48 protein-coding genes and 1 tRNA gene (2 of these 49 running past the window's edge) are annotated in these 57671 nt (G+C 51.3%); 30 read left to right on the forward strand and 19 right to left on the reverse strand.

Translation table 11 applies throughout. The annotated features are described in order from the left end of the window. On the reverse strand, nucleotides 1-115 hold the 5' end (the start) of the coding sequence (gene pruA / locus AWR27_RS20550) for an L-glutamate gamma-semialdehyde dehydrogenase (protein WP_077132917.1). 1517 nt of this gene lie to the left of the window's left edge; 115 of the gene's 1632 nt are visible here — the first part of the coding sequence; the start codon lies at nucleotides 113-115; its stop codon lies off the left edge, out of view. 140 nt (nucleotides 116-255) lie between these two features. Here pruA and thrC point away from each other — a divergent pair, with 140 nt between their 5' ends. Then, the gene (gene thrC / locus AWR27_RS20555) at nucleotides 256-1563 is read left to right on the forward strand and encodes a threonine synthase (protein ID WP_077132918.1); all 1308 of its coding nucleotides are present in this window, start codon (nucleotides 256-258) and stop codon (nucleotides 1561-1563) included. 36 nt (nucleotides 1564-1599) lie between these two features. On the opposite strand, the gene AWR27_RS20560 is transcribed toward thrC, so the two are convergent. From AWR27_RS20560 to AWR27_RS20580, 5 genes are all read right to left on the reverse strand, one after another. Then, the gene (locus AWR27_RS20560) at nucleotides 1600-3378 is read right to left on the reverse strand and encodes a tetratricopeptide repeat protein (protein ID WP_232325886.1); all 1779 of its coding nucleotides are present in this window, start codon (nucleotides 3376-3378) and stop codon (nucleotides 1600-1602) included. A gap of 508 nt (nucleotides 3379-3886) precedes the next feature. Continuing rightward, on the reverse strand, nucleotides 3887-4807 hold the full coding sequence (locus AWR27_RS20565; RefSeq protein WP_077132920.1) for a class I SAM-dependent methyltransferase: 921 nt from the start codon (nucleotides 4805-4807) through the stop codon (nucleotides 3887-3889). Between the two features lie 37 nt (nucleotides 4808-4844). Continuing rightward, nucleotides 4845-6704 carry a tRNA uridine-5-carboxymethylaminomethyl(34) synthesis enzyme MnmG gene (gene mnmG, locus AWR27_RS20570; protein WP_077132921.1) on the reverse strand — a complete coding sequence of 620 codons (1860 nt, stop codon included), beginning with the start codon at nucleotides 6702-6704 and terminating at the stop codon, nucleotides 4845-4847. A 158-nt stretch (nucleotides 6705-6862) separates the two neighbouring features. Next, a complete protein-coding gene (locus AWR27_RS20575; RefSeq protein ID WP_077132922.1) occupies nucleotides 6863-10177 on the reverse strand; it encodes a coiled-coil domain-containing protein in 3315 nt (1104 codons plus the stop codon). 19 nt (nucleotides 10178-10196) lie between these two features. Then, nucleotides 10197-10541 carry a hypothetical protein gene (locus AWR27_RS20580; RefSeq protein ID WP_077132923.1) on the reverse strand — a complete coding sequence of 115 codons (345 nt, stop codon included), beginning with the start codon at nucleotides 10539-10541 and terminating at the stop codon, nucleotides 10197-10199. A gap of 66 nt (nucleotides 10542-10607) precedes the next feature. Between AWR27_RS20580 and AWR27_RS20585 the strand changes: the two genes are divergently transcribed. Beyond that, nucleotides 10608-11315, forward strand: coding sequence for a ComF family protein (locus tag AWR27_RS20585; protein WP_077132924.1), 708 nt, complete (start codon nucleotides 10608-10610; stop codon nucleotides 11313-11315). 56 nt (nucleotides 11316-11371) lie between these two features. Here the strand turns inward: AWR27_RS20585 and AWR27_RS20590 are convergent, their stop codons facing one another. The 8 genes from AWR27_RS20590 to nagB all read right to left on the reverse strand — a co-directional run bounded on the left by AWR27_RS20590 (nucleotide 11372) and on the right by nagB (nucleotide 21827). Next, nucleotides 11372-12634 (reverse strand): SUMF1/EgtB/PvdO family nonheme iron enzyme, encoded by a 1263-nt coding sequence (locus AWR27_RS20590; protein ID WP_077132925.1) that lies wholly within the window; start codon nucleotides 12632-12634, stop codon nucleotides 11372-11374. A gap of 75 nt (nucleotides 12635-12709) precedes the next feature. Then, nucleotides 12710-16063: a transcription-repair coupling factor gene (mfd, locus tag AWR27_RS20595; RefSeq protein ID WP_077132926.1), complete on the reverse strand. Its 3354-nt coding sequence runs from the start codon at nucleotides 16061-16063 to the stop codon at nucleotides 12710-12712. Between the two features lie 155 nt (nucleotides 16064-16218). Further along, nucleotides 16219-16668, reverse strand: a complete 450-nt coding sequence (locus AWR27_RS20600; protein WP_077132927.1) for a barstar family protein — start codon at nucleotides 16666-16668, stop codon at nucleotides 16219-16221. Nucleotides 16669-16861: 193 nt separating this feature from the next. Then, nucleotides 16862-17158 (reverse strand): muconolactone Delta-isomerase family protein, encoded by a 297-nt coding sequence (locus AWR27_RS20605; protein ID WP_077132928.1) that lies wholly within the window; start codon nucleotides 17156-17158, stop codon nucleotides 16862-16864. 38 nt (nucleotides 17159-17196) lie between these two features. Further along, nucleotides 17197-17829, reverse strand: a complete 633-nt coding sequence (locus tag AWR27_RS20610; protein WP_077132929.1) for an alpha/beta hydrolase — start codon at nucleotides 17827-17829, stop codon at nucleotides 17197-17199. Then, nucleotides 17830-18771 (reverse strand): ring-cleaving dioxygenase, encoded by a 942-nt coding sequence (locus tag AWR27_RS20615; RefSeq protein ID WP_077132930.1) that lies wholly within the window; start codon nucleotides 18769-18771, stop codon nucleotides 17830-17832. 120 nt (nucleotides 18772-18891) lie between these two features. Continuing rightward, nucleotides 18892-19668: a hypothetical protein gene (locus AWR27_RS20620; RefSeq protein ID WP_077134114.1), complete on the reverse strand. Its 777-nt coding sequence runs from the start codon at nucleotides 19666-19668 to the stop codon at nucleotides 18892-18894. A gap of 161 nt (nucleotides 19669-19829) precedes the next feature. After that, nucleotides 19830-21827, reverse strand: a complete 1998-nt coding sequence (nagB, locus tag AWR27_RS20625; protein ID WP_077132931.1) for a glucosamine-6-phosphate deaminase — start codon at nucleotides 21825-21827, stop codon at nucleotides 19830-19832. A 272-nt stretch (nucleotides 21828-22099) separates the two neighbouring features. Between nagB and AWR27_RS20630 the strand changes: the two genes are divergently transcribed. The 20 genes from AWR27_RS20630 (at nucleotide 22100) to AWR27_RS20725 (ending at nucleotide 38795) form a co-directional block, all read left to right on the forward strand. After that, a complete protein-coding gene (locus AWR27_RS20630; RefSeq protein ID WP_077132932.1) occupies nucleotides 22100-22549 on the forward strand; it encodes a DUF2141 domain-containing protein in 450 nt (149 codons plus the stop codon). 95 nt (nucleotides 22550-22644) lie between these two features. After that, nucleotides 22645-23400, forward strand: a complete 756-nt coding sequence (locus AWR27_RS20635) for a M48 family metallopeptidase (protein WP_077132933.1) — start codon at nucleotides 22645-22647, stop codon at nucleotides 23398-23400. A 186-nt stretch (nucleotides 23401-23586) separates the two neighbouring features. Further along, nucleotides 23587-24453 (forward strand): SDR family oxidoreductase, encoded by an 867-nt coding sequence (locus AWR27_RS20640; RefSeq protein ID WP_077132934.1) that lies wholly within the window; start codon nucleotides 23587-23589, stop codon nucleotides 24451-24453. Nucleotides 24454-24456: 3 nt separating this feature from the next. Further along, nucleotides 24457-24996 carry a gluconate 2-dehydrogenase subunit 3 family protein gene (locus tag AWR27_RS20645; protein WP_077132935.1) on the forward strand — a complete coding sequence of 180 codons (540 nt, stop codon included), beginning with the start codon at nucleotides 24457-24459 and terminating at the stop codon, nucleotides 24994-24996. A gap of 11 nt (nucleotides 24997-25007) precedes the next feature. Then, entirely contained in the window at nucleotides 25008-26555 is a 1548-nt protein-coding gene (locus AWR27_RS20650) for a GMC family oxidoreductase (protein WP_077132936.1), read from the forward strand. A gap of 79 nt (nucleotides 26556-26634) precedes the next feature. Beyond that, complete coding sequence (locus AWR27_RS20655) at nucleotides 26635-27966, forward strand: family 1 glycosylhydrolase (RefSeq protein ID WP_077132937.1); 1332 nt, start codon at nucleotides 26635-26637, stop codon at nucleotides 27964-27966. Continuing rightward, complete coding sequence (locus tag AWR27_RS20660; protein WP_232325887.1) at nucleotides 27963-28751, forward strand: alpha/beta fold hydrolase; 789 nt, start codon at nucleotides 27963-27965, stop codon at nucleotides 28749-28751. Before AWR27_RS20655 ends, AWR27_RS20660 begins: the two co-directional genes overlap by 4 nt. 42 nt (nucleotides 28752-28793) lie before the next feature. Then, nucleotides 28794-28867: transfer RNA gene (locus AWR27_RS20665), tRNA-Pro, on the forward strand. 208 nt (nucleotides 28868-29075) lie between these two features. After that, a complete protein-coding gene (locus tag AWR27_RS20670) occupies nucleotides 29076-30512 on the forward strand; it encodes an anthranilate synthase component I family protein (protein WP_077132939.1) in 1437 nt (478 codons plus the stop codon). Beyond that, entirely contained in the window at nucleotides 30509-31075 is a 567-nt protein-coding gene (locus AWR27_RS20675; RefSeq protein ID WP_077132940.1) for an anthranilate synthase component II, read from the forward strand. Before AWR27_RS20670 ends, AWR27_RS20675 begins: the two co-directional genes overlap by 4 nt. 113 nt (nucleotides 31076-31188) lie before the next feature. Next, a complete protein-coding gene (gene trpD / locus AWR27_RS20680) occupies nucleotides 31189-32175 on the forward strand; it encodes an anthranilate phosphoribosyltransferase (RefSeq protein ID WP_077132941.1) in 987 nt (328 codons plus the stop codon). A gap of 70 nt (nucleotides 32176-32245) precedes the next feature. Continuing rightward, nucleotides 32246-33055 (forward strand): indole-3-glycerol phosphate synthase TrpC, encoded by an 810-nt coding sequence (trpC, locus tag AWR27_RS20685; protein WP_077132942.1) that lies wholly within the window; start codon nucleotides 32246-32248, stop codon nucleotides 33053-33055. 48 nt (nucleotides 33056-33103) lie between these two features. Next, nucleotides 33104-33748 carry a phosphoribosylanthranilate isomerase gene (locus AWR27_RS20690; RefSeq protein WP_077132943.1) on the forward strand — a complete coding sequence of 215 codons (645 nt, stop codon included), beginning with the start codon at nucleotides 33104-33106 and terminating at the stop codon, nucleotides 33746-33748. A 52-nt stretch (nucleotides 33749-33800) separates the two neighbouring features. Beyond that, nucleotides 33801-34019 (forward strand): hypothetical protein, encoded by a 219-nt coding sequence (locus AWR27_RS20695; RefSeq protein ID WP_077132944.1) that lies wholly within the window; start codon nucleotides 33801-33803, stop codon nucleotides 34017-34019. Beyond that, a complete protein-coding gene (locus AWR27_RS20700; protein WP_077132945.1) occupies nucleotides 34016-34408 on the forward strand; it encodes a PIN domain-containing protein in 393 nt (130 codons plus the stop codon). Before AWR27_RS20695 ends, AWR27_RS20700 begins: the two co-directional genes overlap by 4 nt. A 5-nt stretch (nucleotides 34409-34413) precedes the next feature. Next, nucleotides 34414-35613, forward strand: coding sequence for a tryptophan synthase subunit beta (trpB, locus tag AWR27_RS20705; protein WP_077132946.1), 1200 nt, complete (start codon nucleotides 34414-34416; stop codon nucleotides 35611-35613). Further along, entirely contained in the window at nucleotides 35613-36398 is a 786-nt protein-coding gene (gene trpA, locus AWR27_RS20710) for a tryptophan synthase subunit alpha (protein WP_077132947.1), read from the forward strand. Before trpB ends, trpA begins: the two co-directional genes overlap by 1 nt. Nucleotides 36399-36437: 39 nt before the next feature. Next, a complete protein-coding gene (gene hisIE, locus AWR27_RS20715) occupies nucleotides 36438-37046 on the forward strand; it encodes a bifunctional phosphoribosyl-AMP cyclohydrolase/phosphoribosyl-ATP diphosphatase HisIE (RefSeq protein ID WP_077132948.1) in 609 nt (202 codons plus the stop codon). Nucleotides 37047-37090: 44 nt separating this feature from the next. Continuing rightward, nucleotides 37091-37426: a phage holin family protein gene (locus tag AWR27_RS20720; RefSeq protein ID WP_077132949.1), complete on the forward strand. Its 336-nt coding sequence runs from the start codon at nucleotides 37091-37093 to the stop codon at nucleotides 37424-37426. A 13-nt stretch (nucleotides 37427-37439) separates the two neighbouring features. Next, nucleotides 37440-38795, forward strand: a complete 1356-nt coding sequence (locus AWR27_RS20725; protein ID WP_077132950.1) for a flavin monoamine oxidase family protein — start codon at nucleotides 37440-37442, stop codon at nucleotides 38793-38795. 7 nt (nucleotides 38796-38802) lie between these two features. Here the strand turns inward: AWR27_RS20725 and AWR27_RS20730 are convergent, their stop codons facing one another. The 4 genes from AWR27_RS20730 to AWR27_RS20745 form a co-directional block, all read right to left on the reverse strand. Beyond that, entirely contained in the window at nucleotides 38803-45024 is a 6222-nt protein-coding gene (locus AWR27_RS20730; RefSeq protein ID WP_232325888.1) for an alpha-2-macroglobulin family protein, read from the reverse strand. 128 nt (nucleotides 45025-45152) lie between these two features. Continuing rightward, entirely contained in the window at nucleotides 45153-45719 is a 567-nt protein-coding gene (locus tag AWR27_RS20735; protein ID WP_077132951.1) for a Uma2 family endonuclease, read from the reverse strand. A gap of 100 nt (nucleotides 45720-45819) precedes the next feature. Next, nucleotides 45820-48843 carry a PVC-type heme-binding CxxCH protein gene (locus AWR27_RS20740; protein ID WP_077134116.1) on the reverse strand — a complete coding sequence of 1008 codons (3024 nt, stop codon included), beginning with the start codon at nucleotides 48841-48843 and terminating at the stop codon, nucleotides 45820-45822. A gap of 50 nt (nucleotides 48844-48893) precedes the next feature. Further along, nucleotides 48894-49766 (reverse strand): sugar phosphate isomerase/epimerase family protein, encoded by an 873-nt coding sequence (locus AWR27_RS20745; RefSeq protein WP_077132952.1) that lies wholly within the window; start codon nucleotides 49764-49766, stop codon nucleotides 48894-48896. Nucleotides 49767-49869: 103 nt separating this feature from the next. On the opposite strand from AWR27_RS20745, the gene AWR27_RS20750 reads away from it, so the two are divergent. From AWR27_RS20750 to AWR27_RS20785, 8 genes are all read left to right on the forward strand, one after another. Continuing rightward, nucleotides 49870-50430: an RNA polymerase sigma factor gene (locus AWR27_RS20750; RefSeq protein ID WP_077132953.1), complete on the forward strand. Its 561-nt coding sequence runs from the start codon at nucleotides 49870-49872 to the stop codon at nucleotides 50428-50430. A gap of 30 nt (nucleotides 50431-50460) precedes the next feature. Further along, nucleotides 50461-51975 (forward strand): hypothetical protein, encoded by a 1515-nt coding sequence (locus tag AWR27_RS20755; RefSeq protein WP_077132954.1) that lies wholly within the window; start codon nucleotides 50461-50463, stop codon nucleotides 51973-51975. Nucleotides 51976-51978: 3 nt separating this feature from the next. After that, entirely contained in the window at nucleotides 51979-52455 is a 477-nt protein-coding gene (locus AWR27_RS20760; protein ID WP_077132955.1) for a hypothetical protein, read from the forward strand. Nucleotides 52456-52515: 60 nt separating this feature from the next. Then, on the forward strand, nucleotides 52516-53751 hold the full coding sequence (locus tag AWR27_RS20765; protein ID WP_077132956.1) for a serpin family protein: 1236 nt from the start codon (nucleotides 52516-52518) through the stop codon (nucleotides 53749-53751). A gap of 1 nt (nucleotide 53752) precedes the next feature. Continuing rightward, entirely contained in the window at nucleotides 53753-54193 is a 441-nt protein-coding gene (locus tag AWR27_RS20770; protein ID WP_077132957.1) for an META domain-containing protein, read from the forward strand. Between the two features lie 166 nt (nucleotides 54194-54359). Beyond that, nucleotides 54360-55679, forward strand: coding sequence for an LVIVD repeat-containing protein (locus tag AWR27_RS20775; RefSeq protein WP_077132958.1), 1320 nt, complete (start codon nucleotides 54360-54362; stop codon nucleotides 55677-55679). 5 nt (nucleotides 55680-55684) lie between these two features. Then, a complete protein-coding gene (locus AWR27_RS20780) occupies nucleotides 55685-56311 on the forward strand; it encodes a hypothetical protein (RefSeq protein ID WP_077132959.1) in 627 nt (208 codons plus the stop codon). 7 nt (nucleotides 56312-56318) lie between these two features. Next, nucleotides 56319-56519: a hypothetical protein gene (locus AWR27_RS20785; protein ID WP_077132960.1), complete on the forward strand. Its 201-nt coding sequence runs from the start codon at nucleotides 56319-56321 to the stop codon at nucleotides 56517-56519. 101 nt (nucleotides 56520-56620) lie between these two features. On the opposite strand, the gene typA is transcribed toward AWR27_RS20785, so the two are convergent. Continuing rightward, nucleotides 56621-57671, reverse strand: partial view of a translational GTPase TypA gene (gene typA / locus AWR27_RS20790; protein WP_077132961.1) — the 3' portion only. 764 nt of this gene lie beyond the right edge of the window; only the last 1051 of its 1815 coding nucleotides appear in the window; the start codon falls outside the window, past its right edge; the stop codon is at nucleotides 56621-56623.

Raw genomic sequence — 57671 nt, forward strand, 5'->3', positions numbered from 1 at the left:
GCGACCGGAAATCAGCGATAGCTTGCTTTACAGCTTCCCGTTCGGGCGAACCAGGACGATACTCTTTGACTGGCTCGTTGGCCGGAACAGGCACATTGAATTGTCCAAACGACATAAGAGATCACGATTTTTGGCTTTCAAAGGTACGCATCTCCCAACTTATCCACAACGAGACATACTTTTCCACATTTCTTTGAATGATTTCGGCAGATTCGGCTGGTTTTCCGAACTTTGTCATCTTTCCTGACGTGACCTATGCGCTTCTACAGTACCAATAGCCCACAATCGACAGTATCTATCGAACAGGCTCTGTTTCATAGTATGCCGACTGACAAAGGGCTGTATATGCCCACTCCCTTGCCTCGTTTAGGTGCCAAGTTCTTTAATGACATTGCTGGTTTATCGTTAGCCGATATTGGATTTGCTCTCAGCCAGGCCCTGTTTGGTGATGAGATTGCCAAACAGGATCTGGAAGAGTTAACAGCACAGGCTTTTCCGTTCGATACGCCGGTTGTTGAACTGGAACCGGGTCGGGTTGGCATATTAGAATTGTTTCATGGTCCATCACTGGCGTTTAAAGACGTTGGTGCACGATACATGGCGGCTTTGATGGCACATTTTTCAGCGCGCAACGACAAGGAAATCAACATTTTAGTGGCTACGTCGGGCGATACGGGCGGGGCTGTAGCAATGGGGTTTCATAATGTACCGGGCGTTCGGGTATCTATTCTGTATCCGAGCGGGCGGGTCAGCGATTTGCAGGAAAAGCAGCTTACTACGCTGGGCGGCAACGTGCGGGCATTTGAAGTAGATGGCTCATTTGACGAGTGCCAGGCTATTGTGAAACAGGCGTTTGTCGATGTCGAGTTGAATCAGGCATTGGCGTTGTCGTCAGCAAATTCGATTAATATTTTCCGACTCATTCCACAAGGATTTTATTATGTGCGGGCCTACGGTCAGGTTCGACATCATGGCAAGCCAGTTGTCTTTTCGACACCGAGTGGCAATTTTGGCAACCTTAGTGCAGGGGTGATGGTCCAGCAGATGGGCCTGCCCATCAGCCATTTTGTAGCTGCAACAAACTTAAACCATGTGGTTCCTTCCTACTTAGCTTCAGGAAACTACGAGCCGGGCGATTCTGTCGCTACCATATCGAATGCGATGGACGTTGGTAGCCCCAGCAATTTTGTGCGACTGCTCCATCTATACGGCGATGATTATTCTACTGTAAGCCAGCACGTAACCGGTTATTTCTACACAGATGATGAAACCCGTGCGGGTATGGTTCAGATTCGCGACCAGCATGGCTACGTAGCCTGTCCGCATACAGCTATTGGGATTATGGGCATAAATCAATATTTAGCTGATAATCAACAGGATGCAGTCGGTATTGCATTGGCTACGGCGCACCCGGCGAAGTTTAAGCCATTAGTTGAAGACGTATTGAAGCAACCTGTAGAAGTACCCGACCGATTAGCCGTATTAGCCGACCAACCTAAAAAAAGCACTCGTATTCCGGCAGAATACATGGCCTTTAGAGAGTCATTTCTGCAAACCGTGTAGAAGGCGGGTAAGGTTGACTTTTCTACAGCATGTCCATTAATTCACTGTATCGCCCCGTAGAGACCGGAATCGTTTTCGGGCTTCAGCCACATAAATACTGCCGGGATACTGGGTCAATAGCTGTTGATAAATAGCCATAGCAGCCGGTTTATCTTTGAGTCGCTCCTCGAGAACTTTTCCTTGAGTAAAGAGCGCATCGTCGCCCAATATATCGTTAGGATACTTGGCCATTATTGCTTTCAGGTCATCAAGGGCTTCTTTGCTTTTACCCTGTTTCAGATACGTATTTGCTCTAAGCCACAGAATTTCGTCGGCTAAACTACTTTCGCCATGTTTTATCCACATGTCGTTGAGTTTATCCACAGCCTCATCTGTTTTATTTTGAAAAAGTAACAGGTCAATTGCAGCGTATGCCCGCATGGCAGATTCGGTGCTGTCTTCGCCTGTGTTATCCACAATTAACAGACTTAGCTGCTCAGCATCATTGGCGATTTCGCGCGAGGTAGCCAGTTTTAATACATCGAGTACGTCTTTCGCCACCGCAAAATCGCCCTTGTAGTAGTGTAATTTGGCATTTTTAAGCTTAGCCTCATACCCAAGTAGTTCTTCTTTCTGCGACTTTTCAACCTGCGAGTATAACAAGGTCGATTCCCAGGGTTCGCCCTTCAACAGGTAGATATCGCCTTTGTCAATTTTGCACTTATCCACAAAATTTCGATCATTTTTCCCCAGATCAATGGCTAAATCAAGCACAGACAAAGCCGTATCGCGACTGTCTAAATAATTTCCATACAAATTAGCCGTGCTTCGCAGTGCTTCCAGCGTTTTTACGTTTGTACCAATTTCCTGCAACATCCGCTGATAATCGGCGATGAGTTTTCTGATTTCATATTTATCTACCGGGTATGTATTCTTAACCTGCTCTTCACGGGCGTTAATCACTAACCGGCGGGCAAATGGGTATAACTGTCCCTGTGGGTACGTTGTAGCAATATACTCGAAGGCGTCGGCAGCCGCTTTGTACTCTTTGTTGTTCATTGCCAGCATACCGAGGTCATACACCCTGCCCCCATTTAGCTTCATGCGTTTATCGGTTGCTTTCTCCTGTAACAAAGCCCGGCTAAATTTCTGTTTTTGAACAAAGAACCACACCAGCAATTCGTTGTAAGCCAGTTCGCCCGGCTCCTGTTGAATTTTTGCGTACAACGCTGACTCTACTAAGGGTTCTTCTTTTGTATTAATGAAACTCTGCAACGTAGCTATGACTTTTTCCTTTTTATCTGGCTGTTTGCTCGTCAGGATGGTTTCATCGATAGCTTTTTGGGTTTGACCCGTTGCCCTGTACAGGGCCATTAAATCCTCGCTGTAGGCCGTTTGTTCTCTGCTGACCTCACGGGCCGTTTCCAAGGCTCGAATCGCCCAGCGGGCTTCTCCTGACTCGGAGAACGCTGTAGCAATCTTTTCTAACCGGGTTGTATTTGATTTACTATGCTGCACAGCCGCTGTGTACTGCGTGTTGGCCGTTACTGTGTCGCCCTGCTGTGCGGCAATTTGCCCGATGAGCAATTCATAATAAGGTTTATTCGTCTCATCGCTTCGTTGTTGCTTTCGCAAATACTTCAGCGCATCGTCCGTTTTGTTTGTTCGCTGCAAGCTTCCCACATAGCGAGACAAGCGCGTCCAGGTCACATCGCCTTTCAACAAGCGGCTGTACTCATTAGCTGCTTTTTCGAACTCGCCAGCTTTGTAATATTCTTCGGCCAATGTAGCCCCGCCCTCCTGACCCCACGCCAGACAGGTCAGCAACAAAAGCATAACAACAGCAATTGACCTTATTAACATTTTATAAAAGAGTCTTTTAAAGTAAACGTTATTATTCTTATTAGGTGTGTGGACATGTTGACAAATACTTTTCCCACACAATCTTATCAAAAATGTGGATAAATAAAGTGCATTTGTCAGCCTTTAACCAAAAGTTATCCACGTTTAACCCATTGACAATTTGATAAATAACATTTTTTTCCACAAATTCTCTGCCACTGCCTGTGGATTTGTGGAAAAAAGTTTTGCACAGTTTACAGTGAGGAAAAGTACCCCGGTTTCAGGTTGATAAGTGTCGACTTCTCCACAACTAAACGGCCTATTTTGATGTATGTGGAAAACTCGCTACGTATTCCACAGAGACAAACCTATTTATTGACAAGTTTTCCACATAGAATAGCCGTTTATGCACACACTTATGCACATAAAAATTTAACATTTTTAATATTGAATTGACCTCTTTTCCAGAGAAAGCGCAGAGATGTGAAGGCGGCAAATTAGCCTACATTTTTTTGATGATATACGTTATGCTGGAAGAATGACCGCTTGTTGACGCTTTCAGATTAGATACTAAACCTGTCCACCCACTGTTTATATAATCTGTATTGCCCTTGCGATATTTTGTACTAAGCAGAGCTATGTAGAATGCATCGAAATTCATAGGTATTTGTTTTTGTATTCGCATTCCGTGTTTTTCAACCAACTGTTTCATCGTAGCTGGCGTAAAATGGTAGAGGTGCCGGGGTACATCGTAGGCTGCCCAATACCGACCATAGTGGGTTGCATCGTATGAGTCTGAATTTGGTACGGCAATGATGAGCGTTCCCTGTTCAGTTAATAACTGCCGTAATTGCTCTAAGGTCTCCCCCAAATTTGGAATGTGTTCCAGTACATGCCAAAGCGTAATACTATCAAACTGTTTCAGCTCGCTACTAATTGAATCGAGCGAGGGCGCAATAGACAGATTCAGCTTTTTCTCAGCAACCTCACGAGCGTCAGCATCCGGTTCCATACCGGCAATTTTCCAACCCCCGTTCTGGCAGGTCTCTAAAAAGGCACCTGTGCCGCAGCCAACATCCAACAAACTACCAACCCCTGCATTCAACTTGTTCAGAAGCGATAATTTTGATTTTAGGGTGTACGAACGCACTGTCCGGTAAATTGAATTAATTAATCCTCCACCCTGGTCATTGTGAGAAACGTATGCATAGGATTTATAATAGTTACCTATTTCAGACAAATCCGGGCGCGGATTGGTTAATCTTAATCCGCAATTATCGCACTGTTGTATGGCGAAGTCTTGTTGGCTGACCAAGTAATCACGGCAAACAAGAAAAGGGCTAAACCTGGTGGTATTGCAAAGGGGGCAGGCAAGTACAGTTTCCAAAGTATTTGTCACGTTAAAAATGCGGCTGGCAGGCATGTCCCAAATAGCCTGCCAACCATTGAGTATTTATAAATCAGCGACCCATATATACTAACAGGATCGATACATCGGAGGGGCTAACGCCACTAATCCGTGATGCCTGACCGATAGTACCGGGTCGTAATCGCTTCAATTTTTCACGTCCTTCAAACGATAACGCGCCCAATCGGTCGTAGTCGAAGGTGGGATGGATTGTTAAATTTTCCCACCTGTCTAACTTTTCGGCGTTCTGTTTTTCACGGGATAAATAGTCTTCGTACTTGATTTCAATAATGGTTTGCTCGAGTACCTCCTCTCCTATTGCAGGCAAGTTGGGTACTAAGGCCAGCAATCCATATATATTTTCCTGATCTATTTCAGGCCGTTTCAGTAGTGTGTATAAACTACCTTTCTCACGAAGCGGTGAGCTGTTCATAGACAACAGCCAGTTATTTACATCTTCGGGCTTGATTTTCGTACTCCGAATAACTTCGGTTAGCGTTGCTACCCCGTCACGCTTTTGAATCATTTTTTCATAGCGTTCCTGTGAGGCTAACCCTATCGCGTACCCCTTTTCTGTCAACCGGATGTCAGCGTTATCCTGTCGCAACAATGTTCGGTACTCGGCCCGCGAGGTAAACATACGATAAGGCTCCTCAGTACCTTTCGTGATCAAATCATCGATTAAGACCCCAATGTAGCCTTCTGACCGTTTAATGGTGAATTCAGCTTCTTCATGAACATTTCTATGCGCGTTGATACCAGCAATCAAACCTTGACATGCAGCTTCTTCATAACCTGTTGTACCGTTTATCTGACCGGCAAAGAACAGATTGTTTATTAAACGAGTCTCCAAAGTAGACTTTAACTGTGTTGGCGGGAAGTAATCGTATTCTACAGCATAACCGGGTCGAAACATGCGTACTTGCTCAAAACCGGGAATTTTCCGTAAGGCATCATACTGAACCGATTCAGGTAATGATGTCGAAAAACCATTTACGTAAACTTCTACCGTATCCCAACCTTCTGGCTCCACGAAAATCTGGTGACGGTCTTTATCGGCAAATCGATTGATTTTATCTTCGATGGATGGGCAATAGCGCGGACCTAACCCCTTTATTCGACCCGTAAACATAGGCGACTTTTCGAAGCCCGTTTTCAGTTCATCGTGTACACTTTCGTTTGTGTAGGTAATCCAGCATGAGCGTTGTTGCGTTAGCGAGGGTGTATCGGTATAAGAAAACTTACCCGGTTTTTCATCTCCCAACTGCTCTTCCATCAGGCCGTAGTTCAGACTCCGGCCGTCTACACGCGGAGGAGTGCCTGTCTTCATTCTACCTGCTTCGAAACCGAGTGTTGCTAACTGTTCGGTCAACCCTGTGGCTGAGCGTTCAGCCGTTCGTCCCCCGCCAAAAACTTTCTCGCCAATGAACATCTGCCCATTCAGAAATGTGCCATTCGTGAGTACAACAGCTTTAGCTGAAAACGTAACGCCTAAGGTTGTTTTTACACCCGTAATTCGCCCATCTTTCACTAACACTTCGTTGACAGTGTCTTGCCAGAAGTCGATCAGTTTATTTGCTTCAAGCGTTTTTCGCCATTCCCAGGCAAACATATTGCGGTCGCTTTGGCAACGTGGACTCCACATAGCGGGACCTTTCGAGCGGTTTAGCATTCGAAATTGAATCATGCTCTTGTCGCTTATGATTCCCGACATGCCACCCAAAGCATCTACCTCACGCACAATTTGTCCTTTTGCCACCCCGCCCATAGCTGGATTGCACGACATTTGTGCGATAGTTTGCATATTCATTGTAATCAGTAAAACCGTTGACCCCATTGTGGCGGCTGCGTGTGCAGCTTCACAGCCGGCGTGCCCGGCACCAACTACAATAACATCGTATGATGAAAACATGGCTGTGTAAATTTTGAAAAATGTTTCACGTGGAAACTTTTCGCAAAATTGATAAAATTTAGATTAATGAGAAGATTGACTCTAAAACAGTTCTAAGTGGAACAAAAAAACGTCGGCCTAAGTGCCAGCCGACGTTTCTCATTTCTTTCAGGCAAGTGTTAATTACCAAGCCGTTGCAAATACTGATTGGCCTCTTTCTTGTAGAACTGATTATAATTGGGCGTAACCGAGCGTAAAACCTCAACCTGTTTTACCTTCTGCTGCATAGTAGCAGAGTCGAAGAAAGAAGGCTGACTTTGCTTGAGCGATTTGGCCGTTTCGGCCTGACGTTTCGGGTCTTCCTCCTGCTGCTTCAATGCTTTCTCCGATTCAAGTAAGCGGGTCATAATCTCATTCTGCCGGTTAAGCGTGTTTTGATTTAATCGCTTATTAACCAGGTCCGTTTCGGTTTCATCCATTTTTTTTATCAGCTCGTCAACCTGTTGTTGCTGCTGCTTGCCTACCTCTGTTCCTTTCGCCCTCTCCTCTAACTGCCTCAGCATATTCCGAATCATCGCCTGCTGAGCCGCTAATTGAGAAAGTTCTTCTGATAAACCACGGCCCGATTTTCCAGACTTGGCAAGTTTCTCCATGCGGCTGTTCATCTCCTTTTGCATCTTGCCAAGCCCCTCCTCTCCGCCTTGCTTCTTCCCTTTCTTCCCACTTGCTCCAGCCCCCGGCATTGCCATTGCCTGCATCTGCTGCTTCATATTCTTCAGAACATCACTCAACATGAGAGCCAGATTGTTCATCGACGTCATGGCAAATTGCTGCTTTGACGAGGCCATACTCAACCGACGTTCTCGTAGTTGCAGCACACTTTCATCCATGTAAAATTTCATGTTTGTCAGCTCACGCGTCACGAACGATTGAATTTGAACTACCCGGCTCGCCAATGCATTCAGACTGTCTTCAATAATTTTGGCGTCATCCTGAAGCTTTAACTGTTCCTGAGAAAGCTTTGTCACGCGTGGATCCTGCAAACTCATACCCCGGAAATCTTTCATCACACGCTCTTGTCCAAATGACAGCGTAATTAGGTTTTCAAGAATATTACGCAAATCATCCATGTTCTCCTGAAGCTCCTCCATCTCGGCTGATTCCATCGATTCCTCCATCGACTGTTTCATAGACCGCATGGACTTCGACGCTTTGCTTTGTGATGAAGCCGCTTTTTTACCCTGCTTCTGCTTCATTTGCTTCATTGCTTCCTGCATAGCACTCTCCGCATCTTTCTGGTCTTTTTCAGAAGGATCAGGTTTATTTAGGCCGTCTTTTTCAGCCTGCTTGATCATCTCTTCGAGTTGTTCCTGAAGCTTTTTAAAATCCTCCTCCGACTGTTGCTGTTGCTGCATCTGATCGGCGTTTGGTTCGTTGGTCTTCTCGTTTTCCTGCGCCTGTTCGTCTAATCGATCAGCCTGCTTTTCGAGTTCTTTCGCCAGGTTCTCAACTTTCTGCTCCAATTGCATCTGCTTGAAAAGCTTCAAGGCCCGATCAAGATCACGTTCCATATTCCGCTCTTTACGACTCAAACGATCAAGCAAATCAGACGCCTTCTCATCCTGCTTCTTTTCGAGAAGTTGTTTCAATTGTTCATACAGTTGCTTGGCTTCAGGGTCTAATAGCTCGTTAAAAAGCTTCTGTAGCTGCTCCAGTTTCTCTTTCACTGCCTGATCATTCTGGGAGAAACGTTGTTGCATCTCATTCGTCTTCTGAAACTGCTCCTGCAACTTTTGAACCTCACGCAGAAGTTCTTCGCGTTTTTTTAGAATATCCTGTAACTGTTTTTTATCCTGGAAGTCAGATGATTTCTTGGTACGCATCCGATCTTCCATCTGATTCAGTTCACGCTTGATCTCCTGCGTTTTACTCAGGGCATTGTCAATCTGTTGCTCGGTTTTCTCAGCAGATTTGTCAACTTGCTTTTGCACTTCCAACTGCGTCGGAATGGCAAAGTTTAATTGATTTGAGCGACTCGATTTGGGGCCGCTTACACCATCGTTATCCCAGACCTGAACATAGTAGTCTAACTTATCGCCCTGTTGTAATTGCAGGCTGTCGAGCGACCAGTTATAAACGAAGTTCTGTGAAGTAGTCGACCGATTAACCGGGATGTCTTTGCTACGCAGGGGCGTTTCTTTACCGTCGCGAATTATTTTATAATTCAGCCGCAGTTTAGAAAAACCGTAATCATCAGAAACCAGACCCGATAGAGATATGAAATTATAGGTAACAGTATCCTGAATGCGATCCACAGAAATTTGCGGAAACCGGTCAGGAATAACCTGAACATTATATTGAATACTCGACGGAGAGGCAATCTGCGCGTTCTTCAGCGACACGGTATATTGCGCATTTTGCATCAAACGGCGGCTAACAGCAAATGTATTGTCGTCAATTAAACGAGCAGGCGTAGACCGGGTATCGGTGTTGAACCGAAGAGAAAGCGAATCTGTATGGTCGGCAGCAAATTCCCAGTTCACTACTGTTCCCTGCGGCACAAGCAGATTACCCACGTTTGCCAATTGCTCACTGGGCTTTTGCAAATAAGCCGGATAATCGAGCCGGACATTAAATGATAAAACGGCTGGTCGGTCGATTAAAGCAACTGTATACGTCTGCGAATTAAAGCCAGCAGCTTCCAGATGAAAATCTAAATCACGCTGTATATTATCGAACGTATAGGTAAACTGCTGTCCCGCCTGATCCAGTTTAAAACGAGTCCCATTCGCCGTAACAACGTATACCGACTGGGGCAGTGCATCTCCCTTTAGTTTCACTGACAATGGAAAGTCTTCGTTGCGAAAGGCTTTCATACTCTTGTTTTGTACAATAAACTGAAACGGAGCTTCTTCAACGAACTCCTTATTGTAGTTGACCAAGCGAGTAGATGACTTAGTGAAGAAAGTAGGGTTCACTAACAAAATTCCCAAAATCAACGCCAATGGAGGAATGGCATATTTCAAGAATCGGCGGTTGCGGCTAATCTGGATAGCGTTGGCAAAGCGGTTAATTAGTAACTGTTGTGAGCGTTGCTGCAAACTTGCCTGAAGAAGATCACTCTGATCCGACAAGATACGCTGAAGCTGGAGTGTATTCAGCAACTTATCGCCCACTTCAGGAAAATACTGCCCAATCTGACGTGCAGCTTCATCGTTAGACAAGGGTTTGTTTAAACCGTATAGGCTGAATAAGGGCCGCAAAATGAAGAGATACAGCCCCACTACAGCCATAATCAGAAAGCTGAATAACAGGAAGCCGCGTCCAACAGAATTGAATCGCCCAATAAACTCAGCAGTATTTATCAGGAGATATCCTGTTCCTGTAAGAGCTACAAAAAATAGACTTCCTTTAACTAACTGGTTCTGGAAATACCGCTTTTTGTATTCTTCGATTCGCTGAAGTAGGGTTGCGTAAGAATTGGTTGATTGCATGTGCGTACATGTTGAGCGGTTAAACCAGAATACGTTGAAAGTAAAGAATCACATGTCGTTTTAAAAAAGATTCCTGCCCCAACAAATCAGCGTGAGGAATTGGCTTGAGAAGCTTCCATTGGGGCCATCCATCCTTATCATAGCCATCGAACTCGTAATAGTCTGATTGACTCAAAACACGGCACACCGCAATATGCATGAGGTCTTGTTTAGCCTCTTTTGAGAACCGGCGCGGACCGCGCCCCAACTCCTGCACACCAATTAAAAACAGCACAGCGTTAAGATCTGCCGGACGTTTCCCAACCAACTGTTGAAGTTGATCGAGCAGTAGCTCCCATTCTGTATCTATCAAATTTTCGTTCACTTGAGATTGTTGCTTAACGGTTCTCTCTAAATTACGAGGTTTTTATCTAACTAACGAATACTGACCATGTTTCGGTTTATATACGGGCTGCTGAATGATTTTATCGATACCCTCTACCCTACCCTTTGCTTAGGTTGTTCGCGGTCGCTCCAGCCTACCGAACGGGTATTATGCGCCCATTGCCGTATTCGTCTGCCCGAAACAGGTCAGCACCGGAATCCCGACCTGTCAGTCTCCATCAATAAGTTTGCCGGAAAAGTACCTGTTGCCTTTGCATTGTCGTACTTACATTTTCAGAAAGGCGGGACAGTGCAAAAGCTAATTCACAAAATAAAGTATGGCGGGCAAAAAGAAGCCGCCAGAGAAGTTGCAGGCTGGTACGGCTATCAACTAAAGCAGGAAAGTATTGTATCAGAAAACTTCGATCTCATAATCGGCGTACCACTACATAGAAGCCGGCTGAATCAACGCGGCTATAATCAGGCAGACTGGATTGCCGAAGGTTTTGCCGAGTCGCTCGGTATACCTGCACGAACGGATATTCTAATCCGTGAACAATTCAAAACGTCGCAAACAAAAAAGAATCGGGTTGAGCGTTGGGAGAATGTTAAAACCGTTTTCGCAGTTACAGACCCGACAGCTATCGCCGGAAAGAATATTATTTTGATTGATGATGTGCTAACGACGGGAGCAACTCTCGGAGCCTGCGCCACCGAATTGCTCCAAAAAGGCTGTAAATCGGTTGGCGTTATAACGTTGGCAGCCACACAATAAACAAAAATTGGTCATCCGTCTCCGAATGACCAATCTCCTATACAGTTATTTTCAAATTACTTATTCCGGCCAACACCGATCATGGCGCATCGGAAACCAATCATGGCCGTTGCCGAATCCTGATCTAAGAACCGGCGTGTTCCGGGCGAAAGCCAGTAGGCTACGTCGTTCCACGAACCGCCTTTGTACACGCGCAAACGGTCGTCAACGAGCGAATTGCGGTTCTTTGTATCGTAGTTTTTAGCATCGTCCAGATAACCGTTCCGGCGAATTGGGTTCAGATCATTAACGTCCTGATACGACAGTGGACGATACACATCATATACCCACTCATTTACGTTGCCAGCCATGTTGTATAAACCGAAGTCGTTGGCAGGATAAGCGTAGATTTCAGATGTAATAATGGCACCGTCGTTCGAGCGACCGGCAATACCGGCGTAGTCACCGCGACCACGTTTGAAGTTTGCCAGCATTTGGCCTTGCTTACGGCCTTTCTTGGGATTCCGTACCGACGAGCCATCCCACGGATATATCCGCTGATTTACCTGGTTTTCGTCCATGTATTGCGTGCCAATCAACGCCTTAGCAGCATATTCCCATTCTGCTTCGGTTGGTAGGCGGTAATCGGGCAAAACTAAACCGCTTTCCAAACTTGGTTTGGTCGCACCAGTTGGAGTCGCTTCGGCCAACGCTGGCTCGGCTTCTTTTTTCGATTTCCGCTTCAGCGAGAAACCGCCACCTTTCTTGCCTGTCTTAGCACCACCTTTGGCTAATTCATTGTTTACAGCCGCCGAACGCCAGGCGGCATAATCGCTGGCCTGCACCCACGACACACCCACTACCGGATAATAGCGAAAGGCAGGATAGCGCAGGTATTGCGTTACGTAAGAATCATTGAATGACAGCGGATTAGCCCAAACTGTTGTATCAGGAAGGGCTGCTTTGACCACCTCTTCCGACGAATCGCGCGAGATGGCGTTCAGATATTCCAGATAGTGAACGTTCGCAATTTCGGTCTCATCCATGTAGAAGGATTGAATCGAAACCGTGCGTTCGCGGTTGTCGCGGGTGTTCATCACATCTTCCTCAAGCGCACCCATCGTGAACCGGCCACCTTCTACAAACACCAGATTAGGACCTGCTTTCTGCCCGGCAAATTTCTTTACCTGAAAACCGTCTTTCTGGTTATAAGCAATTCCCGTTGCCGTGCTTTTCTTACCGGGCTTCACACTGGTCGGGTGCTTAGACTTACACGATGCCAGAGCCAAAGTTGCCAGCAGCACATATGCGGCTCGTTGCAGGTGATACTTTTGAATCATTGCTTTATCTTGTGTAAAAACGTAGGTGCAAAATTAGACAAAAGGCAGTAGACCGCAGAGCAAAGAAATAGTTGCTCATTCCGTCATTGCTTTTAGAATTTCGTCCAGTTGTTCAACCGAATGGACATCGGTATGGGTGAAAATAGGTCTCCCTTTAGACTCTTTCAGAGAACATTGGCCGGGATTTTGTTTGATGTACTCAATTACCTTGCCAAATTGTTCGCCCGTAAAGAAAGCGTCATTCCCGTTAGAAACGAAGTAGCCTTTCAGTATAGTATTCTTAAGGGTCAGTTTTTCAAGGTATAACCGCTCTGCTTTCCAGCGAACGTTCACCATCTGAATCAGGTTTTCGACTTCTTCGGGTAGCGGCCCGAAGCGGTCGAGTATTTCCTGCCGAAAGGCCCGTAGTTCCTCTTCAGTCTGAATACTGTCTAAGCGGGTGTATAACGCCAATCGCTCCGAGATATTCTGTACATACCGCTCTGGGATTACAATCGTCAAATCAGTTTCAATGATCGTATCTGGCAGGGCAAGTTTTAAGTCGCCGGGCTTAGTCTCGAACAGATCTTTGAACTCATTTTCGCGAAGTTCCTGTACTGTTTCATCCAGTATCTTGTGATACATCTCGAAACCCAGATCGTTGATGAAGCCGCTTTGCTCGGCTCCAAGGAGATTGCCCGCTCCCCGAATGTCGAGGTCGCGCATTGCTATTTTGAAACCTTCTCCCAAATCCGAAAAGTCTTCAAGGGTTTGCAAACGTTTCCGAGCATCGGCGGTCAGCACGGTTGGCGGGGGTGTCAGTAAATAACAGAACGCCTTGCGATTAGACCGGCCTACCCTACCCCGCATTTGGTGCAGGTCTGACAAGCCGAAGAAGTGCGCGTTGTTGATGAGAATGGTATTGGCATTCGAAATATCCAGACCAGATTCAATAATATTGGTAGATACCAGTACATCGTAATCACCCTCAATAAAGCGCGTCATCGTCCGTTCGAGCTTATCGCCTTCCATTTGTCCGTGTGCCACGCCAATACGGGCATCAGGCACGAGCCGCATGATGAGGTTGCCGATAGATTCGATGTCGTTAACGCGGTTATGCACAAAGAACACCTGCCCTCCGCGTCGGATTTCGTAGCTGATGGCATCGCGGATAACGGCCTCATTAAACGCATGTACTTCGGTCGTAACCGGCTGGCGGTTTGGTGGGGGCGTAGCAATTACCGAGAGGTCGCGTGCGCCCATGAGCGAGAAATGCAGGGTGCGTGGAATAGGCGTGGCCGTGAGCGTAAGTACGTCGACTTCTACCCGCATTTCTTTGAGCCGGTCTTTTGTTTTTACGCCAAACTTCTGCTCTTCGTCAATCACCAGCAATCCTAAATCTTTGAACTTCACATCTTTATTCACGATTCGGTGCGTGCCAATCAGGATGCCGATTTCGCCAGATGCGGTGCCTTTCAGAATCTCTTTTATTTGCGCCGACGAGCGAAAGCGATTGATGTACTCGATCTTAACAGGAAAATCGGCCATTCGCTCTGAGAACGTTTTAAAATGCTGCATGGCGAGAATCGTAGTTGGCACCAGCACAGCTACCTGCTTGTTATCGGTTACGGCCTTAAACGCAGCCCGTATTGCCACTTCTGTTTTGCCAAACCCCACGTCGCCACACACGAGCCGGTCCATCGGGTGCGGACGCTCCATGTCGTCTTTCACGTCGTTGGTCGCTTTTGCCTGATCGGGCGTGTCTTCGTACAGGAACGACGATTCGAGTTCAACCTGTAAAAAGCTGTCGCGGCTGTAGGCGTAGCCGGGGGCAGTTCGGCGTTTGGCGTAGAGCGCAATCAGTTCGCGGGCAATGTCTTTAACCTGTTTGCGAATCCGCGACTTTTTGTTCTCCCACTCCTGCGAACCGAGCTTGTTCATCGTGGGCGGTCCGCCTTCCTTGCCACTGTATTTGGCAATCTTGTGCAGGCTGTGAATGCTCACTAACAGCATGTCGTTATCGCGATAAATCAACCGGATAGCTTCCTGTTCGTTGCCATTGTTATCAACTTTTTCCAAGCCCGCGAACCGCCCGATGCCGTGGTCGACGTGCGTTACATAGTCGCCCGGTTGTAACGTTTTCAGTTCGCGCAGGGTCAACGCTTTCGACTTCGAGAACTTGTCCTGAACGCGGTATTTGTAGAAACGGTCAAAAATCTGATGGTCTGTGAAAACGGCTATCTTCAGCGCATCGTCGAGGAAGCCTTCGCGGATGCCGATGTTCAGCGGCTGGAATTTCACGAAGGGATCTAATTCTTCAAAAATCGTCTGCAACCGGTCGAGTTGCTTGAACGATTCGGCGGCAATTATATTCGTGTACCCCTTCGCCTGCAGATCGCCGAGTGTATCGACCAATCGTTTAAAATCTTTATTGAACGACGGTTGCTGCTTCGACGGGTATTGTTGCCTGCTTTCGGTTTTGAAGTAGAATTTGCGCCCAAACTCTACGGTCCTGAATTTCTTTAGCTCGTTCAAAAATGAACGGCGTGTTTCGAACAATTCACCGGGGTCAGACACAATCTGAATACCGCCACTACCTGCCACTGTTGACTCGAAACGCTGCTCGGCTTTTTCGTAACACTTCTCGATGATATCGAGTGTAAATTCTACGTCTTTTACCCAAACGGTTGTGCCATCGGGAAAAAAATCAAAAAATGGCTCACGGGTTTCCTCAACAAGTTTGGTCTGAATATTGGGGATAACGTTAATGAAATCGACGGCGTCGGTCGAAAGTTGCGTTTCAGGATTGAATTTACGAATGCTTTCAACCTCATCGCCGAACAAATCGATCCGAAATGGGAATTCACTCGCGAAAGAAAACACGTCGATGATACCACCCCGCACCGAAAACTGACCGGCTTCATACACAAAATCGGTCTTCTCGAATTCATAGTTCTGGAGAAGTTCAGCCACAAAATTTGTGTCTAACTTCTCTCCTACCCGAATGGTCAGCGTGTTTGCCTGCAACGAACGCTTATTGATTACTTTTTCGGACAATGCTTCAGGATACGTCACGATAAGCAGTCCGTTTTTTGGTGCCGGATTCAGCTTGTTCAGTACCTCAGCCCGCATCAACACATTGGCATTTTCAATTTCCTCGTATTGGTACGGTTTTTTGTACGACATTGGAAACAGCAGAACTTCCCGACTCAACAAGTTTTGCAAGTCGTTGAAAAAGTAAGCAGCCTCATCGCGGTCGGTTAAAACGTATAGGTGATTACCACCTACCGACTTAAAAACCGACGCAGCCAATAGGGCGTCTAAGCTACCGGACAGACCTTTAATCTGGAGTCGTTGCGGCTCGTCGGCGGTTCGTCGGCCAAACGGTTCGGTCAACAATTTTATAAAGCTTTCATCGGTATATAAACCGAGCAATTCATCGGGTTTCAAGCGAGCGTTCAGGTTGTATGGTCAAACACGAAAAGCCGCTGGAAGGATATTCCAACGGCACGTTAGGGTAACAGCAGGTTTGGCAGATTTGTTGCCAGGAGTTGCAAATACTCCCGGCCTTTTGCACGCAGGTTTCTAACCTCCCTGCAAAAGCTTTATGATGTTATCTGACTAAGCAGTTTGACATCGATTGACTCCTGTTCGAGCAACTGCCTGATGCGCGGACTATCGTCAAAAACGACGATGATTTCTTTGGCGTTATCAAGTTCCTCATCGTTGACCCACTTCCAGTCTTCGGCGGTTGCATCGAGCATGTTCAGCACGCTCAGCAATTTGGCAGGGTCACGTTCTTTGCTGAGCAATTGACCACTATTGGTGATGTATAAAACTATGCGTTCGTCTTCGAGCCAACTCAAGTCGTTGAGGGCGTCGTTCAGTGATTCAAGTGAAAAACCAAAGTCAGGAATTTCCAGCACCTCAGCAATGGCCTCGTAAAATTGCCTTAGCGTCGTTGCTTTTATCCCATCGATATGGGCAATAAATTCCTGGCCAAATTTTTGCTCTAAATCATATTCTGAGTTACTAATCAGGATATTCGGCGTCATAAATTCTCTGTACGATTTAAGTAAACTCCCGACTCTGGCAACTGTTCCACGTGGAACTGATTTTCAGACAGTTACGATATTATGTAACCAGTGAAATCCCGGTTACTACGCGGTTTTTAGCAAAATGCTAAAGCAAACGCCCAACGGTTAGGCGTGAAAAAAGCCCTCAAAAATAAGGGCCTTTCGTGGAAAATCAGTTTAAAGAGAAGAGCGGTATTCGGGCAGCCACCATATTGTGAAACATCAATTCGGTAATCATTGGCGTCATGTATTTAATGAGCGGAAATTCCGAAATTGACGCCATTACCTCCAGCTCCGAATCGGCTTTAAAGATGCACCAGAGCTTTTGCCGATCAACAGAAAGTGAATACGACAACAAAAAACCTCTCTCCATCATCTCCTCCACTTTGAGCCGCTGTGCCGGAATTCGGCTTGCGAAATTCTCGTCCATCACGGCGGGGAGATCAAACTCTACCATGTACTGGCTCATAAGCAATGTTGTTAAAATAGCCGGTGGTGGAGCAGACATTAACGGTCTCCGGCTATCAGCAAATTAACGAAGTTTAGTTCGTCTTCATTGATAGAATGTGGAAAATTTGGATAAAGTTTCGCTGTTACGTTTGCTCCCATTCGGCGTAACGTAGCCTCGGTTTCTAAAACGCGCTCTTTCGGTATGTGCGAATCAGTATCGGAACAGCCCAGAAAAACGGGGGTATTCTCAAACGTTCCTTCATAATTACGGGGCGTTTCATCAGGGCCAATTAGTCCACCGCTCAGGCCGAAAATACCGCCGTATTCCATCGCATTACGAGCTACAAACTCAAGCATCAGGCAAGCTCCCTGCGAGAAACCTAACCAATACATTTGCGAGGGCCTGACGTTGAAATCGGACTGTAAGCGGGCGCGTAAACTTGTTAGCACCTGCAAAGCCGACGACAGGTACGGTTCGTTCTCATTCATGGGCCGTAGAAACGAAAACGGATACCAGGTGTTGCCAGTTGCTTCGGGAGCTACAAAAGCAAAATCCTTGTCCCGAATATGTTCCGATAACGACAAAATATCCCGCGCCGAACTGCCCCGGCCATGCACCAGTATCATAACTTTACCCGCTTCTTCGAGCGGCTTCCCGGCAGTAATAATGTTGTTTGGATTGTGTATCATCTAACGAACAATTAGCTCTGGAAGTGCTTTCTCCAGCGCGGTCCGACGTGCTTCGTACTGAGGAGGTAATTTCAGATTTTTGCCTAACTCGGCCACCGGCTCATCAACCGAGAAGCCTGGCGGGTTGGTAGCAATCTCGAACAGAATACCGCCCGGCTCACGGAAATAAATGCTATGAAAATAGTTTCGGTCCAGAACAGTGGTAGGCTGAAAACCGGCCTCCATCAACTGTTCGCGGATGGCTAACTGAGTCTCATCGGAGTTGGTCGAGAACGCGACGTGGTGAACCGACCCTGCTCCCTGCAATGCCCGCACATCGTTTGGCGACACCTGTACATCAACATAGTTGCCGGGGCCACCTGCACCCGCCTTGAACCGAAATCGTCCCTGCTCCTCTCCTACCAATGTATGCTGCATGGTTTCGGTCAGGAGTTTAACGGTGCGGTCAGGATTGGCTTCATTTAACGTAACCGTGTGAAAACCGCGAATGACGTACTCTGCCGGAATGCGACCAGTATTCCAGCCCATACGTTCATCTTCATCGTTGAAAACAAGTTCAATACCGGCACCGTCGTTGTCGTCAAAACGTAGATACGTTTCCGAAAATCGTTTGTAAGGTCCCGCATACGGAATGCTGCGCTCGTTGAGTCGGTCCATCCAGTATTGCAGCGCATGAGTTGGCACAGAAAAGGCCGTATACGTTAATTGCCCAACACCTTTGCGCCCACGAGGCAATCCACTGCCATACGGGAAGAACGTCAGAATACTGCCCGGCGAACCTGTTTCGTCGCCGTAATAGAGATGGTAAACATCGGGAGCGTCGAAATTAACGGTCTTCTTCACAAGCCGCAGGCCCAGAAGATCAGTATAAAAATCGACATTACGTTGGGTATCACCTGCCAATGTTGTTACATGGTGAAGACCGTTGATGAGTGTTTCCATGGTGCTATAAGTGAATTAGGAACCGTTCTGTTTATTTCGTACAAATGCATTTGATGTATATACATTTAATTTGAGAAAATTGTTTCACAAACGCAGGGGTTCGTCATATTTTTGTGACACTTAATCATCAAACACCCGCGCCAGTTTTTTCTCCAGGTCTGTCTCTAATTTCGCTAAACCTTCGGCATTGGGCAGATACGTGAGGGCGCGGTGGTGACGCAAGTCGAACGGAATATCGCCAACCGATTGCGTAATAGGAATCACAATTTTGCCAAGCGTGTGCGCTACGCCCGTTTCATAAAACACATTTGGGTTGCGGTCTGTGAAATCGGTAATAACGGCATGGCTGGTAAAAATCAGGTCGAAAACATCCTGAATCAGGATACTATTATCCCAAATATCGTCGGCTCGTCGGCAATCGATACCGAGCCGGGAACAAACATTGCGAATGGCCGTGTATGTGCCTGAAAACCGACTCTCGAACGGCATCATAACCGACAGGCGATTTCGTTCGACTACTTTCTCGGGAATTCGGAATACGTCGGGCGCAAAGGTAATGGCGCGGTCGGGCTGGGTGGTGTGTACGGTCGATACAAAGGCGGGCGCAATTAGATCAGAACGTCTAATCGTTGCCTTGCGCAGTTCAACGTATCGCTCGATTTCATAGAGATTGGTATTGCTTTCGCCTATGATTTTCGACAGCACCTGTAAGCTATTACCGTCGTAATCGTCGTCGCGAAAATCTAAACTTCGCAACAAACGCGGATGATCTTCGACCAGTTCGAGGCAGTTGGTCAGGTGAGCAATACGAAACCAATCGGCTTTGGTAAACCGTTCACGAATAAACTCGTGCAAGGCAAACAGGCGGGCCGTTCGCTGTTTTGTTGGACGAAGCATAGAGAAGCTGAAAAAAATGGCGGCAACTTTATGATACAACTATAATATAAAGCGCAAGTATATTCAATTTTTATATTATAATGATTTATTTTTTGGAAAATAATTAGGAACAAAAAAAAGCCATGCACACGTGTGGCATGGCTTTCCTGAAAATTTATTGGTTAAAACCGCCAGCGTACAAAAGCTTCCATTGCTTCATACTCGGCCAGGCCAAGCCGGTTATACAGCCCGGCAGTGGCGCGGTTGCGCTCTTCGGCTCGTTGCCAGAACTCCCGCGAGTCGGTGCCCTGATACACAACCCCATCTTTCTGCGACTGATGCTTGAAAATTCCCAGCCGCTTTTTCATCACCTGATCGGGCGACATTGGCACGGCCATTTCAATTTCGTGAATGTCCCATTCGGCCCAGGCTCCGCGATAGAGCCATACCCAGCAGTCTTTCATGAAGTTTTCCGGGGTCGCGTCCGACTGTTTCAATCGCCGAACGGCTTCCAGTACTGCGTCTAAACAAACTTTGTGCGTACCGTGCGGGTCGGCCAGATCGCCGGCTGCGTAAATCTGGTGCGGCTTGATTTTCTCGATGAGGTCCATCGTTATTCTGACGTCATCTTCACCGAGTGGTTTTTTCTCGACTTTACCCGTTTCGTAGAACGGCAGATTCATGAAATGCGCCTGCTCAACGGGTATGCCCACAAATCGGCAAGTCGACTTTGCTTCGCCCATCCGAATCAGGCCCTTCACATAGCGCACCTCGGCAGTGTCCATTTCAGAGTCCTTTTTCTCGCGCAGATAGGCAGCCGCATCGTTGAAAATCCGGGTAGCTTCGGGGCTTTCAATGCCGAATCGGGTATTGAAATCAACCACGTAATCAGCAAAGCGCAGGGCTTCGTCGTCGGCCACGGCAATGTTACCGGAAGTCTGGTAGCCTACGTGAACCTCGTGTCCCTGATCGACCAACCGTTGGAAGGTACCGCCCATCGAGATGATGTCATCGTCAGGGTGTGGGCTGAAAATCAGGCAGCGTTTTCGGGCGGGTAAAGCACGCTCGGGCCGATTGGTGTCATCGGCGTTGGGTTTGCCCCCTGGCCAGCCTGTAATGGTATGTTGCAGTTGATTGAAAACGTCGATGTTAATATCATACGACTGCCCGTACTGCGCCAGCAGGTCGCTCATCCCGTTGTCATTATAATCGCGGTCGGTCAGTTTCAGAATCGGTTTGCCCAGCGTCAGCGACAAGTGCGTGACGGCCTTCTTCTTCATCTTATTATCCCATACCACCGAATCGACCAACCACGGCGTTTTCATGCGGGTCAGTTCTGAGGCAGCCGCTTCGTCGATTACGAACAGCGCGTTCGGGTGCGTTTGGAGGTACGACGCCGGGTTTTGCTCGGTCACGGTGCCTTCTACGGCTCCACGAATAACGGGGGCTTTGCGTTCGCCCCAGGCCAGCAGCACCACGCGTCGGGCACTGAGAATACTGGCAACGCCCATTGTGATGGCTTTGCGGGGGGTTTTGGGCAACCCACCAAAATCGTTCGATGCAGCCGCCCGCGTCGAGTTATCGAGCATCATCAGGCGGGTGTGCGAGTTGATAAGCGACCCTGGCTCGTTGAACCCGATGTGGCCATTACCACCAATACCGAGCAACTGAAAATCAAGTCCGCCAGCGGCTTCAATTTGAGCTTCGTATTGTTTGGAGAATTCGCCCACTTTATCGGTACGAATCGTACCGTCGGGAACGTGGTAGTTACCGGCTGGAATATCAACGTGATCGAATAACTGTTCACGCATGAACCGCCAATAACTCTGCAAGGAATCGGGTTCCATCGGATAGTATTCATCCAGATTGAACGTAACCACATTGCGGAAGCTCAGCCCTTCTTCGCGGTGCATCCGAATCAGTTCGGCATAAACCGTTTTGGGCGATGAGCCAGTTGCTAATCCCAGCACACAGGGTTTGCCTTCACGTTGCTTCTGGCGAATGAGGTCGGCAATTTCCTCGGCAACAGCCCGGCTGGCTGCTTTAGCGTCGGCGTAAATGTGTGTCGGAATTTTTTCATACGTGATGGCCGATTGTAGGGGGCCACCGCCGGGGGTAGTGGGCAGCACAGACGAAGGTTGTCCGTCTGGATTGTCGAGTACTGGAGACTCCGTAATCATATGCTCTGCGGAGAAATGGTAAGACGCTGCAAAGTACGGCACTTATCGGTTACGGGGGATTACGGAACCGTGAAAAAACCAGAGAAATGCAACAATTTGGGTTGCCGAATATCCCGCCCCGCTTTCCATTCGCCCCTGTATTTGCAGTTTACCCCGAAATGATGCAGTTCATCCCTTCAATTTGCAGGAGGTGGTTTTGGGCAGTTAGGTTTGCATCGTTGGTCGACACAAACGGCTGACGTCAACACGAACCAGTCAAAATCAAACACATCATGAAAACGCTCGTAAATCTCATTGCTGTTGCTTTTTTCTTCGCCAGTTCATTTGCTTTCGGTCAAACGACCAGTTCAACCGTTACCGGCAAGACCTACACGCTGACGGTTGTGATTCCCGGCTTTGACCACCGCAACGGTAATCTGCGCGTAGGCATCGCCAACAGCGAACAAACATTTAGTGGCGAATCATTTAAATCGCAGGTCGTGGCAGTACCAGCGTCGGGTGGGGCGAAGGTCACGTTTGAGGGCCTTCCTGCCGGGCGGTATGCCGTGCGTATGATGCAGGATTTGAATGGTAATAACCAGATGGACTATAATGGATCAATGCCTACTGAGCCGTTTGGTTTCTCGAACATTACCATGCTGATGGGGCCACCCAGCTTCGGCCAAAGCGCGTTCGACCTCAACGAAAATAAGACAATTGAAGTCAGTCTGATGGAGATGTAGTCTGCGTTCTCAATAAACCTTTTTGGGGGTTTCATAGTCAATAGGTTTGATGGATTTGCTATTTGTGGCCCATCCTTATCCAACCAACTATGACTATGAAACGCATCGCGAGCATACTGTTTATTCTGTGCGGGATGTCCACGCTAACCACCGCCCAGATTGACCCCCGGCTGATTCAGGCCGGTATCGACGCCATTAGTTCGATAACAATAACCGACAAACAGATAGCCGAGTATTCGCGGCAGGCCGTTCGGCAAATGGACGCCAAATACCCTGTAGCCGGGCCAAACGACCCTTACACACAACGCCTGAACCGGATTGTGGCCCGGCACCGGAACGTGGGTGGTATCCCAATCAATTACAAGGTTTATAACGTAAAAGACGTTAATGCCTTCGCTACCGCCGATGGCAGCGTTCGGGTGTTTAAAGGGCTGATGGACTTGATGACCGATGCTGAGATTTTGTCGGTTATTGGGCATGAAATTGGTCACGTAGCCAACAAAGACTCGCGTGATGCCATGAAAGCGGCCTTGCGTCGGTCGGCCATTCGGAATGGGCTGGCGTCGCGGTCGGGGGCTGTGGGTGAGTTGGCCCGGTCGCAGATTGGCGCAGCAGCCGACTACTTCGCCGGGGCCAAATTCAGCCGCGATCAGGAAACCGAAGCCGACGATTATAGCTATGCTTTCCTGAAACGCTACGGCTATCCTGTCATACCACTGGCAACGGCGTTTGAAAAACTATCCAAACAGGGCGGAGGCAACGTTCCGGCGTTTCTCTCGACCCACCCCGACAGCCGCACCCGCGCCCAGCGTATTCGCGAACGCGCCCGGCGCGATGGTCTGGCCCGGTGAGATGGAACGCGGATTTAACGGATGGGACAGATCAACACGGATTTTTTACTGGTGCTGACAGCATTTTTTATCCGTATAAATCCGTGCCATCCGTTAAATCCGTGTTCCATCCCTAACAAAATCTCAGCACAGCCGGTTGTTTCCTCGTGCGTCAATTTCATGCGCACGTTTGCTACTCAACGCTTTATGGAAACAACCGAATTTCGGCCCCAATCGGAAGAGATTCCGGGCCAGAAACTCCCCTACCCCGCCCGGCAGTCGGACATGAACCCCGCGCCCGACTCCGACCTCTCGAACTATAAACCAGCAGGTAAACTTACCGATCAGGTCGCCATTATTACCGGTGCCGACTCCGGTATTGGTCGCGCCGTGGCTATTGCGTTTGCGATGGAAGGGGCCAACGTGGCTATCGTGTACAACGAAAATACCGACGATGCCAAATACACGCAACGGCTGGTAGAAAGCAAAGGTCGCCCATGCCTGGTTATCCAAACCGACCTTCGGCAGAAAGCTAACTGCGAATCCGCCGTTCGGCAAACGGTTGAGCGGTTTGGTAAGCTGAATATTCTGGTCAACAATGCCGCCTACCAGATGGCACAGCAAAACGTAGAAGATATTTCGGAAGAACAGCTCCGGCGAACGTTTGATACCAATATTCTGGCGTATTTCTTCATGGCGCAGGCCGCCTTGCCCCATCTGCATGAGAACGACGCTATTGTGAACACAGGTAGCATCGTGGGTATAGTGGGCAACCCAATTCTGGTAGACTACTGTGCTACGAAGGGAGCCATTCATGCCTTCACCAAATCGTTGGCAATACAGTTGGGCGAACGCAAAATACGCGTTAACTGTGTAGCCCCCGGCCCCGTCTGGACGCCCAACATTCCCGGCACCATGCCCAAAGACGAAGTCGAAAATTTTGGTCATGAAGTAGCACTTGCCCGACCCGGCCAACCCGAAGAACTGGCACCGGCTTATGTGCTGCTGGCATCGTCGGATGGTAGTTTCATGACGGGTAGTATTGTTGAAGTCACGGGTGGAAAGCTGGGCTGATCCATGACCGACATTCGCGCCATTCTCCAGACTGACCTCGTTACCGAACCTACCCGGCATGTTCTGACCGAGCGGTTAAACGCACCCCGGCGACAGCCTGCGTTTTTTACGGCAGATGAATTCGCGCTGCTTCGGGCCATTTGTGACCGGCTGATTCCGCAGGACGACCGGTCTGATGCTGAGCGCGTCGACATTGCCGGTGGCATAGATGAGCGGTTGACCGAAAACAAATCGAACGGCTGGCGTTACGACGAGATGCCCCCCGACCGCGATGCCTACCAACTGGGTCTGCGCGGTATCAACCAAAGCGCGGAATTAGTATTCGGTAAGCCATTTGTAGCGCTGTCAACGGAGCAGCAAGACAGTGTGCTGAAAGCAGTTCAGGCATTGGACTCGCCCGATAGCGCGTGGCAAACGTTACCCGCCGACCGTTTTTTTGAGGAATTACTGGCGGAAGCCGTTGAAAACTACTACAGCCACCCGCTGGCGCAGGCCGAAATCGACTACGTTGGTTTTGCCGATGCGAAGGGCTGGGAACTGTAACGTACACTTATATGACCTACGACGCGGTGGTTATCGGAACGGGAGCCGGAGGTGCTCCCCTATTGGCTCGACTGGCAAAGGCCGGGTTGCGCGTGGTGGCCCTCGAAGCCGGAAAATTCTGGAAGCCAGCGCAGGACTTCGCCACCGACGAACGCGCACAGGACAAGCTGTTCTGGAACGACGAACGATTAACGGCGGGCAACGATGCGCTGGCATTTGGCAACAACAACTCTGGCACGGGCGTAGGCGGATCTACGCTGCATTACACGGCCTACACCCCCCGCGCCCAACCCGACGACCTCCGTATTCGTTCCGAATTTGATGTTGGCGAAGACTGGCCTATCGACTTTACCGATCTCGAACCCTATTACGATGAAGTAGAGCAGTTTCTCGGTGTATCGGGACCATCGCCATACCCGTGGGGACCGGTTCGCAAACGGGGTTACGCACTGGGGCCGTTGCCCGTCAACAAGGCGGGGCGGCTCATGGAACAAGGTTGCCGGACGCTGGGCATACGAACCTCGCCAGCCGCCAATGCAGCGTTATCGGCAAGCTATTATCAGGATGGCGTTGGACATCGGCCCGCGTGTATCAACCGGGGTTTTTGCCAGGCTGGTTGCCGCAACGGTGCCAAAGCCAGTATGGACGTTACGTACATTCCGCTGGCTATGCACTACGGGGCCGAGATTCGCCCGGAATGTTTTGTGACCCAGTTTCGTAGAGACGCTTCGGGCAAAATCAGCGAAGTAATTTACGTGCGAAACGGTCAGGAAGAGCGGTTGCATTGCAAGAACGTATTCCTGTGCGCCGGAGCCATTGAAACGCCCCGGCTCCTGCTCCTGAACGGCATCGCCAACAGCAGCGGGCAGGTAGGCCGCAACCTGATGGCACACACGGCTCTTCAAATCTGGGGCGAATTTGACGACGATATACAGCCATTTAAAGGCATTCCGGGTGCGGTCATATCAGAAGATACGCACCGGCCCGCTCAGCGGTTCGGCGTTCCGACCGACTTTGTTGGAGGCTATCTGCTCCAGTCTATTGGTGTTATGCCGGTTACGTATCTAAGCCAACTGGCACGAGGGCGTGGGCTGTGGGGAGCCGACCTGAAGCGAGCGGCTGCGGCCTACAATCATGTGGCGGGTATAAACATTCTGGGCGATTGCCTGCCCTACGCCCACAACTACATCGAACTGTCGGACGAGAAAGACAGCCGTGGGCTTCCGAAGCCGCGCGTTTACTTTTCCAATGGCGAAAATGAAGAACGTATGACTGCCCATGCCGATCAGATTATGCGGCAAATCTGGGAGGCTGCCGGAGCCAGAAACGTGTGGGCATTTCCGCGCAATGCGCATGTAATTGGCACCTGCCGCATGGGCCACGATCCCGATACGTCGGTGGTAAACGCCGATGGACGGGCGCACGATATTCCGAATCTGTACATCAGCGATAATTCAACGTTTCCGAGTGCGCTCAGTGTAAACCCTGCCCTAACCATCATGGCACTGGCCCTGCGAACAGCAGACAAATTTTTAATGAGTGAAAGAGCGAAAGAGTGAAAGAGTGGCGGTCGTGGCACACTGCTTGCGTCAACCACTCTTTCATTTTTCACTCTTCCACTCTTTCACTCTTTCGCTTATGACTTTTCTCTCTCATATCAAACGCCATTTTGGCGACGGCAATTACGACGGCGATCAGTTTGGCGGAGCCGGTGGGCATAACGGCAGCGGCCTGCCAACCAGTAATGCAGGCAACTTTATGTTTGCAACAGGCATCGAGTGTTCGTATCCGACCATTCAGAACGGCACCGTTCGGCGCGACCAACTGCGCGAGTGCGGCCATTACGACCGCTACAAAGAAGATTTGGGATTAGTGAAAGAAATGGGTCTGAAGGTTCTGCGATACGGGTTGCCGTATTATAGCATCCATAAAAGCCCCGGTAAATTCGACTGGGAATTTGCAGACCTGGCGATGGCCGAAATCAAGCGGCTCGGCATCACGCCCATTCTCGACCTGCTACACTTCGGCGTACCCGACTGGATCGGCAATTTTCAGAATCCTGAACTGCCCGTTCATTTTGCAGACTTCTGCGAAGCCGTAGCCAAACGCTATCCGTGGGTGCGCTACTATACGCCCGTCAACGAAATCTACGTTACGGCCCGCATCAGCGGTAAAGATGGCGTCTGGAACGAGCAGTTAAAGACCGACAAAGGCTTCATAACGGCTCTTAAACACTGTGTGGCGGCCAGTATCATGGGCAATCAGCAAATTGCCAAACACCGCAACGACTGCGTGATTGTGCAAAGCGAAAGTGCCGAATATATCCACGAACTCTGCGCCACGCCCTCTGCCGAAACCACCCTCAATAACGAACTTCGGTTTCTCTCGCTCGATCTGCTCTACGCCAATCCGCCCTCTTCGACCGTGGCGATGTATATGATGGACAACGGCCTGACCCGCGCCGAATATGATTGGTTTATGGCCGGAAAACCGCCGGGCTATCAAATCATGGGCAACGATTATTATGGCCGGAACGAGCGAATCAAACTACCCGATGGACGCATCGAAACGTCGATGGACGTGCTGGGCTGGTATGAAATTACCCGCGATTATTACGAACGCTACCACATGCCTGTGATGCACACCGAAACCAACGTATTCGAGGCCGATCAGGCACCGGTATGGCTGTATAAACAGTGGGTTAGCATTTTGCGGATGCGTCGGGATGGTGTGCCCGTGCTGGGTTTTACGTGGTACAGCCTGATCGATCAGATCGACTGGGACATTCAACTGGCCGAGGTCAAAAACCACGTCAACGAATGCGGTTTGTTCGACCTCGACCGTAAGCCCCGCCCCGTTGCGCAGGCATACAAAGATATTCTGAAAGAATTCGGCCAGATTACCATTGTTCCTTACGGCGAAATGCTCGAAATGACCGACCAGCCCGCCCGATTGAAAGTGAATGTATGATGCGAATCCTCATCAACGAAACCAACCTCAACATTCACGAAACCGGCAGCGGCTCTCCGACATTGGTATTCATGCACTACTTCGGCGGTTCGGGGCTGGAGTGGCAATCGGTCATGAACCAGCTTTCGGACCGCTACCGCTGTATAGCTATCGACCTGCCCGGCCACGGCGATTCAGACGAATCGGTGCCGGGATATGCCGTCGATACCGTAGCCGAGATGGTCGCGGCTTTAGCCGAAACGCTTCAAACCGGCCCGTTTGTCTTGATCGGTCATTCGATGAGTGGCAAAATAGCGATGGCGGTAGCCGCCGGAACACCAGATCGGCCAGCTCCGCCCAATCTGAAAGCTCTCGTGCTGGTTTCGCCCTCGCCACCCGTGCCTGAACCTATTCCCGACACGGAGCGCGAAAAACTCCTGAACGGCTACGGCAGTTTGCCAGAAGCGCGTAAACGGCTCAAAAACATAACGGCAAAGCCTATTTCCGATAGCGTACAAAACCAGATTGTTGCCGACGACCTGCGCACGGCCCGGTCGGCCTGGGATGCCTGGCTGTTGCACGGTAGCCGCGAGACTATTTCCGAACGCATGGCCGACATCACGATTCCGATACACATTATAGTTGGCTCCGACGACCGCGCTTTACCCCCCGACGTACAGCCAAAACTGGTTTTGCCTTACCTAAGAACCGCTACGCTCGACCTACTTAACGGAGCCGGACACCTGCTGCCGTGGGAGGTTCCTGACGAACTGGCGGCATTCATCGCAAAAAAAGTTACGGCATAACGTTTACGAAAGTCCACAATGCCATTATCTTTGCAACCCATTCGGGGTGTAGCGCAGCCTGGTAGCGCGCTACGTTCGGGACGTAGAGGTCGTGGGTTCGAATCCCGCCACCCCGACTTTTTCAGTGAACAGCTATCAACGAGCAGTTGACAAGATAGAAAAAAGCAACTATGATACGTGTAAGCAACATTTGGTGGTGGCACTCTTCCTATCCGGGATGAAGGTTGCCGCTATGTGTTTACACCAACACAATTTTACAAGGCTCACCGTCATCCCGGTGAGCCTTATTTTTTGTCCGATTTTCCAGCCTGAAAAAAGCGCAACATGACTACTTCCCAACCCCTTACCTCCTACCGTGTCACAACCCGACACAAGCGGATGCTGGCCGACATCATCACGCCGGTGAGCATCTACCTGCGCCTGCGCGACCGTTTTCTGAACAGTATCCTGCTCGAAAGCTCCGACTATCACGGAAACGACAACAGTTTTTCGTACCTCGCCTTCGACCCTGTTGCCCGGTTTTCGTATAATCAGAATCGGCTAACAGTGCAATTACCCGGCGAAGCTGAACAGAGCCGCACGGTGCAGCCACAGGAGATGCTGGTGGCTTTGCAGGCATTTAAAGATAGTTTTCAGCACGAAAAACCGGCGTTTTCCTTTATTACAAACGGCCTGTTCGGTTACTTCGGCTATCCTGCCGTGCAGAGTTTTGAAGACATTCAACTGAATGCGCCCGTTCCGACCGAAAACCAGATTCCAGCGGCAGTATTCACGGTTTATCGGTATGTTATCGCTATCAACCATTTCAAAGACGAACTGCACCTGTTTGAACACAGCTACCTCCGCAATGGCGACGTTGAACCGGAAAGTACGCTGAACGGCATTGCCGACCTGATTACGGGCCGGAACTACCCCACGTACTCGTTCAGCGTGGCCGGACAGGAGCAGTCGAACTTTACCGACGATGAGTACCGGGCTGTGATTCAGCGCGGTAAAGACCACTGTCAGCGGGGCGACGTGTTCCAGATTGTGTTGTCGCGGAGGTTCGAGATGCCGTTTGCGGGCGATGAGTTCAACGTGTATCGGGCATTGCGGTCGCTGAATCCATCGCCCTATTTGTTTTATTTCGACTACGGAAGCTACAAATTGTTCGGCTCCTCGCCCGAATCGCAAATCGTGGTTAAAAACCGACAAGCGACGATCTACCCCATTGCCGGAACCTTCCGACGCACCGGCGACGACGCCCGCGATGCTGAATTGGCGCAGAAGCTTTACGATGACCCTAAAGAATCAGCCGAACACGTCATGCTCGTGGATTTGGCCCGCAACGATTTGAGCCGCAACTGCGACGTAGTAAACGTGGAAACGTTTAAGGAAATCCAGTACTATTCGCACGTTATTCACCTCGTTTCCAAAGTGGTTGGTCAGCTTAGGGAAACCGCCGATCCGCTGCAAATTGTGGCCGAAACCTTCCCGGCGGGTACGCTGTCGGGCGCACCAAAACACATGGCAATGCAGTTGATTGACCGGTATGAGAGCCTGAGCCGGTCGTTTTATTCGGGCAGCATCGGCTACATGGGCTTCGACGGCGAGTTTAACCACGCGATCATGATTCGCACCTTTATGAGCAAAGACAATACACTGTATTATCAGGCTGGTGCGGGAATTGTTGCCAAGTCGGTCGTGGAAAGTGAATTACAGGAAGTACACAACAAATTAGCCGCCCTGCGGATGGCAATTGAGCAGGCAAAAACGATATGAAACTTCTCGTCTTAGACAACTACGATTCATTCACCTACAACCTCGTGTACATTCTGCGCGAGCTGGGGCATCGGCCCGACGTGATTCGGAATAATAAACTGACCGTTGAGCAGGCCGGGCAATACGACAAAATCATGCTGTCGCCGGGGCCGGGCATTCCGTCAGAAGCCGGTATTATGCAGGATTTAGTTCGTGAGTATGGCCCATCGAAAAGCATTCTGGGCATTTGTCTTGGTCATCAGGGCATCGGCGAGGTATATGGCGCATCGCTCGAAAACCTCGGCGACGTACTGCACGGCGTGGCGCACCCTGCCACCGTCACCGACTCGACCGACCCGCTTTTCGCCAACATGCCAACGGAACTGATTGTAGGCCGTTACCACTCCTGGACGGTAATTCCTGACTCCATGCCCGCCGACCTGCGCATCACAGCCGTTGACGAAGCGGGCCGCGTAATGGCCCTCGCCCACACCCGCTACAACGTGCGCGGCCTGCAATTCCACCCCGAATCAGTATTGACACAGCACGGAGTTAAAATGATTCAGAATTGGATAGCCATGTAAAGACGCAAGATTTTGCGTCTCCACTACCGGATGGTTTTTGCTGCTGCACATAAAGACGCAAAATCTTGTCATAAAGACGCAAAATCTTGCGTCTCTACACAAATACAAACAATATGAAAGCAATCCTCAACCACCTTTTCGAGTACAAAACGCTCTCCAAAGAACAGGCCCGGCAAACGCTGACCGGCATTGGGCGGGGCGAGTACAATACGGCGCAGATTGCGTCGTTTCTGACCGTCTACATGATGCGCAGCCTGCGCGTAGAAGAACTCGAGGGCTTCCGCGACGCCATGCTCGAACTCTGTTTGCCGGTCGATCTGAATGCTTATGATCCGATGGACCTTTGCGGAACCGGGGGCGATGGCAAAGATACCTTCAACATGTCGACGCTCTCGGCCTTCGTTGTGGCCGGAGCCGGGCAGCGGGTAGCCAAACACGGCAATCATGGCGTATCGTCGCTTGTGGGGTCTTCGACCGTGATGGAGCGGCTTGGCTACACATTCACCAATGACACGGGCGAGTTGCAGCGAAAGATTGAAACGGCGGGCATCTGCTTTCTGCACGCGCCCCTGTTCCATCCGGCCATGAAGAACGTTGCTCCGATTCGGAAAGACCTCGGCGTGAAAACGTTTTTCAATGTGCTCGGCCCAATGGTAAACCCTGCAAAACCCCGAAAACAGCTTGTAGGGGTGTATAGTCTTGAATTGGCTCGACTTTATGCGTACCTTTATCAGCAAACAGACAAGCGGTTTACAATCCTGCACGCACTCGATGGCTACGACGAAATTTCGCTAACGGGCGCATTCAAAGTCATTAGTAACCAGACAGAGCAGGTCTTGGAGCCAGATGATCTGGGAATGAGTACGTTAACGGCTGCTTCGCTGGCAGGTGGCAAAACGCTGGACGAGTCGGCGCAGATTTTTCTCAACGTTCTGAACAACGAGGGAACGACCGCCCAAACGCAGGCCGTTCTGGCAAACTCGGCGATGGCATTGCTTACGGCGGGCAAAGCCAATACCCGCGAAGATGCGGTGCTGATGGCTCGCGAATCGCTTGAGAGTGGCAGGGCAAAAGCCTGTTTTGAAAAATTAATCATGTAACAACGAGCTTTCGCCCGTTGTATTCATAAGTACAAGATTGGCGACGGGCTAAAGCCCACCGCTACGAGTTATGACCATTCTTGACGAGATTATTGCCCAGAAACGACTCGAAGTAGCCCGGCGGCAGGCTGAAACGCCCGCGTCGGTTCTCGAACAGATGCCCGACTTCAAACGGCCTGCCCGCTCCGCACGTGATGCTGTGCAGGATTTTCGGTCAACGGGTATCATTGCCGAGTTTAAACGCCGGTCGCCCTCGAAAGGACTAATCAACGGCTCTGCCGACGTGGCCCAGACCACGCAGGGCTACGTGCGGGCAGGTGCCGCCGTGCTGAGTGTACTGACCGACGAGCCATTTTTTGGCGGAACGCCCGCCGACTTACAGGTGGCCCGCACAGCCAATCCTGATACGCCGATTCTTCGTAAAGATTTCGTGATCGATACCTACCAGCTCCTCGAAGCCAAAGCGTGGGGTGCTGATCTGGTGCTGCTTATTGCCGCCTGCCTGACACCACAGGAAGTGCGCGACCTGAGCGAACAGGCGCAAAACCTTGGGTTGCAGGTGTTGCTCGAAGTACACGACGAAGACGAACTCGACCGCTCGCTGGTGCATACCGTCGATTTGGTGGGTGTGAATAACCGCAATCTGAAAACGTTTGAAACATCTGTCGAAACGTCATTGCGGTTGGTCGAACGCATTCCCGATACGTTTGCCAAAATCACAGAAAGCGGCCTGCACGATGCCCAAACCATGCGAACGCTGTTCCGGGCTGGGTTCGATGGCTTTCTGATTGGCGAAGCATTTATGAAAACGCCTGATCCGGCGGCTGCATTGGCTGCGCTGGTCAACGAATATATAGCCACAAATCCACAACCTGCTTAATCCAGCTAATCACCGGTTTACCCCATACCCATCTAACTCGTTTCTGCTATGAAAATCAAAGTGTGCGGTTTGCGTGATGCCGACAACCTGCGAGAGATTGCCGCCCTTAATCCCGACTTCGTTGGGTTCATTTTCTACGATCAGTCACCGCGCTTTGTGGGTGAATCGCTCGATGAAACAGTTGTAAAGGAGTTGCCCCGCTCGATTCGGAAGGTAGGTGTATTTGTGAACGCCAGCCCGGAATTTATTTTACGGATGGTGAAGAAGTATGACTTTCAGTATGTTCAGCTTCATGGCAACGAAACGCCGGAATATTGCCGGAGCCTGCGTAATCGGGGCATCAGCCTGATTAAAGCGTTTCGGGTCGATGCATCGTTCAACTTCTCGATGCTCAACAACTACAAAGCCCACTGCGACTTTTTTCTGTTCGATGCCAAAGGCGACCAACCCGGCGGCAACGGACACACCTTCGACTGGAGTATTCTGAGCCGGTACGACAACGAAAAGCCATTTTTCATCAGTGGTGGCATTGGTCTGCACAACCTCGATCAACTGAACGCACTGAAAGGTATGAAACTCTACGGCGTTGACGTGAATAGTCAGGTCGAAACCGCGCCGGGCGTGAAAGACGTGGCGCAGGTAAAAGAGTTGATAGCGCGGTTGCGGCCTGTAGAGGAGGAGGAAGAGGTTTAGGGCAACTTTGAACCCTTCTTCTTATGTTATACTCATAAAAACGGCAAAACTGATGGAAACGACGAAGACTGTAGCGGATGAAATTCCGCCCATGAAGAAGGGGCAACTTAATGTTTACAAGCCAAGCGACATCAAACGCTGGGGCGTTGAGCGGTTTCTGGAAGCTACTGCTGTTCATGACCCTTTTTTGTTAGAGTTCCCGGAATTTACAGATGAAGAGAACCGGCGTATGGATGAACTCCTTGCGGAAGGTGATCGAGGTACAGTATGATCTACGACACAAATCTTCTTATTTATCACATTCGAGAACACAGTCTTCCACCAGTCAAAACTGTTATTCCTTTTGTTACTGTAGGTGAGCTGGAAGCTTTTGCCCTGAAAACTGATTGGGGTACTCAGAAGGTAAAATTTATGCGTTACCTGCTGGAACGCTACCCTGTTGCCGATATGGAACGGGACATCGCTTCTGTTTACGCAACCGTTGACGCTTTTAGTCAAGGCAAACTTCAAATAGCACCTCTCGGCACGTCTGCCCGCAACATGGGTAAAAACGACATCTGGATTGCAGCTACCGCAATGTATTTGGATATGGAACTTCATACTACAAACAACGACTTCGACCACTTGCCCACACTGGGATTACGGTTAGTAAAGCATTAACGAATATGCAAACAACTCTTGAACCACAAACCTCTTTCGAGGTCAACGATAACGGTTTCTACGGTCGCTTCGGTGGGGCATTTATTCCTGAGATGCTCTACCCAAACGTCGAAGAATTGCGGCAGAATTACCGCCAAATTATAGACGATCCGGCGTTTCAGGCCGAGTTCTGGCAGTTGCTCGAAGACTACGTTGGGCGGCCAACGCCTTTGTTTCATGCCAAGCGGTTGTCGGCGCAGGTTGGTGCAACGGTTTATCTGAAACGCGAAGACCTTTGCCACACCGGAGCGCATAAAGTCAACAATACCATTGGGCAGATTTTGGTGGCGCAACGACTTGGTAAAGAGCGTATTGTGGCCGAAACCGGCGCAGGGCAGCACGGCGTGGCTACAGCCACGGTTTGCGCCCTGATGGGGCTGGAATGCATTGTTTACATGGGCGAAATCGACATGGAGCGGCAGAAACCCAACGTCGACCGGATGCGGATGCTCGGCGCGGAAGTGCGCCCGGCTACGTCGGGTAGCAAGACGCTGAAAGATGCTACCAACGAGGCCATGCGCCACTGGATCAACAACCCCGTCGATACGCATTACATCATTGGTTCGGTGGTTGGCCCGCACCCCTACCCCGACATGGTGGCCCGATTCCAGTCGGTTATTTCAGAAGAAATCCGAAAACAGTTATTCGCCAAAACGGGCCGCGAAAATCCTGATTACGTAGTGGCCTGCGTGGGCGGGGGCAGCAATGCCGCTGGTGCATTTTACCACTTCCTGCACGAACCAATGGTCCGGCTGGTAGCTGCCGAAGCTGCCGGACTGGGCGTGTCGTCGGGGCATTCAGCAGCCACCACGGCCCTCGGTAAACCGGGCGTATTGCACGGTAGCCGTACCATTCTGATGCAAACCGAAGATGGACAGGTAACAGAACCTTACAGCATTTCGGCGGGATTAGATTACCCTGGTATCGGCCCGCTCCATGCCCACCTGTTCGACTCGGGTCGGGGCGAGTTCTACGCGATTACCGACGACGAATCCATTCAGGCCGGGTTTAACCTGACCAAACTCGAAGGCATTATTCCGGCTATCGAAACGGCCCACGCACTGGCGGCACTGCCTAAAATGAATCTGCAACCGACAGACGTTGTCGTGGTGTGCCTATCGGGCCGGGGCGATAAAGATCTGGCAACGTATTCAAAGTATCTCTGATGACTATTACCCAAAACCGCATCACCGACCTCTTCGCCCAAAAAAGCGAACGATTGCTGAACGTGTATTTTACGGCTGGCTTTCCGGCCTTAGACGATACGGTACCAATCTTGCGAGGTCTTCAACAGGCGGGTGTCGATCTGGTTGAGATAGGCATGCCCTACTCCGACCCCGTGGCCGATGGTGAGACCATTCAGCAAAGTAACAATCAGGCACTCGAAAACGGTATGAGCCTGAAAACGCTGTTTGCTCAATTAGACGAATGCCGCGACGAAATCAGTCTGCCGATTTTGCTGATGGGATACATAAACCCCGTGCTGCAATATGGCATCGAAGCGTTTTGTCGAAAATGTGCTGAAGTGGGCGTCGATGGAGTGATTTTGCCTGATCTGCCGCTTGATTTATACCTCGCTGAATACGCTGAAACATTCCGCGAATACGGCATCGTGAACGTAAATCTGATTACACCCCAAACCACCGACGCACGCATCCGGCATATCGATGCCGAATCAGACGGGTTTATTTACATGGTGTCGTCGGCCAGTATTACGGGGTCAACTAAAGGCATCAGCGACGGTATGCGGGCTTATTTTGAGCGTGTTGCAGCCATGAACCTGCGCAATCCGCGCCTGATTGGTTTTGGTATCAATGACCACGAAACTTTCGATACAGCCTGCCAATATGCCAGTGGGGCCATTGTTGGCAGCGCGTTTATCCGCCATCTCGCCCATCACGGTCCCGATGCCGACGGTATCCGGGCGTTCGTCCAAACGATTCGGGCGTAGCCTGAGCGATTTCCTTTTGCTGGACGTACCTTTGCTGAAATGAACCGAGAATTGAACTTCGATAAATCGCCCGACGGGTTGATTCCTGCTGTGATTCAGGACGCCGAAACGGGCAAGGTGCTGATGTTGGGCTACATGAACCAGGAGGCTTACGAAAAAACTGTGGCTGAGGGTATCGTTACGTTCTTCAGCCGCAGCAAAAGCCGACTCTGGACAAAAGGTGAAACATCGAATAACTTTCTGCATGTCCGCGAAACGCTTATCGATTGTGATGGCGATACGCTGCTGATTAAAGTTGCGCCCGCCGGGCCAACCTGCCATACGGGCGACGATACTTGTTTTCAGGAAATCAACACAGGTAAGGGTCAGTTTCTCAACTACTTACAGCATATTATCCGCGAACGGAAAGCAAACCCGTCAGAAAAATCATATACAGCATCGTTGTTTGCGAAGGGCGTGAATAAAATTGCGCAGAAAGTTGGCGAAGAGGCTGTGGAGTTAGTTATTGAAGCCAAAGACGACAACGACGACCTGTTTAAAGGCGAAGCCGCCGATTTACTATTCCATTTTCTGGTGCTGCTCGAACAGAAGAATCTGGATTTAGACGACATTGTTGCCGTATTGCAGAGCCGACACGTGAAACAATAGTTTATTTGGTAGGTTTGTCATTCTAAATCTCAAACCACTATCTCATGGGTCTCATCATTCGCATCCTCATCAGTGCTGTAGCCGTCTATGTTGCCAGTAGCTTTATTCCTGGTGTCACCGTAACTGGGGGAATTGGCACGTACCTGATCGTTGCCATCGTACTGGGTTTTTTGAACGCGTTCATCAAACCCGTTTTAACGATTCTGACCATTCCCATTACTATCATTACGCTGGGTCTTTTCCTGCTGGTACTTAACGTATTGATGGTTTACCTGACAGCTTATTTGGTCAGCGGCTTCGCGGTTTCCGGCTTTATTGCCGCGCTGCTGTTCAGTATTGTGGTGTCTGTTGTCACGGCGTTGATCGACGCCATTGTGTAGGGGCGAACCTACCATGAATCCCTCCATTCACTACGATGCCATTGTCGTTGGTGCAGGCTATGCGGGCCTGACCGCCACGCACGAACTGGTCAAAGCCGGAAAAACCGTGCTGCTGCTCGAAGCCCGCGACCGTGTGGGCGGGCGTGTGCATACGCAACACTTCGACGATGGCACTTATGTTGATCTGGGCGCAGCCTGGGTGGGGCCGTCACAGGACCGGCTCTATGCCCTTGCCCACGCTTTTGGCGTTGAAACCTTTAAGACTTACGATTCGGGTCGGAGTACCCAATATTTTAGGGGAAAGGTAAAACGCTACAAAGGGATTATTCCTCCCCTGCCCCTGTTTTCGCTGCTAAGTTTGGATGCTGCCATCAGGCGCATCAACAAACTTTCCAGAACGGTCAACCTCGCCGAGCCGTGGCAAACGCCCAACGCACAGCAATTAGACAACCTGACGCTGGCCGACTGGATGCAGGGACAGATGAGCTATGAAACAGCTCAAACGTTTTTCAACATCGCCGTTGGAGCTATCTGGGCGGCTGATCCCGCTGAGTTTTCACTGCTTCACGCCCTGTTTTATATCCGTTCCGGGCGGGATTTGGAAACGCTCATGAACGTGAAAAACGGAGCACAGCAGGAACGATTCGTGGGCGGAGCGCAGACCATTGCCGACCGAATGGCCGAGACGTTCAGGGACCGAATCGTGTTCAACGCATCTGTTCGGGCCATCTCTCAGCGTGATGATGCCGTACAGGTAATAACCGACTTCGCTACCTATACGGCCAACCGCGTTGTTGTAGCCATTCCGCCCGTCTTGCAGGCTGCCATTCAGTTTGAACCGGCTCTGCCGCTGCAACGGCAGCAACTTATGCAGCAACTACCAATGGGCGCAGTCTGGAAATGCTACGCTATCTATGACCGTCCATTCTGGCGCGAACAGGGGCTAAACGGGCTTGCCGCCACGCCCGACGGACACGTAACGGTCACGTTCGACAACTCACCTAAAGACGGCAGCCGGGGTATTCTGATGGGTTTTGTACTGGGCCAGAAAGCCCGCGAATTTGCTACGCTTTCGGATGATGAACGGCGTAAGTCGGCTATGCATTCATTCACGACGTTTTTCGGCCCACAGGCATCTACCCCGCAACGCTATCTTGATCATTCTTTTCTAAACGAACCCTGGAGTAAGGGGTGCTATGCCGCCGTGCCACAACCCGGTTTCTGGACGAGCGTTGGCCCGGCCCTGCGCCAACCCGTAGGTCGCATTCACTGGGCCGGAACCGAAACATCAGACATCTGGAATGGCTATATCGACGGAGCCGTGCGGTCGGGCGAGCGGGTAGCGCAGGAGCTATTGAGCCGGTCATAAGAAGTTGCTACGGAACCCGCACCCGCCCGCCCGCCGACCGGGCCGAAAACTCGGGCGCGTAAAAGCACTGAACAGTAGCCACTCCCGATGAGAAATCGCCTGTATGAACAACGCGTAAGGTGTACTCGAATACGTGTGTTCCGACAGGCAGGTAATGCAGGTAAAAGTCGGTGCTGGCGTCGCGCGGAGCTTCGTAATAACCGAGACCGTTCTGATACTTGTAGCCCGATAGTGCGCTCATCGGCTCGAAGCCCGATGCACGGCTATCTTTCAGATGCACGTATTGCATGTCGCGGTCGTTGCGAACCTCTACCCGAACGCGCACCCGGTCGCCGGGTTTGAGCGGAGTTTTGGCCGTAACAGGCGTGCTGACGGGGCCAGCCGGACCGTCGCGCTCAACAAACAACTGTTTGGTAAGCGTCAGGTTGCCCATCGCAGCTTTTACGTCAGACGACGGTATAACCCGGTCGAGCGGTTCGAAATGCTGGTAATAAATTCCGCCCCAGGCCGGGCCACTGCTACTTTTGCTTACTGTTATAATGCCAAGTTCGGGCTTGATATCCGCAGGTTGGTACGTGATTTTCTGATAGTCTGTCGGGCCATTGGCCGCTGTTTCAACGGGTTTTCCGCCTACTTGCAATGCCGTGGTGGATTTCGTTTCCAGCCAGTCATCGCCGTTGAGTAGCAGCGCGTAAATAGCCTCGGTAGTGGCTTTGGTGCTGGGCCACGCAGTAGTACGTTTCTGGCTCAGTAGCCACTGCTTCATAGCATTCACGGCCTTCTGATCGGTCAAAATTTCCGAGAACGCTTCAATTAGTAATGCCTGCGTTTCAATGGGAGCCTGATGCCAGTAGTAGCCTGCCCGGTTGTCGGGCCAGTACATACCGAGTTCGTCGGATTGGGCAGCCCGCTCGTTCAGTGATTTCAGGATAGAAGCAGGCGTCTGACGGTCGCCAAGCCGGTGCAGAGCCAGCGCGGCCAGAGCTTGTCCGTAAATGCGTTGCGTTTGCCAGTTTTGACCAACATACGTTTGCAGGTAGTCGCGCGTGGCTTTGTCGGTAATGGGCGATTCGGTATAGAACGAGCGGGCATACAGGTATTGCACCGGCCAGAAATCGCTGGTGTTGCTACCTGTTTTCTTTTCCTGCTTTTGCCGGTCGACCCACTGTTTAGCTTCGGCGTCGACATAGCGTAAGGCCCGGTTTTGCAGGTTTCGGGCCATGTTTTGCTGCGTCTCGGGCAGTTTAACGCCTAATTTTGCCAGATGCCCAAAGCCAGTAAGCAGATGCACTGAGATGGTGCGGTCGATGGGCATGCCCGAAAACCACCTGAAGCCGCCCTCGGTAGTTTGTAACTGTTGCAGTTTGTCGAGAGCCTGTTGCTGACTGGCCCTCAGCGCGTCGTCCTGTAAGAACCGGCCCAATTGTGCCAGTTGCAGATTTTGGTGGCGGGCGTCGCGTCGCCAGGGGGTTTCGTCGAGCGTTACGCTTTTAAGTTCAGCGTTGGTTTCGAGTGGGTTGGCAGGGGCTTGTTTGGCCCAGGTTTCGGCCAGGCCACGAATTTCAGGGCGGGCATTGATGATATGGCCCGCCAGCGCGTTGGCGTAGAACCGACTAAACAACTGCTCGGCGCATTCATATGGAAACTCGGCCAAATAGGGCAGTGATTGAAGGGCTGTCCAGACCGGATTGCCCGTGAGCTCAACCGTCAGGCGTTCGGGCTGTGCCGGTAGTTCAGGATTCTGGTTTACGAGGGCTTTTAGCCGCACCTCTTTTTTGCCCGGACCATTTACGTAAAACGGCTGACTATCCAGCACCAGCATCCGGTTGGGCAGCACAGGCACGGTACGTTCTTCGGCGTCGGAGAAATCACCGGACGTAGCTGATACGCGAAACGTGACGTTTTCTATAGTCTGGGGCACCACCATCGTCCAGGCGAGGGCAGTGCTTTGGGCAGGGGCCGTGTTGAATGATTGAGCAACTGACTGTTTGAATAGCTTCGCTGTTATGTTCTGGCCGGTGGCGGGGTCAAAGGCGTCAAGCTGAGCGGTGCCAGTCAGCGGTTTGTTGGTCAGGTTATTGATACGTGCCGTGAGCCGGAGCGTATCGCCTTCGCGCAGAAAACGCGGCACGTTGGCCGAAATCATCAGCTCTTTTTGGGTTATGACGGTGCGGTCGAGCGAGCCGGTTTTCAGGTCAGGCGTGTGGGCGAAGGCCAGTAGCCGCCAGCGCGTGAGGGCTTCAGGCATGGTGAAGCTGAGCAGCACCCGGCCCTGTTCGTCGGTTTGCAGTTTGGGAAAGAAAAACGCCGTTTCGTTGAAATTCCGGCGCGGGTTGGCGGGTGGTGCGTCGGTTTTGGGCTGCTGGTCTGGGGCTGTATCGTTCTGGTCGTTTGTTTTTTCGGCGGCAACAGCCTCTCGCAGTTCTTCAACTCCTTGAGGTACGTCACCATCAGCACTCACCTCAGCTACGGCCCCTTTTAGCACACGCGGAGAACCCGGCGGTGCAGCAGCCATTGCCATATTGATAGATCTGTTTCGGGGGCTTCCATAACCAACCCGAACTACTTCGTCAAGGCCACCACCGAAGCCCATAAATAAGCCTCTTTGTGCGCCGACAGAACCCCACGACAGCGCATCGTATCTGCGTGCCACTGGCTGAATATCCCGGTAATCGTACCGAAACAGATTGCCCATCAACGTGTTGAAACCCATTGCCGACCAGGCTGGCATTGGCTGAGCGGGCTTTTGATATGGCGAGCCGGGCCAACTAAGCGGTACAAACGCATCTAACGAAGCATCGTACAGGGTTGCTACTGTTTCGGCTATCAATTTGTCTTTGCCCGGTCCGCTGATGCGAAGCGTCCATTGTTCGGGTTGGCCGGGCTTCAGGTGATCGCGGAACGTAAGTGTTTCGATCTTCAGATTCCGGTCGGGTAGCGGCACCGATATGGTTTTTGAGAGGTCGTACACGCGCCCGTCCTGCACCCGTGTGAACGCTACGACGAAGCCACCTACAAACGCTTTTGTCACTGGTATCTCGACCCGCACCGGCTCGGCTGCCAGCGTAACCCAGCGTTCTTCGCGGATTTGGCCGTTCTGCACCACCCGCACGAGCGCGTGTCCGCCTGGACCTACTCCGCCGTTATTGACCCAAAACACGGTTTTTTCGCCCGGTTTGGTTTCGGGTGTTACCGTTTTCACCCAATCGTCGGGCCGGGCGTTGACGATGGGGTTATTGGTGGTCGTAACCGTGAAATACTGTGTCAGTGTAGCACGCTCACCAGCCGCATCCGTCACGCGCAGGTCGGCGGCATATATACCGGCAGGATATTGACTCGCGGTTAGTTTCAGTGTATCCGTGTTGCTGATCGATACGGTGTCAACAGCCGCGCTTTTCGGCCATTCAGGCAGTTGATCTTCATCGGCATACACATCGTTTGGAAACAGTTTTTTGAACTCGCTGCGGCTCAGGGCAAATCGGTCGGGTTTCTCCCACAGGCGTTTGCGCAACGGTTCGCTGGGTTTTTGCAACGGGCTGATGGTTAACTGACCTTTCACGGGTACGCGCTCGCCCCCGGCGTTCGTCACGCGAAGAGTCAGGGAACGGTCGCGATTGTCGAGGTCGGCGGGCAGGTCGAGCGCAGCGGTCAGGGCCGAATAGCCAATCGTCAGCGTCTGTTCGGCGGAGCGGGTTTCGCCCGTTCGGTCAGTAACGTCGAACGTAACGGTAAACATAAACGACGGATCATCGGCACGGTCAACGGTCAGATCAGGCTGGGCCGTGAACGTAAGCGATACCGCACCGCTGACATCGGTTGCAAGGGTGCCGTTCATGATTTCGGTTTTGCGCCCACCCCGGCCCTCGCCGGGCCGATACCAGTCCCACCAAATCCATCGGGGCCGCTGCCGACGCACTACCCGGTAGCGTACCGACGCCCCGTCGACCGCTGCCCCTGCAAAAGTTTTGGCCGTAGCTGATACAGACACCACCTGACCAAGCTTGTAGCTGCCTTTTACTGGATCGATCTTCACCTCAAACGTCGGGCGTTTGTATTCTTCAACCCGGACACTGGTAGAGTTATTTTCGAGACGGATAGTCATAACTCCCAGCAGTCTTCCTGCCGGAGCCGTGAACTGCCCGTCAATTGTGCCGAACGCGTTGCTTGTCAGTTTCAGCGACGCCACTTTTTCGCCGTTTACGTCGGTCAGCGTGGCCTCGGTTTGTGCGTTGGGAACTACCTGCAACGAGTCGGGCGTACCCCGGTAGAGTACGGCTTTGAAGAAGATGGTCTGCCCCGGTCGGTAAATGGCCCGGTCGGTGAACAGCAACCCCCGAATCTGCTCCTCGTTGGTCGATGAACCGCGCTGATAACCCGGCCAATACACCCATTCGGTATAGACCGTATCGCGCTTAGTGCTGATGCGAAAACAATAGTTGTGGTTGCTCGTCACAACCTTGTTCGGTACTTCCAGACCCCCGGTTGCCGTTGTTCGATACGTGCTGATGCGTTCGTGGTTGCCAGTGCGGTTATTATTCTCCAGCAAATCGACCCGAATGTTTGCCATCGGTTGCCCCGTTTGCCGGTTAACGACGTACAATTTTGGGTCGTGAAAAAACTCGTTATAATCCGTGTACCCGTTTTTGGCGGGCTTTTCGCTGGCAAGGCTAACTGGTTTACGACCAATCAGATAGCCGATATTTGTTACGGTCAGGCGCGTGTATGAAAGCAGCGTAGTGGTGTCAGCGATCCGGGCCGATGGCGAAACCAACACAATGTAATGTCCTGTTGGTAAGGCTGGTAGCGCAATTTCGGTGCGGTGTTCCTGCAAATCGCCGTCGTTGGGCAGACGTACCGACCCGGTTTTTACGGCTGCTCTCTTCAGCAACTGCGCATGGAATGGCTGCTGCTGGGCGTCATTAGTTGTATACAACCGTCGTTCATTTCGGAACCATTCATCAACATGAACCGACACAATTCGATAGTGTAGCGTTGGCACGTTGCGATACGCGACCGACGTGCGAATGGGCTGGTCGGGTGCATTGCCTTCTTCGACGGTCAGTTGCAGCGAACGAGCGTTAAGCCGGTCGAGCAGTTTACGCAGGTTGGTTGTTTCGGTGCCTGATTTCGGGAAACGGCGCAGCAGGTCGGTGGTGAGGTCGGCGGCTTTTCGTCGCCAGCCACCTGTTTTGGCACGATCACCCCGGTCGGCCCAGAACTCGCCCAACGCAAGGCCATAGAACACCTCGGCAGGTTGATTTTTATGGATCTGAATAGCCCGTTCAAGCGTTTGTTGATACAGGTCGTCTTTGTTTGGAACAGTGCTGTATTGATGCACGAACGCCAGCCGCTGTGCGTCGACGTCAGCCATTGGCAGGGCATTGGTCCGGTGAAACAGGGTTAGTTCCTGATACAGCCGCAATGCCCGAAACTTCAGCGACAGCGAATCCGTACTACGCAGGGGTTGGGTTAAAAACGTCTCAGCATCAGCCAGATACGCCGATTGGTCTAACTCAAACCGATTGGCTGGTCGGGTGATGTCGGGTTCGGTATTTTTATAAAAACCCAGTGCCCGATGTGCCAGAAAGTCATAAAGCGTTGGCCGGAGCAGTCGGGCATCGGCATCGCCTTTCTGCACCACCACGTCAAACGCTTCGACAGGCGTTTTTTTGAGTTGTTCCGCCCCATTCAGCGACGCTTCATAGGCCGCTACGGTTTCGTCCACCAACCGGCGCAGGTTCCAGGTACGCGGATCATCAGACCCGGCATCATCGGTATTGCGCTGCCCGAACTTCCAGCGGTTTTGTTCGTAATAATGCCAGTAGGTTTCGGCCAGAATCGATTGCAGAATATTCCGGGCGGGCGAATCCACGCCGGTAGCAGGCGTATCGGCTATATCGCGCCGGAGCAGGTCGATGATTTCGGCGTAGGTGTCTTCGGTAGTGTAGGGTTGATACACTAACCGATGCATAGCGGCTTTCACCGTCTGCGGGTGGTTTCGCGTAGCTTTGGCCTTAGCGTAAATGCCGTTTACAACTTCCAGTGCCGACTTTGGCAACCCTTTTTTGGCGAGCGAATCGGCTCGCTGCCACTCGCGGGCAAAGGTTAGGTCGGGAGGGGTGTTGCGCGGTTTATTGGGTTGGGCAGACGTAGCCAATGCGGTCAGAAACAGCAGAATGGTGAGTAGATGGTTCATAGCTGGGGGCGGGCCGGTGGCCTGCGTACTCATGGATGCAAGTACGCCAACTTTTCCACACGCGCTGTGGCTATGATGCTGTTTTGAGCGAAAGGGTTTAATTATATAGAGATAACGTCTTGTATTACCTGCCAATGCCGATTCAGAGGGGCGGCTCTACATTAGGCAAACAAATCGGCTACAGTAAACTGAAAATCAGGAATGACCGGCGCGGCTGAAATTACATCGGAGCCTTTAAAAGCTTTCGACTCGTCGGGCGAAGTATAAACGTAGATTTTTTTCTGCTTGGGAATCACATACCAGACCAGCCGCGCACCTGCATCGAAATAATCCTGAATTTTTTCGAGTACATCTTCATAGAATTCGGAATCGGAAAGAATTTCGATGGGGAAAAGCGTTCGCTGACGCTCACCGTTTGCCGTTGCTCTGATTTGCGCCAGCGAGAAATAAGCCAGATCAGGCCGACGCTTACGAGTGTTATCTACGTAAGAATCCATCTCGGGCGTTAGTTCGTCGCCCGCCTGATAGGCAGCCGTTGCCGCGAAAAGACGGGTTAGGAACTTCAGAATCAGATATTCAGCTTGCTTCATGTCATTCTTTTCAATAATTCGGCCCCGCACAAATTCATAGCTGCCTTCGTGCGGATGCTGCTGCTCCCACTGCTCAAACTCATCGACGGTCTGGAGCGTGGTAGGCAGCGTTCGGAGTGCTTCAAGCGTTGACAGCATAATTGGAGTCGTTGATTACTGGAAAGGTACGAAGTTAGTAGAAAGGGCGCAAACAGGCCAGGCCACGTAGGCCGTGCGCTGTTTGCGCCCTCCACATTTGCTACTGCTTCAGCAGAAATGCGGTCAGGTCGGCCAGTTGCTGTTTAGTCAGACCCATTGCATCGGGCGTGGGCATGAGACTGGTTTTATATTGCCGCCGTGAGAACACGTCTTTTGTGGGGATGGTGTGCTTCTGTCCCGTCACGCCTTTTACAATAACCGACTGATCGCCATCACTGACTAAGAAGCCGTAAAACGTCTGCCCTTTTTTGGTTGTAATCAACCAGGGTTCATAACCGAACGCAATACCCGCACTGGGATTGATGATGGCATCGAGCAGGGCATTCTTGTCGAATTTCTGGTGAATCTGCGTCAGTTCCGGCCCTACGTCGTTGCCCTCCCGACCGTGGCGGTGGCAGGTAGCGCAGTTGGCTTTGAACACGCCCAGGCCATTGGTTCCGTTGCCTGTCAGCATAGCAATCTGCGCAATTTCGGGACTACTAACTGCCTCAGATGCTTTGGCCGATGCCGAACTTCCCGACTCGCCCGTCCCCGTTTCGCTCAGCTTTTCGCTTTGAGGGGCAAAATACTCCTTCGCCATCGTTCTAACGCTCTGATCGGGGTTTTTAAGAATAGTCGGACCTACGGCTCGTAACAGGTTATCAGGCAGTTTTTTATCAGCCGCCAGCCCAACCAGAATCTGACCACCTTCGGGGGTGCGTGCCATGTCGAGAGCCACACGCCGTTTTTCGGTATCGGACTTGTATTCGTCTAACAGAATCTGCCGTTTTGCCAGCATCTGCTGTTCTGCCGATGAAACTTTCATAGGCATCACCTCGTCCCAGTTCAGGAGCGTAGCCCAGTCATTGCCGCGTCGGAAACCTGTCCAGTATTGCGCCTGAGCCGCTACGTTCTTATCCGCCGATCTGGTCAGTTCCACCATAACGTTAGCCGCTGCGGGCGTGTTGATGAACCCCAGCGTTGTCATGGCCTGTTGTCGGGCATCGGCAGTAAGCGAAGGGGCTTCAACGCGTTTTTTTACTAAATCGACCGCCGTTTTGGGGTGTAATTCCCAGATTAGATTCGCTGTTCGCTGGTCCCACTCGGCGGGGTCAGCGGGCAGAGCCGGGCGCAGGTCGGCGAATAAGCTTTCTTCTTTACCATCGGCAGCAATACCCAGTGCTGTCAGGTAATAGCGATCCTGCCCGTCGTAGCCTTTCACGAGATTCAGCAGCATATTGCGGCAGTCGGCATAAGGCACGTCGCGCAGGGCAATGGCAACTTCGCGCCGAACGGCAGCATTTGGGTCGATGCTCAGGTTGCCCAACAGCGGCATCAGTGCTTTCTGCGAATCGGTCAGGCCCGAATTGGCTTTCGAGTTTTCGGGGGTGATGCTCCGCAACGCCCGCAACGCCGTTATTCGCATCATGGCGTCGCCCGCTTTCAGTAGTCGTTCTACCTCAAACTGCCCTTCGGCTCCGAGGTGCGCCATCAGAAAAATGGCCCTTGCCCGATGGTAAGGATTTGGTGACGACAGCACGGCTTTTACCGGCTCCAGCACTTTTTCGCCCTGCTGCCGCAGCAAATCGAATCCCAGCATCCGAACGTTTACGGCGGGATTTTTCAGGGCTTCGATTTGTCCCTGCACGGTACGCAGATCAAGGCGGGGTACGCGTGGATTCTGGCCCCGGCGCGTGATGCGGTAAATGCGCCCGTATCCTTTGCCATCTTTCATCTGATGACCTCCCACCACCGGATCGTACCAGTCGGCGATGTATAGCGCACCGTCAGCGCCCACGGCCACGTCGCTGGGCCGGAACCATTTGCGGGCGTCGTTTTCAATTTTATCCCACTTGTAGTTTTCGTCGACCTGCGGAAACGTGCTGATGAAGTCGGTACGGGGCATTCGGTAGCCTGCGCCCCAAAGTTCGGGTTTGTAGCCAAAAATCACGTTACGACCCGCTTCGGCACTGAGCAGCATTCCCCGGTACTGAATGCCGAGCTCGTCGCCTTCGTACACCACTACACCCGTCGGCGAACCCGCGCCGGTCATATCGCCAACCGGCATAACGCCGGGGTCGTCCTGGTGCCAGTGCGCTGTTGGAATGGTCTGACCGGGGCGTTGGTCGGCTTGCCAGTAACGGGTTCCATCGCTGCTGAAATAGCCCGCGTTGCCGCCTTCCATGAGCCAGCTTGTGCGGCAGGCCACCACCTGATCGTCGTTGTCGTTCTGCCACATGTTGCCATACGAATCGAGCGCGGTTTCGTAGTTGTTACGGAAATTGTGGCCCATCACCTTCAGACCCGACCCATCGGGGTTGATGCGCAACGCTAGGCCACCGACCCACACGCGCCCGTCGTCGCTGACCTGTTTGCCATGATTAACAGTGTTGTATGGCGTTCCGCCTACGTACAGGCTTCCCGACCGCAGCGTCCAGCCGTCTTTGTCGGTCACAACGTGTGGCCCGGCGTTACCGGTGTTGAAGTAGTACTTGCCATCTGGCCCGGCCACTAATGCGTGCAGGGAGTGATCGTGGTCGAGACCGCCAAAACCCGTGAGCATCACCTCTTTACGGTCGGGTTTGTCGTCGCCATTGTCGTCGGTGTACACCACCAGATTGGGCGAACACGATACAATCACTTTGTTGCCAATTACCGCAATGCCGAGGGGCGACACCAGATCGGGGTCGGTCACGAAAATTTTGCGCTCGTCGGCCTGCCCGTCGCCGTTGGTATCTTCCAGAATCACAATACGTTCGCCCTCCGGGTGATTCAGGCGTGTTTCGGCCTTATTGTTGAATTTCCGGTAGTTTACGGCCTCTGTGACCCACACCCGCCCGCGTGCATCGACATCGATATTCGTTGGATTGAAGAACATCGGTGCTTCGGCCCAAAGCGCGGCTTCGAGGTCGTCGGGCAGATACAGCCGGGTCGAGTCGCTGCCAAGCGCGATGCTATACTGTCGTTGTGGTTCGGCAGGAGCAACAGACCGCGTTGTTTTTGGCTGAAACGCCTGCATTGCCAGCAGTAGTAATGCGGCTGTCGTGAATGCGAAAGGGGCTGTTATAGACAGTGTTGTTCTCATAAATATTGTTCCCTGAGCATAGTTAGAGACCATGCCCAACCGGGTATCTTTCAACCGAACACGTTTCGAACGGTCTTGTTGTTTTCGATATAACTTTCCAGCATGGGTTTGCCCGACGGCACGGCCCCTTCGATTACCAACCAGCCCCTGTAGCCGATGTTGTCGATGGTTTGGCGTACTTTCGCTAAATCGACCTGACCTTTACCAATCAGCGAACCATTTTCCTTAATATGAATTTCGCAAATCTGGTTTTTGCCGAGGTCGCGCATTTCCTTAAAGATGTCATACCCCATCACGGTCGAATTGCAGACGTCGTAATACACCTTCACGGCAGGCGACCCTACGGCGTCGATGATTGCCATGTGCTCCGGGGCCGACAACCACGATTCGATGCCCAGCGTAATGCCCGCTTTTTCAGCTTTTGGGGCTACAGCTTTCAGTTTGTCGATAACCGCCTGTTGACCCTTTTTGTCGTTACGCAAGTCGTTTTTAGCAAAAAAAGCCAGCAAAATGTTCTCCACGCCCAGGTCTTTAGCTACATCGACGCTATCCTGCACCCACGCATCGGTTTTCGATTCGAGCTTGTAGGGCACCTCATTGAGCAGCCCAATGGCTAACCCACCAATCTGAACGCCTGCTTTTTGGGCTGCATCGGCAAATTGTCGGCGGGTTTCGGGCCGGCGGAGGTGTTCCTGATCGGCCATCGTATTCAGGCTGATCTGAACACCGTCTAAGCCGATTTGTTTTGCTACCGCAAACGTATTGATGTCGCCCGCCGGACCAATCGACCAGTCGCATGCCCCGATCTGGAAGCGGGAGGCCCGTTGGGTAGCGGGCGCAAGGCTGAGGGCCAGGCTCTGCGAACGAAAAACAGTTAACGCGCTTAGGCTGAGGGTGGCCCGAAAGAGGTCGCGACGATTCATAATACGGCTTGTGTAGGCTATTGTTGAAAAAGGACAAATGAAAAAAATTTACCCGCCTTCCAACCGTTCCTCTATTGACCGGGTCTTTGGTCTGTAACGCGTTATGCAGGATGAATACCGATTAGTGGACGGGTGCCGTCGGCAAGACCGAACCGTACAGCGACAGCTCTATGAGCGGTTTGCCGGAAAGCTCTTTGTCGTATGCAAACGATACATAAAAGATGCCGACGAAGCCGAAGATGTGTTACAGGATGCATTTGTGAAGATTTACCGGCACATCGATACGTTTCGGTTCGAGTGTCCGCTGGAAGCCTGGCTTAAGCGCGTGGTGATTAACACGGCTTTGAAGCACATACGAAAACACAAGCCCTGGGAAAACCCTGCCGACGTGCAGGAGATGGCTCCCGTGCTGCCACAGGCCGACGAAAGTCTGCCCGCGTTAAACTACCAGTATTTGCTCGGGCTGATTCAGGAACTGCCGCCCGGCTGCCGAACGGTATTTAACCTGTATGCCATTGAGGGCTATAATCACCCCGAAATTGCCGCGATGCTCGACATTGCCGAGGGGACCTCAAAATCGCAGTATGCACGGGCGCGGAGCCTGTTGCAGGAGAAACTGAAAGCGGACAGCCGCCCAACAGGCCGACCCGTAATTGATGAGTGAACAGTACTACCTGATGAACAGACCTTGAGAATGAGTGATATAGAACAAAACATACCGGACGATTTCTGGCGACAGGCATTTGATGAAGCTGCCGAGACGCCCCCGCCCCGTGTGTGGGACGCTATTGAACGCCGGTTAGACGAATCTGATGGGGCGAAGGTGCTGCCTCTGTGGGCAGGCGGTGTGGCATCGTCGGCTCTGTTTGGCTGGGGGATGCGGGCGGCTGCGGCTATTGCCCTGCTGCTCATCGGCTGGTGGGCCGTTCGGTCTGTCGATGAAACGCCCGTCGTACCGAAGCAACAGCCCGCTCAGGTTGCCGCAAAACCACAAAAACCACAACAGGAACCGTCGGCTACGGTGCCGCTCAAATCGGCAGACGTCCATGCGCCAACGGAGCCATCTGTTGCGGCTGCTGCGCCCAAACGAGTTGAGAAGAAAATGCCGTCGAGGATGAAGTTGGAGAATCAGCCATTGTCCGTAGCTCCTGATTTAGCACTGCGGCAACGGGCCATTCTTACGCCTGACGTGTATTTTCCGTCTATCGTTCGTCAGCGCGAAGGCATAGAGACCGTACCCGATTTAGCCGTAAGCGACGAAACGCCGTCTTTACATAGTGACCGAACGGAGTCAGCAGCCACCTTACAGATTGACTTGCTGAAAAGCCGAACCTTCGCCACCACCGAATCAATGCCTATTCACCGGATTGTCTGGTTCCGACCGGCTGAAGCCGAACAGGAGCCGACGGAGGTGAAGCAGCAATCGGAAAAACGGGAGTTTTGGGCGTCGGTCAGCCTGATGCCGGGTACGTTCAATCCGTCGGTAATGGTTCAGGCACCTGTTTTTGCCGCTAACACGTCGTTCGTGAACAGTCAAGCTTCTGTGAGCCAGCCATCCGTGCAGAGCCGGGCTAACTTCTCGGTAGCGTATCAGGCTGGCGCGGGCCTTCAACTGACCGAACGCTGGTCGGTCGAATCGGGGGTGGGGTATCTGGCGGGGCGGTCAACGGTCGAAAGCCCAACGCAGGGGTATTACACGCAGTCGGCTCTCTTAGGAGCAAATACGGCAAACCGTAATTTGTATGCCGATGCCCTGCAAAACAGTTCGGGCAAAGTGGTTTTGGCTGATGCGGTTAATAGCTTAGGCAGTTTTTATCAGAACCGGATTCAGGCGAACTACAGTCAATATAACCGGCAAACGCTGAGCAACGATTTTCAGTTTGTGCAGGTGCCGGTGCAGGTAGGTTATCAACTGCGCCCCCGAAAGCGGTTAAGCATGGCTTTGCTTGGCGGTTTTCTGACGAATATTTTTGTTCGGAACACGGTTGATAATGAATTGGTTATCCGCTCAGGAGATGGAGTTTACCGGCCTCTGTCGTGGGCGGCTTCGGTAGGTGCCCGGTTCCGGTATCGGCCTTCGCGCCGGTGGTCGGCATCGCTGGCGGGCCTGTATCAGCCTACGCTGGGTGCAGCCACCCGGCCCGAATCGCAGGTGCAGAGCCGCCCCACTACTACGGGTATGAGTTTTGGTATTGACTATCATTTTTGAGCCATGAAAGCAACCCTGTTTATTTTGCTCACTTCGCTGCTGTTCGTGCATTGTTCGGGCAGTAGCTCACCGTCGCCCGATGGCGATAAGCCTGCCGTTATCCGAACGGGCACTTCGTTTGGCATGTGCCTTGGCATTGCCTGCCGGAAAGATTATACGTTTAATGGAACAAGCGTAACCCTAACGCAACAGGCAGGCGGACGGCCACAGCCGCAATCGTCTCCGATAATGTGCGATAAAACCATCAGTGCAGCAGACTGGGACGCTTTGCAGTCGTTAGCAAACTTCGATTCGTTCGCCAAACAACCCAGCCGGCTGGGTTGCCCCGACTGCGCCGATGGCGGAGCCGAGTACATAGAATTGCAACGGGGCGATAGTGTTTATCGCATCACGTTTGAGTTTGGCCGCACCATCCCCGGTTTCGAGCCATTGGTGGAGGCACTGCGAAAACAACGAGAAGCGTTCGATTCATGTAAATAGTTTGGGGTTATAAATCGCTTTATCCAACTTTTTTCTTTTCCAAAACCACTACATACAGTTATGAAGACCAACTCTTTTTTAACCACAAGCACGCTATTAATTGCCAGCCTGTTAGGGGCTGCCAGTTGCCAGAATCAGTTGGTTGGCCCCGGCCAGCCGGTTGGGCAAGTGCGGGTGTCGGCTCCGTTTGCCAGCCAGACTACTGATTTTGCCTTCGACTTTGCTAAACAGGTGAGCCAACGCGAAGGCATCGCGAAAAACACATTTGTATCGCCCTTGAGTCTGCATATGGCATTAGGCATGATTCTGAACGGAGCCAATAGCCAAACGGCGGAAGAAATTCAGAAGACGCTGAAACTCGACGCGCAGACGCTGGCCGATGCCAACGCTACCTATCAGAACCTGATGACCAACCTGCCCGCCGTTGACCCAAAGGTGACGCTGGCACTGGCAAATTCGGTCTGGTATCGCAACACGTTTCAGGTGGCAACGTCGTTTCAGGATTTGCTGAGAGAATCGTTTAAAGCCGAAATCTCGGCGCAAAACTTTGACGACCCGGCTACGGTGGGCAACATCAACGGCTGGGCCAGTCAGAAAACCAACGGTAAAATTCCGAAGGTAATCGACCAGATTTCGTCGGATAACGTCATGTTTCTGATGAACGCGCTCTATTTCAAGGGCGACTGGAAAACGCAGTTCAAGCCCGACGAAACTACTGACACGCCGTTTACGCTGGCATCGGGCGCAACCGTCAATGCGCGTATGATGCGGCTGAATACCAAACTACGCCGGGCGTTTAAAGCAAACTACACGGCGTTTGAACTCCCCTACGGCTCCGACAAATTCGCAATGACGGTGCTGCTGCCAACGCCCACAACGACCGCCGACGCGTTGATTCAAAGCCTGTCGGGCAATGACTGGACGCAGTTGCAGAAAGATATGGCAGAAGGCACGATAGATATTGGCCTGCCTAAGTTTACGCTCAACTACGAAATTAAACTGAACGACGCCCTCAAAGCAATGGGCATGCCCACAGCCTTTACCGACCGCGCCGATTTCACGAAAATCAACCCGAACGGTCGGCTGTTTTTAAGCTTTGTGAAACAGAACACATTTGTGGCTGTTGATGAAAAAGGCACCGAAGCAGCCGCCGTTACTACTGGCGGTATATCGGTCACGTCAATGCCCGCATCGTATATTTGCGACCGCCCGTTTGCGTTTATCATCCACGAAAAAACGTCGGGAACGGTGTTGTTCGTCGGTAAAATTGCTGACCCAACCCAAACCGCGCCGTAGTATGAAACAACTTATCGGTTGCCTGCTAACCCTGCTTACGGTGGGAGCCTGCCAGCAAAGCGACTACCAAATGGCTCCTAACGTAGCCCGGTTGGTAGGTACCTGGCAGTTGCGCGACTCCACAACGGTCTACGCGCCTACGCTGCAATTTGAACTGGATACGGAGAATCCGCCCCTCGACATAACGCCCTTTAAAGCCAGCGGTAAAGCGTCGGTCAACACCTATAACGGGCGACTATCGGCGTCTTTGGATGGCATGATGGTAGTTACGGGTTTGGGGCAGACGAAAATCGGCGGCTCGCCCGAAGCTATGCGCTTCGAGCAAACGTACTTCGCCAATCTAAAATCAGTTGCCCGGTTCAAAACCACCGAAGACGACCGGCTGTATCTCTATTTCGGCAATCCACAACCGGGAACACTCATTTACGAACGAATCAAATAAAATGAGAAGAAACGTCAGATTGGACTCTTAATCAGTGCTTTAACTTTTTGTGTAAGACCAATATTGCCCGGCAGTAATCAAGACAGCCGGGCAATTTATTTTTTAAACGGTTACAACCGTTACGGGCTGGTCGGAATCTTTATATCATACCGAAACAACAACGGTTATGAAACGAAGCCTACTCCCGCTCCTCATTCTGGTTTCTGCACTACTCTACCTCTCCGGTTGCACCGACAACTGCCAGCAGGTACGCACCTTTCGTAAATACACGCCCGTTCAGATTACACTTGCCGATCTGCGCAAGGCCGTATCGTCGGGTGCTCCGCAACCACTCGAAGAACCGGGCAAACTGTACGTCAAAGACCAATATCTGTTTGTTGTCGAGGTCAAGAAAGGCATACATATTTTTGATAACAGCAACCCGGCCAATCCGCGCAATGTTGCGTTTCTGAACATTCCCGGCAACGTAGACCTGGCCGTTCGCGACAATATTTTATATGCCGACAGCTATACCGACCTCGTAGCGTTAGACATCAGCAACCCGGCAGCAGTGCGCGAGGTGAACCGTACCGAAACCGGCTTTACAAACGGAACTGTTGGCCGCACAAGCTGGTGGTATAATGCGCAGGAGCAGAAAATTCAGGATACAAAAGAAGAAATAGCTACCGAAACCATCCAGACCGACTGCGAAGGCACGTTTAACGTACTACCCTACATAGCGGCTATTCCGTGGTTTGGCCGCTATTATTTTCAGGGCGATTTTTTCGGCTATAGTCAGTTGGCGAGTAAAGCATCAACAGCACCAACTACGCCCACTACGGGCGTGGGCGGTTCGATGGCACGGTTCGCCATTCAGAACAACCAGCTTTACGTAGTCAGCACGTCGGCTCTGCAACTGTTCGATATTAGCGAACCGGCCAAACCCCTGAAGGGTAAAAAAGCGCAGCTTAGCTGGAACGTCGAAACTATTTTTCCCTACCGCAACAACCTGTATATCGGCACCACGACGGGCATGTACATTTTCGATGCCAGCAACCCCGCCGAACCAAAGCAGTTGGCGGCTTTCCCACACGCCCGCGCCTGCGATCCAGTGGTTGTACATGATAACTATGCGTATGTAACCTTACGCTCGGCCACCACCTGCGGGTCTGCTCAGGCGCGGGACGTTCTCGACATTGTAAACGTGAGCAACCCGGCCAATCCGTCGCTCGTAAAAAGTTATCCGCTTAAAACACCGTATGGTTTGGGTGTCGATTTTCCAACGCTGTTTGTTTGCCAGGGCGATAACGGACTGGCTGTATTCGACATCAGCAACCCAACCAACCCCGAACCGCGCCAAACGTTTGCCAACGTTCATGCGTTCGACGTTATTCCACTCTCGAAAGTGCTGCTGATGGTTGGTAAAGACGGGCTGTATCAGTACGATTACTCGAACCCCAGCGACTTGCGTATGTTGAGCCGTATTGCCGTTAAAACGCCCATCTGACCGTTATGAAATCGCTACTTTTTACGTTCGGCCTGGCGGTAATTACCTCGCCGACGTTCGCGCAGACCGATGCACCGAAGCTTCCTGCACGCTGGCAAACAACCATCGAAATGGGAGTGCTGGGCGGGCGCGTCCGGCCCGATCAACCAACCTACGGCGGTGGCGGCTGGTATTATACCCCCATCGGCTATGTGCCGCAGCGACAGGCGGGTAATCGTATAGGATTAACAATTCATACGTTCATGGGTTATACTTTAAATAAACACGTAGTTACAGGCGTTGCAACGGGTGTCGATTATTATAATAATTCGGCGATTATACCCGTTTCAGGGGCTGTACGGGGCGATTTACTTGGGCTAGACCGGCGCGTTATGCCGTTCTATCTACTCGAAACCGGCTACGGTTTTCGGGGGCCAAACCCGCACGATGAGCAGATGAAAGGCGGATGGCTGTGGAGTTCGGGTGTGGGGTTGCGCATCAGTAAAGGCAATAACACGGGCTTTTTAGTGAGCGCGGGCTACCGGCATCAGCGGTCCCGGCAGGTGGCCGACGTCGACGGGGTGCAAGTATTATCGCAGGTGGAATACCGGCAGTATAACCGGTTGTTTTTTAGAATGGGATTTAGTTTTTAACAACGTTATGAAAAAATACTCGACTACACTAATTGGTCTCGTCTTGTTCGCGGCCTGCTACGCCCTTGTGCGACAGCAAAACAACAAGCTCAATGCCCGTCAGGCCGAAGAGCAGTCAGCATCAGCGCAAGCCGTTGCTCAGCCGACAATACCTGCCAGTCAAACAGCCTCAGCACCTACCTTTGCTTATCGTCTGGTACGCATGTAAAAAACTAAGCCGGTCGGTTAGAGACGTGTCTCCAACCGACCGGCTGTTTCATTGGTGTCCGGTTTCCAGAACCGGACGCACGCTATGTCAACGCACCCGAATTAGGCCATCGCAAATTTATTTTCGTTCCGCTTGCGTTCGTTCTCGTCTAAGAAAACCTTACGCATCCGAATCGACTTTGGCGTTACTTCAAGGTATTCGTCTTTCTGGATGTACTCCATTGCTTCTTCAAGCGAAAACGTGATTTTCGGCGCAATTTTCACGTTATCGTCTGAACCTGACGCCCGCATGTTGGTCAGTTTTTTGGCCGTTTGCAGGTTTACTACAATATCGTTCTGCCGGTTGTGTTCGCCAACCACCATACCCGTGTAAATCTCTTCGCCCGGTTCAACGAAGAACACGCCCCGGTCCTGAAGTTTATCAATCGAATAGGCCGTAGCCTGACCGGTTGTCATTGAAATCAGCGACCCATTGATACGCTCCTGAATCGGCCCTTTATACGCCTGATACTCTTTGAACCGGTGCGACATTACAGCCTCGCCGAACGTAGCCGTCAGCACGTTTGACCGAAGCCCGATCAGCCCGCGCGACGGAATTTCAAATTCCAAATGCTGCAAGTCGCCTTTTGGCTCCATAATCAGCAGTTCGCCTTTGCGCTGCGTGGCAAGCTCAATTACTTTCCCGGCGGTTTCTTCGGGTACATCGACCACGAGTGTCTCGATGGGTTCGAGTTTCTGCCCGTTCTCATCTTCTTTGTACAATACCTGCGGCTGACCAACCTGTAATTCGTAGCCTTCGCGACGCATGGTTTCAATCAACACCGACAAGTGCAGAATACCGCGTCCAAATACCAGGAATCGGTCTTCGCTATCGGTCGATTCAACGCGGAGGGCGAGGTTTTTCTCCGTTTCTTTAAGAAGCCGGTCGCGCAGGTGACGCGAAGTTACGAATTTACCCTCTTTACCGAAAAATGGCGAGTTGTTGATCGTGAACAACATGTTCATTGTTGGCTCGTCAACAGCGATGCGGTCAAGAGCTTCCGGGTTTTCAATATCGGTCAGCGTATCGCCAATCTCAAAATCTTCGAGGCCCGTTACGGCGCAGATATCGCCACACTGTACGTCTGTAACCTTCTGTCGGCCCAGACCTTCA

This window comes from Spirosoma montaniterrae (genome assembly GCF_001988955.1).
In the GTDB taxonomy this organism is placed as follows: Bacteria; Bacteroidota; Bacteroidia; order Cytophagales; family Spirosomataceae; genus Spirosoma; species Spirosoma montaniterrae.

Bases quoted from the DNA above. Each gene is read 5' to 3' on its own strand.
- AWR27_RS20755 (WP_077132954.1), top strand. From the start codon at position 50,461: ATGAGTGATATAGAACAAAACATACCGGACGATTTCTGGCGACAGGCA.
- mnmG (WP_077132921.1), bottom strand. From the start codon at position 6,704: ATGTTTTCATCATACGATGTTATTGTAGTTGGTGCCGGGCACGCCGGC.
- AWR27_RS20660 (WP_232325887.1), top strand. From the start codon at position 27,963: ATGATGCGAATCCTCATCAACGAAACCAACCTCAACATTCACGAAACC.
- AWR27_RS20765 (WP_077132956.1), top strand. From the start codon at position 52,516: ATGAAGACCAACTCTTTTTTAACCACAAGCACGCTATTAATTGCCAGC.
- hisIE (WP_077132948.1), top strand. From the start codon at position 36,438: ATGAACCGAGAATTGAACTTCGATAAATCGCCCGACGGGTTGATTCCT.
- AWR27_RS20645 (WP_077132935.1), top strand. From the start codon at position 24,457: ATGACCGACATTCGCGCCATTCTCCAGACTGACCTCGTTACCGAACCT.
- AWR27_RS20725 (WP_077132950.1), top strand. From the start codon at position 37,440: ATGAATCCCTCCATTCACTACGATGCCATTGTCGTTGGTGCAGGCTAT.
- AWR27_RS20695 (WP_077132944.1), top strand. From the start codon at position 33,801: ATGGAAACGACGAAGACTGTAGCGGATGAAATTCCGCCCATGAAGAAG.
- AWR27_RS20585 (WP_077132924.1), top strand. From the start codon at position 10,608: ATGTTTCGGTTTATATACGGGCTGCTGAATGATTTTATCGATACCCTC.
- AWR27_RS20675 (WP_077132940.1), top strand. From the start codon at position 30,509: ATGAAACTTCTCGTCTTAGACAACTACGATTCATTCACCTACAACCTC.
- AWR27_RS20670 (WP_077132939.1), top strand. From the start codon at position 29,076: ATGACTACTTCCCAACCCCTTACCTCCTACCGTGTCACAACCCGACAC.
- AWR27_RS20565 (WP_077132920.1), bottom strand. From the start codon at position 4,807: ATGCCTGCCAGCCGCATTTTTAACGTGACAAATACTTTGGAAACTGTA.
- thrC (WP_077132918.1), top strand. From the start codon at position 256: ATGCGCTTCTACAGTACCAATAGCCCACAATCGACAGTATCTATCGAA.
- AWR27_RS20745 (WP_077132952.1), bottom strand. From the start codon at position 49,766: ATGAATCGTCGCGACCTCTTTCGGGCCACCCTCAGCCTAAGCGCGTTA.
- trpB (WP_077132946.1), top strand. From the start codon at position 34,414: ATGCAAACAACTCTTGAACCACAAACCTCTTTCGAGGTCAACGATAAC.
- trpD (WP_077132941.1), top strand. From the start codon at position 31,189: ATGAAAGCAATCCTCAACCACCTTTTCGAGTACAAAACGCTCTCCAAA.
- AWR27_RS20655 (WP_077132937.1), top strand. From the start codon at position 26,635: ATGACTTTTCTCTCTCATATCAAACGCCATTTTGGCGACGGCAATTAC.
- AWR27_RS20770 (WP_077132957.1), top strand. From the start codon at position 53,753: ATGAAACAACTTATCGGTTGCCTGCTAACCCTGCTTACGGTGGGAGCC.
- AWR27_RS20720 (WP_077132949.1), top strand. From the start codon at position 37,091: ATGGGTCTCATCATTCGCATCCTCATCAGTGCTGTAGCCGTCTATGTT.
- AWR27_RS20575 (WP_077132922.1), bottom strand. From the start codon at position 10,177: ATGCAATCAACCAATTCTTACGCAACCCTACTTCAGCGAATCGAAGAA.
- AWR27_RS20650 (WP_077132936.1), top strand. From the start codon at position 25,008: ATGACCTACGACGCGGTGGTTATCGGAACGGGAGCCGGAGGTGCTCCC.
- AWR27_RS20610 (WP_077132929.1), bottom strand. From the start codon at position 17,829: ATGATACACAATCCAAACAACATTATTACTGCCGGGAAGCCGCTCGAA.
- AWR27_RS20640 (WP_077132934.1), top strand. From the start codon at position 23,587: ATGGAAACAACCGAATTTCGGCCCCAATCGGAAGAGATTCCGGGCCAG.
- AWR27_RS20730 (WP_232325888.1), bottom strand. From the start codon at position 45,024: ATGAGTACGCAGGCCACCGGCCCGCCCCCAGCTATGAACCATCTACTC.
- AWR27_RS20600 (WP_077132927.1), bottom strand. From the start codon at position 16,668: ATGACGCCGAATATCCTGATTAGTAACTCAGAATATGATTTAGAGCAA.
- AWR27_RS20700 (WP_077132945.1), top strand. From the start codon at position 34,016: ATGATCTACGACACAAATCTTCTTATTTATCACATTCGAGAACACAGT.
- AWR27_RS20750 (WP_077132953.1), top strand. From the start codon at position 49,870: ATGCAGGATGAATACCGATTAGTGGACGGGTGCCGTCGGCAAGACCGA.
- AWR27_RS20590 (WP_077132925.1), bottom strand. From the start codon at position 12,634: ATGATTCAAAAGTATCACCTGCAACGAGCCGCATATGTGCTGCTGGCA.
- AWR27_RS20620 (WP_077134114.1), bottom strand. From the start codon at position 19,668: ATGCTTCGTCCAACAAAACAGCGAACGGCCCGCCTGTTTGCCTTGCAC.
- AWR27_RS20775 (WP_077132958.1), top strand. From the start codon at position 54,360: ATGAAACGAAGCCTACTCCCGCTCCTCATTCTGGTTTCTGCACTACTC.
- AWR27_RS20605 (WP_077132928.1), bottom strand. From the start codon at position 17,158: ATGAGCCAGTACATGGTAGAGTTTGATCTCCCCGCCGTGATGGACGAG.
- AWR27_RS20615 (WP_077132930.1), bottom strand. From the start codon at position 18,771: ATGGAAACACTCATCAACGGTCTTCACCATGTAACAACATTGGCAGGT.
- AWR27_RS20630 (WP_077132932.1), top strand. From the start codon at position 22,100: ATGAAAACGCTCGTAAATCTCATTGCTGTTGCTTTTTTCTTCGCCAGT.
- AWR27_RS20690 (WP_077132943.1), top strand. From the start codon at position 33,104: ATGAAAATCAAAGTGTGCGGTTTGCGTGATGCCGACAACCTGCGAGAG.
- AWR27_RS20785 (WP_077132960.1), top strand. From the start codon at position 56,319: ATGAAAAAATACTCGACTACACTAATTGGTCTCGTCTTGTTCGCGGCC.
- nagB (WP_077132931.1), bottom strand. From the start codon at position 21,827: ATGATTACGGAGTCTCCAGTACTCGACAATCCAGACGGACAACCTTCG.
- AWR27_RS20635 (WP_077132933.1), top strand. From the start codon at position 22,645: ATGAAACGCATCGCGAGCATACTGTTTATTCTGTGCGGGATGTCCACG.
- AWR27_RS20740 (WP_077134116.1), bottom strand. From the start codon at position 48,843: ATGAGAACAACACTGTCTATAACAGCCCCTTTCGCATTCACGACAGCC.
- AWR27_RS20760 (WP_077132955.1), top strand. From the start codon at position 51,979: ATGAAAGCAACCCTGTTTATTTTGCTCACTTCGCTGCTGTTCGTGCAT.
- AWR27_RS20735 (WP_077132951.1), bottom strand. From the start codon at position 45,719: ATGCTGTCAACGCTTGAAGCACTCCGAACGCTGCCTACCACGCTCCAG.
- trpA (WP_077132947.1), top strand. From the start codon at position 35,613: ATGACTATTACCCAAAACCGCATCACCGACCTCTTCGCCCAAAAAAGC.
- AWR27_RS20780 (WP_077132959.1), top strand. From the start codon at position 55,685: ATGAAATCGCTACTTTTTACGTTCGGCCTGGCGGTAATTACCTCGCCG.
- AWR27_RS20560 (WP_232325886.1), bottom strand. From the start codon at position 3,378: ATGCTTTTGTTGCTGACCTGTCTGGCGTGGGGTCAGGAGGGCGGGGCT.
- trpC (WP_077132942.1), top strand. From the start codon at position 32,246: ATGACCATTCTTGACGAGATTATTGCCCAGAAACGACTCGAAGTAGCC.